Source organism: Maricaulis sp., from assembly GCF_048268525.1.
Taxonomy (GTDB): domain Bacteria; phylum Pseudomonadota; class Alphaproteobacteria; order Caulobacterales; family Maricaulaceae; genus Maricaulis.
This window is the reverse complement of the sequence record NZ_JBLWVH010000027.1, coordinates 1-47,973: the sequence shown is the minus strand read 5'-3', so window position 1 is coordinate 47,973 and position 47,973 is coordinate 1. Positions and strand designations below refer to the sequence as shown.

Below are 47,973 nucleotides of genomic sequence, written 5' to 3'. Positions count from 1 at the left end.
CAACGGCGTGTGATCGGAGAGAACCGAGACCGGAATCTGGACAATCTTGGTCGTGCCCGGCGCGACGGTCTCGCCAGCGATCTCGAAATGGTCGCGTGTCATCCGGTACCGCGCGTCCTGGTCTTGCCGGCCTCGGCCGATTTCTCGATGAAATCCATGATCTTGTCGGCGACATCAACGCCGGTCGAGGCTTCAATGCCTTCCAGGCCCGGCGAGGAGTTCACTTCCATGATCAGCGGGCCATGATTGCCGCGCAGCATGTCGACACCGGCCACGTTCAGCCCCATCACCTTGGCGGCGCGCACGGCGGTCGAGCGCTCTTCCGGAGTCAGCTTGATCTTCGAGGCCGAGCCGCCGCGATGCAGGTTGGAACGGAAATCACCTTCGGCGCCCTGGCGCTTCATCGCCGCCACGACCTTGCCGCCGACCACGATGGTGCGGATATCGGCGCCACCGGCTTCCTTGATGAATTCCTGGACCAGGATATCAACCTTGGCGCCGCGGAAGGCCTCGATAACGGACTTGGCTGACCGGCGGGTTTCCGCCAGCACCACCCCAACGCCCTGGGTGCCTTCCAAAAGCTTGATCACCACCGGTTCGCCGCCGGCAATGTCGAGCACGTCATCGGTCATGGAGGTGTCATGGGCAAAGGCCGTCACCGGCAGGCCGAGACCGGCGCGGGAGAGGAGTTGCAACGAACGCAGCTTGTCGCGCGAGCGGCCGATGGCGACCGACTCGTTGAGCGCCCATACCCGCATCATCTCGAACTGGCGCACCACGGCCATGCCATAGCCGGTGATCGAGGCCCCGATCCGCGGGATGATCGCGTCATACCCACTCAGAACGCGGCCCTGATAGCGCACTTCGGGGCGATGCGAGGTGATGTTCATGTACATCTTGAGCGTATCGTAAATGTCGATCTCGTGTCCCCGCGCCTCGGCCGCTTCGACGAGTCTCTTGTGCGAGTACAGGTTCGGATTGCGGGCCAGCATGAGCAATTTCATCAGGACACTCTCCAGGGTGGCGGGAAGCGGTTGCCGGGAACGGGTATCACGAAACCCGCCGCAGCCTAAGCTGTGGTCGGGCAAAGAAAGGATTTTGACGGATTGACCAGCGCGCCGGGCTTCAAGGCGGTGCGACCGACCAGCATGCGAAATCCCATTTCATCCCGGCGCGTCAGCGTCAACTCGATTGGCCACACATAGGGGCCCATTCGCAGCGGGGTGTGGATGACATAGCGACGCTGTTCCTGCCCGTTCGAGCTCTTGACGAGGCGACTGTCATGGACCGGCGCTTCACAGGCGATCCGCGTCTTGTTGTCGTCCTGGTTGGGATGCAGCTCGAAACGGACCCAGCTGGCACCATCCTTCTCGAACGGCTGGATCTTCCACGCATGAATGGCGGACGTCCTGGCGCCGGTGTCGATCTTGGCCTTTACCCGCCCCCCCCCGAGCTCGGGCAAACACACCCATTCACGCCAGCCAACGACAATAGATGGCGCACCGGTCGGCCCGGACGATTTCGATTTTCGCTTTTGAACCATGGCGCTGGCATTCCTGACAGGACTTCAGCCCATGCAAGCACCCGGCATGATGAAAAGGCAAGCGGGACGTGCCGGTCCCGCCTGCCGATCCTGCGTCATGCGTCGGATCAGTCGCCGATCCAGAATGCCAGGCTGGCTGGCTGGCTGTCGCCATTCAGCGTCGCTGTGCCGGTCACAAGCGTGTCGACATAGTCGGCGCCGGTCTGCCACTCGGCCAGCGCACCGGCGACATAGCTGGCTTCAATCACCAGCGTGCCGAGATCCGGGTCCGAAGCCCGGATCACCACGCCATCATCGGTGATGGACGCGCTGTCGATGGTCATGGCGTAGAGCCGGAAATACGGTCCGTATTCATTCTCGCCGAGCTGGTCGGACGTGTCCTCCAAGGCCAGGCGCAGATAGGCCGGCTCGTCGCACTCCGGCATGGCCGGCCACAGCTCGATATTTTCCAGCACGATATCACCGAAGCGGATTTCGGAGTTGGCGATCAGATAGCCCGATTGCGTACCGGCAACAGTGTAGACAATGTTGTTGTCGATCGGGTCGATGATGACACTGCCTTCGTCATCATCGACGGCCCCAAGCGGATCAGCGGGAACCGTGTCGGCCAATGGCGCCGGGTCCGGCGTAACCGCTACGATATCGTCGACGACGGGTTGCGGTACTTCGACATCATTGCCGGCGCCCAGATACAGGCCACCCGCAAGCGCGCCAAGCGCGGCGATACTGATAATGTTCAACGTGGTTTTCATGTCTGCCCCCCTGCAAGACAAGGCAGAAGCTACACCGTCACCGCCGTGGCGAAAAGCGCATTCGCGTCAGGAGGGAGTGGCGGGCTTGCGCCGGGCGATCCAGATTTTCATGGTCAGCTGGCCGCTCGGATCATCCGGATGCAGCGAGGTCTGGTGGGCCAGTTCCAGGCCGGCATGACCGATCAGGTCGGCCATTTCCTCATCGGCAAACCCCAGGCGCCTGTGAAAATGATCCTCACGCAGGGTTTCCAGCTGATGCGGGGCAAAGTCGACGATGACCAGATTGCCGCCGGGCTTGAGTACGCGGGCGCACTCGTCGACCGCCAGCGCCGGGTCTTCCAGATAGTGCAACACCTGGTGCACCGTCACCAGGTCGGCGACGGCCGTGTCGAACGGCAAGGCACCGACATCGGCATGGCGCACCGAACAATGCTTGAGCCCGGCCGACTGAAGGTTCAGACGCGCCACATTGAGCATGGAGTGGTTGATATCGACCCCGATGCCGCGTTCGACGCGATCGGAGAACAGCTCCAGCACGCGGCCGGTACCGACGCCGACATCGATCATCAGATCAAAGGGCCCCGCCCCTGCCAGCTCGCGCATGGCGGCCTCGACCTTGTGATCGGCCAGATGCAACGAACGGATCGTGTCCCAGTCTTCGGCCACACTTTCAAAGTAAGCCTGCGCTGCCTGGGCGCGGGCCTGCTTGATGGCTTCTAGCCGCGACACGTCACGGGTCAGGACGGCGTCGTCCTCAGGCACGAGCTCATTGGCCATCTGGGCCAGCTTGCGACCGCCGCCCGCGTCGGTCAGGCGATAGAAGACATAAGCGCCCTCGGGCAGGCGCTCGGCCAGGCCGGCATCGGTCAGGAGTTTGAGGTGACGCGACACGCGCGGCTGGCTCTGACCGAGGATCGAGACAAGCTCCGACACCGTCAGCTCGCCTCGCGACAGGAGGGCGATGATCCGCAGGCGCGTCGGTTCGGCGAGCGCCTTGAGCTGTGTGACGAGAGCGTCCATGAAATCCCGGTTGAGAGATGCAGTTTGTGCCTTGCTTTTATCTGCATCCCCGCGAAGTTCAAACCAAGCCGTTCAGACTGGCTGTAAAGGAGTTTTTCGTGAGCCATCAGGATGTCATCATCGTGGGTGCCGGTCTGGCCGGAGTTGCCGCGGCGCATGCGCTGCGCCAGCGCGGGCACGACGTTCTGGTTCTTGATGCCCATGACGGCCCGGCCCGCGAAACCAGCTTCGCCAATGCCGGGGCGCTGACACCGTCCGAACCGGAACCCTGGAACGCGCCCGGCGTGCACTGGCAGTTGCTGGCCTCACTGGCCGACCCGCATTCGGCGATGAAGCTGCGCCTGGCGCCGCTTCCCGGCCTGGTCCCGTGGGGTCTGAAATTTCTCGCCAATTCAACACGCAAGCGGTATGAGGCCGCTTCACTCGCGAACTTCGCGCTGTCGCGCTACTCATTGGCCGAGACTCAGGCGGTGCGTGACGCTCACGAGCTGGACTTCGCCAATCTTGCGCGCGGCACGATGAAAGTCTGCCGCGATGCCCGGTCGCTGGAGCCGGACCGTCAGACCAGTCAGGCCCTGACCAATGCCGGACTGCGCTGGCAGTTGCTAGACCGGGCAGAAATGGTCGCGCATGAGCCGATGCTGGCGGACGTTGCCGGCGATCTCGCCGGAGCGATCTTTTATCCGGACGATGAAAGCGGTGACGCGCACCTGTTCACCAAGGCACTGGCCTCGGTTGCCACCGGTATTGGCGTGCGCTTTGAATACAAATCACCGGTCGACAGTCTGATCGACCGGGCCGGTCGCATCACCGGCGTGCGCACGCATACCGAGGAGATCGAGGCCGATCACGTCGTCCTCGCGACCGGCCATGCCTCGCGCCGACTGCTGGAGCCGCTGGGCCTGCACCTGCCGGTGCGTCCGGTGAAAGGCTACTCGCTCAGTCTCGACATGTCGCAACTGAACCAGCGCCCCGGCCTGCCGGTGGTAGACGAGCAGCTGCACGCCATCGTCTCGCCGCTGGGCGATACGCTGCGTATCGCCGGAACCGCGGAGTTCGCCGGTGAGGACCGGACCCTGCGCGGCGAGCGCGTCGACAATCTGCGCCTGTTGCTGGGTCGCCTCTACCCGGCTCTCGCCGACGCTCTGCTGGAAGGTGACAACAAGGCCTGGTGCGGCTTCCGACCGATGTCTGCCGATGGCCGTCCCTACATCGGCGAAACGCGCGCCCCCGGCCTCTGGCTCAATACCGGCCACGGCCATCTCGGCTGGACCCAGGCGATGGGGTCTGCCGGGCTGCTGGCCTCGCTGATGGCTGGTGAAGCCACGCCGGTACCGGCAGAGGCGTTTTCGGCGAAGCGCTTCTAGATATGTAAGCTGGTCTGAGCGGCGCCCGGCGCGAACGGTAAAACCGGAACGAGGGAAAGGAGACAGTTACGCCTGTCCCAACTCGGCGTCCCCACCCGCCTGTGTCCCTGCCCGGTCAAAGCGGGCGGCGAAACTTTCGCGCTGTAACGCACCTTCAAAGGCGCAGGCGGCGGCGAACAGATCGACCCCGATCTCTTCGAACACGTCCCGATAGACCGCACTGACCCGCGCCATATAGGTGGCGATGAGTGCAGCCTCGCGCCGGCCGTCCGCGGTCAGGCCCAGGGGCTTGCGACGCGCATCCGCCGGATCATCGCCGCGCCCGAGAAAGCCCAGCCTGTCCAGCGCCCGCGCGGTCTTGATCACTGCCGCATGGGTGACACCCAGCCGCTTCGCCAGCTCAGTCACGCTCTGATCACCATCCGCCAGCAGGGTCAGCATCGAGAAGGCCCGCACCGGAGCCCGGATGCCAGCAGCGTCGGCAGGTCCATTGCCAGCCTCCACCAAGCGGTCGACCAATTGCCCCAGAAGCAGCCCCATGAAGCCCGGCGCCATCTCCCCATGGAGCACGCTGTCGAGGTCTGGCGGCGGTGTTTTCACCATCGGATTTGCCCTTTATCGATTTTTCCGTTACCAGTAACGTAACTGGTAACATATATACACTGAGAGAGTTCATGACCAAAGTCCACAGCTGGATCGCCGCCCTCGCCCTGCTCGGCCTGACGGCCTGCGCCAACGCCCAGCAACTGTCCGCCGAGGCGCTCGGCGCCGATGTCGAGGCGTGGGAAGACTGGCTGTTCGCAACCCACCCGCAGCCGGAATTCTCGATGGATGTCGACGCCGTGCGCGCCGGGTTTGCCCAGGTCGGCGACGGCTTGAACGGTCGCTACAGCCGCCGCGAGGCCTGGCTGGCCCTGTCCGTCCTCAACCCGCTGTTCGCCGATGGCCATGTTGCGTTGCGCCTGCCGACCGCGGACTACGAGGCCTGGCTGGCTGATGGCGGGGCTGAGTTCACCCTCCCGGTCCGGATTTCCGGCACCCGCCTGTTCGTCAGCGACGGCGTCGCGGCAAGCAGTCAGGTCGCAGCGGGCACTGAAATCCTGACAATCAACAACCAGCCGGTCGCCCCGCTCCTGGCCCAGGCGATGGCCCGCGCCCACGGGGACACGCCCGGCCTTCAGACCTACATCGTGGAAACCCGCTTCTCGCAATATCTCTGGGCCATCACCGGCGGTGCCGGTGATTGGCTGATCGAGATTGTCGCCCCGGACGGACGGACAGGTCGGATCCACCTTGATCCCGAGCGCGACCACGCCAACGCGACCCCGGAGCTCTGGTCATTGCGCCATGAAAGTGACGCGGCCATCCTCACCCTGAACACGTTCGCGCCAACGCATGAAACCGCCTTCAAGGCCTTCATCGACGAGGCGTTCGCAGAGATTGCGGCACGCGGCACGCAGATCCTGGTGATCGACGTCAGCCGGAATGGCGGCGGTGCCCACCAACTGTCCGACCACCTCCTCGCCTATCTCACGGACCAGCGCCACACGCCACTCTCGGCCGTCACCGCCCGCATCACAGCCGAGAACCAGGCCCTCATTCCCGGCTCGCAGATCGGACAGGTCATCTCCACCCCGTTTGCCCAATGGGTCGAACCGCCCGCCGACCTGCCAAACCGCTTCACCGACCGCGCCGCCTTGCTGGTCGGACCGGGCACCTATTCACAAGCCATCGTGCTGGCCGCCACGGTCCAGGATTTCGACATCGCCCCGGTCGCCGGGCCGGGCACGGAGGGCCGCGCCAACTCGACCGGCCAGGTCCAGCTCTTCAACCTGCCCAACAGCGGTCTTCAAGCGGCAGCCCCGATCTATGTCTTCACCCGCGCCTCCGGCGACGCGTCGAGTGCACCGGTCAGGCCGGACATTCCCCTCACCGGCGCGAGGTACGGCCAGATCAGCGCCCTGATTGCGCATTTGTCGACCCGGGACTGAAACAAAAAGGGCCTGACGATCACGTCAGGCCCTTTTGCCATTCAGCAGAGTCCGAGATCGAGCCTAGCGCCCGAACTTCTGGAACTTGATCTTCTTGGGCATGTCGGCGTCCGGACCGAGCCGGCGCTTCTTGTCCTCGATATAGTCTTCGAAATTGCCCTCGAACCATTCGACATGGCTGTCGCCTTCAAAGGCGAGGATGTGGGTGGCCAGACGGTCGAGGAAGAAACGGTCGTGCGAGATGACCACGGCACAGCCCGGATAGGCTTCCAGCGCCTGTTCCAGCGCCGCCAGGGTTTCCACGTCGAGATCGTTGGTCGGCTCATCGAGCAGCAAGAGGTTGCCGCCGGTCTGCAGCATCTTGGCGAGGTGGACGCGGTTGCGCTCACCGCCGGACAGCAGACCGACCTTCTTTTGCTGGTCGCCGCCCTTGAAGTTGAACGTGCCGACATAGGCGCGCGACGGAATTTCCTTGCCGCCCAGCTCGATCATGTCATTGCCGCCGGAGATTTCCTGCCAGACCGTCTTGTTCGGGTCGAGCGTGTCACGCGACTGGTCGACATAGCCCAGCTTGACCGTCTCACCGAGACGGATGGTGCCCTCGTCCGGGGTTTCCTGGCCGGTGATCATCTTGAACAGGGTGGATTTACCGGCACCGTTCGGACCGATCACGCCGACCACACCGCCCGGCGGCAGCTTGAAGGACAGACCGTCGATCAGGAGCTTGTCCTCGAAACCCTTTTTGAGGTTCTCGACCTCGACCACGACACCGCCCAGGCGCGGCCCCGGCGGGATGGTGATCTGGGCCGTGGTGATCTCGGCGCGTTCAGCCGCGTCACGCAGATCCTCATAGGATTTGATACGGGCCTTGGATTTGGCCTGACGGGCTTTCGGCGAGGAGCGGATCCATTCCAGTTCGCGCATCAGGGCGCGATCCTTGGCGCTCTTTTCGCGGTCTTCCTGGGCCAGGCGCTTGGATTTCTGCTCCAGCCAGGCCGAATAGCCGCCCTCATAGGGCACGCCGCGGCCGCGATCGAGCTCGAGCGTCCAGGTGGTGATGCTATCGAGGAAATAACGGTCGTGGGTGACGACCAGGACGGCGCCCTTGAAGTCTTCCAGATAGTTCTGCAGCCACTGCACACTCTCGGCGTCGAGATGGTTGGTCGGCTCATCGAGCAGCAGCATGTGCGGGTCGGACAGCAAGAGGCGGCACAGGGCGACGCGGCGACGCTCACCACCTGAAAGGTCGGTGACCGGCCAGTCGGCGGGCGGGCAGCGCAGGGCTGTCATCGCCATCTCGATCTTGCTATCGATGTCCCAGGCATTCTCGTTGTCGATGCGCTCCTGAAGCGCCGTCATCTCTTCCATCAGCTCGTCGGTATAGTCTTCCGCGAGCTTCATCGAGATGGCGTTGAATTCTTCCAGCAACTGTTTCGGCGCCGAACCCTCGATCACGTTTTCCCAGACCGTCTTGTTCTCGTCGAGCTGCGGTTCCTGGGCGAGATAGCCGACCTTCACACCCTTTTCGGCCCAGGCCTCACCGGAGAACTCGGTGTCCATGCCGGCCATGATCTTCAGCAGGGTGGATTTACCGGCACCATTGACGCCGACAACACCGATTTTGGCATCGGGCAGGAAGTGCAGGGAAATGCCGTCAAAGACGGGCTTGGCAGCGCCCGGATAGGTCTTCGACAGCTTGTCCATGTGATAGACGAATTTGTAAGCGGCCATGGGGGAGAGGCTCTCTTGTCTGGCAGGGAATCTTGAGCCGCACCGTGTAGCGGAGTGAGGCTGCAAGGGCAATGCAGGAAAGGTGTGGGGGATTGTCGCCAGGCGACCGGGCACAGCCCCCAAGCCTGCCGTTGACGCCTGAGCGCGTCGGGCGCGCTTCCTCCACTCGAACCACCGTCATCCCACGGTGACCGCGCAGCGGGCATCCGGCGGACCTGCGCTTCTCCGTCGACAATTTTGCTTGGGTCCCCCGGATCGCGGCTTTGCCGCGACCGTGGGATGACGGTGAATTTGATAATTTATCCCCGCCCTGCGCTTCAAAAACCGTCATCCTGACGCAAGTCAGGACCCAGTCTCGCAAGTCGGCTTTCGCCAAGCATGGCAATAGCTTGCGTCGCAGTCTGGGTCCCGGCCTGCGCCGGGATGACGGTGTGTGGGGCGGAAAATCCCGAAAACTTATCCCCACCCCTTTGACCCCACCGCATAATCACCCCGTTCCCGCGTCACCTGAGGCCCGGATTGGTTATCCGGGGGCGTGGGGAGGACGGAGCTCGTCCGGTTGGGTGGAGTTGACCACCACCCGACCCGGCGTGGCCATCGATGGGACGGCAGCACAAAGCTCGACTGCTTTCTCCCATCGATTTCGAGACGGGGCCGGTAACGGTCTCGAGTAAATCTCCTTGTGCGAGGTGCCCCCGGCGCCACTCATACAACTCACATAGCAAGGCACCGGCAAGGCACCTCGCACCCCTCTACTGCCCAAAACGCCAGGCGTTCGCGCCATGGCGCGAATGGGCGCGTCACCCGTCTCGTCAACAGGTATGAGGTGAAGCCATGTCAGCTCGCCGCCCTGCCCGTATTTGGGGTTTTCCGATCTGGCGCTCACGCGCCTTTCAATCCGGGCGGGGCGGTTGCTGACTCAGCTCTGGCCCGCGAAAGCAGCCGCTTTTAAAATGAAGCCCACACCATCCAGGGAGTTTTCATGTCTGTTCGCCTTGCCAGCTTTCTGGCGGTCACAGCCGCCCTCGCCGCCTGCCAGCCCGCCAGTGAAGCCCCGGTCGAAGCCCCAGTCGAAGCGATCGAAACGGCCGAGCCGGCTCTCACGATCGAGCGCCTTTATGCCAGCCCCTCCCTGACCGGCGCCACACCGCGCTCGCTGACCTTCTCGCCGGACGGATCGCGTGTAACCTTCCTGCGGGCCAAGGAAGATGATGCCAGCGTACTCGATCTGTGGGCGATGAATATCGATGGCGGCGAACCGTACTTGCTGGTCGACAGCCAGGTCCTCGCCCCGGACGAACGCGCGCTCACCGAAGCGGAACGCCAGCTGCGCGAGCGGGCTCGTATCTCCTCGACCGGCATCGTGCGCTATGACTGGGACAGTCAGGGAGAAGCGATCCTCGTGCCGCTCGACGGTGATGTTTTCCATGTCGATGTCGAGACCGGTGAAGCGCGCCGCCTGATGGAAACGCCGGAATACGAGACCGATGCCCGCATCTCCCCGCGCGGCAATTTCGTGTCCTTCATCCGCGAGCAGAACCTCTACGTCATCGATCTGGAAAGCGGCGAAGAGACCGCCATCACCACGGAAGGCAGCGACCTGGTCTCCTTCGGCATGGCGGAGTTTGTCGCCCAGGAAGAGCTTGGACGCCGCACCGGTTACTGGTGGTCACCGGACGAGCAATACATCGCCCTCGCCCGCGTCGATGAAAGCCCGGTCGACAATATCCAGCGCATGGAAATCGCCGCCGACGGCTCCGCCCGGGTGGTCGATCAGCGCTATCCGCGTGCCGGCACTGACAATGCCACGGTCGAACTCTTCATCGCCGAGCGTGCGACGGGAACCCGCCGCCAGGTCGAGCTGGCGGAAACGGACGACATCTACCTCGCCCGCGTCAATTGGGCCTCCGACAGCGCCACGGCCTATGTCCAGGTGCTCAACCGGATGCAGGACCAGCTCACCATCCTGGCCGCAGATGCGGCGACCGGCGAGGCCGCACCCTGGCTGGTTGAAAACACCGATATCTGGATCAACCTGACCAATGATTTCCGCGCCCTGTCTGATGGCTCGGTCCTGTGGACCAGCGAGGACACGCCGGGTGGTTTCCGTCACATCCAGCACCGCGCCAGCGATGGCAGCCTGATCACGCAGGTCACGTACGGCGAATGGGTGGTCGACCATATCGATGCCGTCGATCGAGAGGCCGGCCTGGTCTATTTCACCGGCTGGATCGAGACGCCGCTGGAACGGCACATCTATTCGGTACCCCTGGACGGCTCGGCCGCTCCGACGCGGATCACGTCGGGTGATGGTCGCTGGTCGGCCCGCTTCGGACGTGATGCGACACGTTTCATCGGCACCTTTTCCGACCCGCAAACCCCGCCGCAGACCGCCCTCTATGCGGTCGATGGGAGCCGCATCCGCTGGATCGAGGAAAACGCCCTGATCGAGGGACATCCCTATTTTCCATATCTCGACGATCACATCACGCCGGAGTACGGCACGCTGACGGCCGCAGACGGGACCGAGCTGCACTACCAGATCTTCCTGCCGGCCGACTTTGATCCGAACCGGCAATACCCGGCGATCCAGTATCTTTATGGCGGCCCGCACAGCCAGCAGGTCCACCGCGGCTGGCAATCGATGCGGGCGCAGATGTTCGCCCAGCGCGGCTATGTCTATTTCACCATCGACAACCGCGGCTCATGGAATCGCGGACGTGAATTCGAGGGGCAGTTGCGCCATCGCATGGGCTCGGTCGAGGTCGAAGACCAGTTGGTCGGGCTGGACTATCTCAAGAGCCTCGACTTCGTTGACGCCGACCGGGTCGGCATCTGGGGCTGGTCCTATGGCGGCTACATGACGTTGATGGCGACCTTGCAGGCGCCGAGCGCCTGGGCAGCGGGCGTGGCCGGCGCACCGGTCACCGACTGGACGCTTTATGACACCGCCTATACCGAGCGCTACATGGGTCACCCGGACGCCAATTTCGACGGCTATGAGCAATCCTCCGTCTTCGCCAATCTGGATAGTTACGAGACCCCGCTCCTGCTGATCCACGGCATGGCCGACGACAATGTCATCTTCGCCAATTCGGTCCGGCTCTATTCGGAACTCCAGCAACAACGCGCCGATTTCGAGATGATGACCTATCCCGGCCAGCGCCACGGCGTACGCGGGGAGGACCGCTCGGTGCATCTGTGGACGATGATCGTGGATTATTTTGACCGGAAGCTGAAGGGCGTCGATTGAGGATCAGTCCCTTAAAACACCACCCAGCGATCGGCTTCGTCGCGCATGCGCTGGCGGCGCGGTTTCCAGTCCGGCATGAGACTTTCCACCACGCGCCAATAGGCGGGTGAGTGGTTGGCCTCGACCAGATGGGCGGCTTCGTGGGCGCAGACATAGTCGATCAGGTCTTCGGGAAAGCCCATCAGGCGCCAGTTGAGCCGGATCGTCCCGTCCGGGGCGCACGAGCCCCAGCGGCGTTTCTGGTCACGGACAATGACCTTGCGGACCGGGCGGTCGAGCCTGGCGGCATAATGCTCAACGCGGGGCGTCATCAGCGCCTCGCCCTCGCGCTTGTAAAAGCGCTGCAGGGCCTGGCCCAGCGTGCGTTGGCGCAGCTCACCGGCAAGGTCCGGGTCGTGCCGGACGATCAGGGTCCCGCTATCACGGCGCACGGTTGTTCTCACGCCTTCACCGCGCAATTCCAGGCAAAGCTCATTGCCAAGCCAGGGCAGAGCCTCGCCGGTCTCAAAGGCCAATTCACGCGGCGCCGGACGTTTGGCCCAGGCGTCCAGCTTGGCGAGAATCCAGCCGGCCTTGCTCTCCAGCCCGCGCCGGATCTCGCGCTCGCTCGCCCGTTTCGGCGCTGCCACGGTCAGCCCGTCGCGGGAGATGGTGAAACCGATCGTGCGCCGGGCCGACCGGCGAAGCGTGAAATCGACGACACGCCCGTCCAGCTCGATTGTATGATCCGTCATGAAATCGCGGCACCCGGTATCAGCCCTTCAACGCCAAATCGGCGGATCAGGCAGAGTTGCTCCACGACCTCAGCATCGCTCAGACGCGTTCGATCATCCAGCCACCAATCCAGCAGATGGAAGACGGCACCGACCTCGCAGCGGGCGGTGGCCTCAGGATCCAGATCCGAACGGGCCCAGCCATCACGCTGTCCCGCCTGCAATTCGGTGACACGGATTCCGGCGATCGCATCGACCACTTCGCGCTGCATCGGGTCGGAGCCGGCGCCGCGGCTCAACAGCAGGCGGAACAGCGCGCCAAACTCGCCAGCAAACGCGACCACGCCCTCCATCGCGGCGCGATCCTTGACCTCGCGCGAGCCGGGCGTCTGCTGGGCGATGGCCAGTCCGGCCAGTACCAAATCCTTGCCGGCCCGCATCACCTCGATGAACAGCGCCTCCTTGTCGGGGAAGTGGGTGTAAAGCGTGCCCATGGCGACACCCGCCTCGCGGGCAATGTCGCCGATGCGGGCACCTTCAATGCCCTTGGCGGCGAACACGACGCTGCCGGCCCGGACCAGCTTGGCCCGGGTCTCGTCCTTTTGTTCGCGCCGTCCTTTCGCCAAATCACTACTCCACACGCAAATCACGTTGGCTGAAAATATATTCATTGAATAAACATTCAGCAAATGTATTCTGTCCCCGAGAACGGACGGGAGGACGCGATGCGGATTCTGGTACTTGTGGCAAGCTTGATGACTGCGCTGGCAATGGCTGCGCCGGCTGACGCCAATTGCCGCTGGCAGGTCTCCACGCGCCTGGTCGGGCACCAGCCCGCCGTTGGAAATTTCGCCGCCCGCTCCTGGCCTTTGGGAGCGCTGGCTACCCGGGTCCAGGCCCGCACACCCGGCGGTCTGTGGAACAGCATCAACTGGCCGGAGACCGCCTCCGACGCCAACGGGTTTGTCGAGATCACCTCGGCCATCGCATTTGCGGACCCTGACTGCCAGACGGCACGCGAGTTTCGCGTCCAGGTCCGCAGCTTCCACACAGGCATGAACTGGCGAACCGTGCACCAACAGTCCACGTCCGGGCACGCCGACCATATCGGCCTGTTCAACCCGGCTCCGGTTCACACCGTCACCATCGGCAATCTGGTTCTGGACGGGGAATTCCGCGGCGGCGGCGTGATCTTCATCGAGAATATCGGCGAGCCGCCGGTGACCTGGACCAGTGCCGGCGACAACGACGACGCTGAACAGCCGAATGATGACGGGGCCAATGGCGACCAGGAACACGGCGATGATGAACACCCCGGCCTGCCGGTCGCCACCATCCAGGACGACCCCTGCCATGTGTACCGCCTGCCCATCGATCTCGATATCGAGTTCCGCTTTGGCCAGATGCCGGCCGCTCCCGGCCCGTTATCACCCGACATGGCCCTGCGGGTCGAGACCCGGGCCAATGGTGCCGGCGCGATGACGCTGAACCGGCTGACCAATCATATCCGGGTGGAGAATGCCGGCAGCCGCGACTTCCATGCCCTGCACCGCTGCCCGGTCGAAGTACATCTGAGCCTCAATGAAGGCCCCGGCCAGCGCGGCGGGGACGGCTGGTCCACACCCTATGTCGTCCGTGTCCCCGACCTTGCAGCCAATGTCGTCGAACCGATCGACATCAATGCCAACCTGCTCGGCGCCGGTGACGATCTGGAGGGTGAATGGGGTCAGGACTACGAGTATGTGCTGATCGCGGTCACGCTCGACGCCACCAACCGTATCCGCGAAACGGCGGAGGGCGATAACCGCATCGTCCATTGCTACCACGCCCCGTCCAACAGTTTCGCCGCCATGTCCCAATGCCAAGGAGGATGACCATGATCCGCGCCATCGCCGCCTGCCTGACCCTCGCCCTCATCCTCGTCGGCACCGCGACCGCCGTTCTGGCCCAGGAGCGCGTCGAGGGACACCCGCTGGTCACTCCCTATGAAGGCTCGACCGGAGACGGTGAGTTCTGGCGGTTCGACGAATACGCCCTGATCACCGGCTTTGATTTCGACGCCCGCGCCGCCATCACAATGCCGGTGCAGGGGCGGGTCACCAAGCTGGACTATGACAATCCCGACGATCGCTCGGAGCTGGAGATCTTCACCAATTATCGCGAAGCCCTGGACGCCGCCGGCTACCAGCCGATCTGGTCCTGCGCCCGCGACGGATCGTGCACCACCGGTTCGACGCGCAACGCCTTTTACCAGGCCAATGGAATGCGGGCGATCAACGGCCCCAACTCACACTATACCGCCGGTACGCTGAGCTTTGACGGTCACCTCGCCTATGTCGCCATCGGTGTCGGCCGTCACACCACCTCGATCGTCATTGTCGAGACCGACGAGATGGACCGCGGCATGGTCACCATCTCCGCCGAAGCCCTCGCCGCCGGGCTGGACGCCGATGGTCACGTCCGTGTCGATGGTCTGCTATTCGCTCATGACAGCGACGTCCTGCTGCCTGAGTCGGCAACGGCGCTGACCGCCCTGCGCGACCTCCTGACCGAGCGGTCGGGTCTGTCGCTCTACGTGGTTGGCCACACCGACATGTCCGGATCGCTGACCTACAACATGTCGCTCTCGGAACGCCGCGCCGCCGCCGTGATCGCGGCCCTGGTCGAGGATTACGGGATCGCCGGAGCCAGGCTGGAAGCGGCCGGCGTCGGCCCTCTTGCCCCGGAAGCCAGCAATGCTTCAGACGATGGCCGGGCACTCAACCGGCGCGTCGAAATAGTGGCCCGCTAGCGGCGCCACAACACAACATCCCGCACGCCGCCCATCAGCGCGGACCCCAAACGGGCGGGACAGGGTGGTCGCGTCATGCCCAAACCCAAGACGGCGCGACCACCCGTACTTTTTTTTCAAGCCAGAAGCCGCGCTCAGTCGAGGGTCAGCAATTCGCCGCAAATGGCCTCGAGCCCGGCCTGGTCATCCGCATCGAACGCCCCGAACTCTGTGGAGTCGATGTCCAGCACGGCAACCAGCTGGCCGGCCGAATCGCGTACCGGCACAACGATTTCCGAGTTGGACCGGCTGTCACAGGCAATGTGGCCCGGAAAGGCGTGCACATCCTCAACCAGCTGGGTCTCGCCGGTCGCTGCCGCCGCGCCGCAGACACCGCGACCGAAAGGAATGCGCAGACAGCCCATCGTGCCCTGATAGGGGCCAACAACGAGTTCGGTCGGCTTGGCCGGATCGACTTCGTAGAAGCCGGTCCAGAAAAAGCGCTCGCCGAACATCTCGCGCAGGAGACAACTGGCGGTCGCCAGACGCGCCGTGCGACTGGTCTCGCCGGCGATCACGGCGGCGATCTGCTTGCGCACATCCTGATAATCGGCGGCTTTTGAACTCATTGGATCATCCCTTGCTGACTTCCGGGAAGATCGGAGCGTGGCGACGAAGGTTCAAGGGGTGTCGGCAGCACAACCGCCTACAGGCGCACAGTCACAGCCGCACATTGCCGCGCAGCGACTGGCGGATAGCGCGTTCGATGGCCTGTTCCGCATCATCGCCCTTGCCGTCACCGGGCCCGTCTTCATCTTCCATCCGCCGCGCCTCGAATTCGAGCCGGGTATGGATCATGCGGATGCGGGCATCGACCAGACCGTAGATGAGATCGGGGATCTTGGTCTTGACGTTCATCCCCAGCGCCTTGGCGTCCTCGGGCGCGATCGCCTGGCTGTGCGACAACGTGCCGGCCGACAGGGTGTCGGCGATGTGATGCTCGACCTTCTCGTCGACCCGATGCACCGGATTGACGATGTCGCGCGCCACCTTGCCGGCATAGCGGTCATATTTCTCGGCTTCATGAGCCAGCATGACCAACACATCCTGGGTCGCCAGCGGCCCCTTCTGGGCGAGAAGTTCCTTGTAGGCCTCGGTCGGGAAGCCGCCATAAATGGTATCAATCGGACCGAGCGAGGCGGTCGGATCCATGACGATCTTGTCGGCCGCCAGCGCGATCATCGTGCCGCCGGACATGGCCACATAGGGCACATAGGCGATCACCTGTGGTTCGCGCTTGGGGTTGTAATGCCCCTTGGCCTTGGCCTTCGCCAGGTGCTGTTTCAAGGCCAGCGAGATCATGTGGGCCGGCCGGGCATAGCCGCCCAGCGTGTGCAGCACGACGATGATCCGCGCTCGCGGATTGGCCTGGCGGATCGAGGCGACGGCCTCGAAGGCCTCGTCAAAGGCGATCTGCTGCTGGGCACTGTCGCGACCGACGAAATCATCGCCCAGATCATGGATGAGATCGATCAGGACGGTGTTGCCGCTCTCGATCTTCTTGCGGAATTTCTCGTAGTACTTCTTGGCGTCCTCATAGCGCGCCACCCGCTTGCGGCGCAGCTTGTAAACCTGCCGCTCGTCGGACACCGCCCGCTGACGATTGAGATGCATGGAAATAGCGCTGATCGCCACGATCAGGACAAACAGACCGGCCCCGGCCACGCCGTAAAGCACCGTATTGTCCACACCGTCGATCATACTCACCCCCACGCGCACGCCGCACGGGCCGGATATTAACCAAACACTAACAAGTGCAACAAGCAAAAGCGTGAAGGCGGGGGGCGGATCACTCCATTATCTCCACTTGCGTGGCAGACCGGCACCAATTGCGGTTGGCATGACCGGGGAATCGCGCGCCAAGTTTTGATCAGATGAAGGGATGCCAGATGAAGAAATCAGTCTTGTTGGCGGCAAGCTTGCCGGCCCTGGTCCTGGCCGGATGCGGCTTTGGCAGCAATGGCGAGCCCACCGATACACGAGCGCCGGTCTGGGCACGAACAGCGTCAGTCGAAGCGATCGGTCGCGCCTATATTGAAGTCCTGCCCAATCGCGGACAATTCTCGGTCACCTATGAGGCCCGCAACGAGGTCAGCGAGGATGCGGTGGCCGAAGCCGTGGCCCGTGCCAATTCGGTTACGCAGGCCATGCGCGAGATTGATGGCGACAATATCCGGGTTACCTCCGACCTGCAGGTCTCGCCCTATTATGAGCAGGTCTCCCAGAGGATCGGTGAGCATACCGAGCGCCTGGTCGAGAACCGGCACCCGGACGCCCTCATCGGCTACACCGCTTCCGTCACCATCGAAGTGATCGCTTTCAATCTGGACCAGATTTCCGAGCTTCGCGGCGCCGCCATGGCGGCCGGTCCGGCGCGCTCGGGCGATGTCGGCTTTTCCATGCAGCCCAGCGCCGCGCTCTACCGAGAGGCCTTCGCCGCGGCGGTGGGTGACGCGACCGAGCGGGCGCGCATCGTCGCGGAGTCGGCTGGCGGACGGCTCGGGCCCGTCCAAATCCCGCTGGAAGGTCAGCAACCCTGCCTACGACCGCCTGCGACACCAGCGGGCCTGGACAATGGCGATTACGGCCAGATCGGTCGCAATGAAGACGATGACCGCGTCGTCGTGACTGGCAGCCGCATTCGACGGACCGACACCGTGTCCCCGTCGCCGATTACCAATATCGACGGCGAGCAACTTCGAGCAGTCGGCTATATTGACCCATCCGCTCACATCCAAGTGTCCGGCGATTTCGCCCTTGCCGCCGACTTCGAACCGATGCGGTTTGAAACACAAGTTTGTGCGGTTTTCGCGGTCGAGTAGCCCCTAGTTCAACGCGCCGGACCCCGTGGCCGCGCCCGTTCCGGACACCTGGCGCTCCTCGACCAGCTGGTTGAGGAGACCTGCCAGGCGGACACCACCTTGCTTGAGGCGCTGCAGCGAAACCGGCAGGTTGCGGGCATAGTATGCATCGCCCGGCTCGATCGTTTCCTCGGCAGAGGCCCAGTAATAGGCGAAGCCGCGCGAGCGGACGATATCGTGGCTTTCCTGGGCCCAGTCGATCGGGGCGAGTGGTGTGTAGACACTGATGCCATTGAGCGGGATATCGGCGGCGAGCTGGTCGGCCAGCTGGGCCCAGCGGTCGTCTTCATCGATATAGGACCAGGTCTCGGCCATGTAGTCGAGCAGGATCTCGCTGTCCCAGACCCGGTGCAGATTGGTCCGGCGCTCGCCGCGCCACAGCACATTGATGTCATTGCCACCGCGATCACCCTCGATCGAGACATGCAGGGGCTGATGAATGTCGCCCATCCAGTGGGCGAGGAATTTCAGCGCTTCCAGACGGTCGGCATCCGATCGCGAACGGTCGACGAAGATGCCGGCATGCAGGTCGATGGCCGAGGTGATGCAGCCGCCTTCGGCGCAGTCTTCGGCGTCGACACGCGGATCGTCGCGGGTCTGGTTGATGTAGTGCCAGGGCGCCGTGTGCCGGTGAGTGGAACCACGTACCTCATCGGCCCAGGAACAGACATCGCGGAAATGATCGAATTCGGGATCCTGGGCGACCAGCCGGTCGATCTCGGTGCGGGTTTCATCGGACAGGTAGCGCCAGGCCAGGTCACAGACAATGCGATGACCGTCGCGGCCATAGGCTTCAACGGGCGCAACGGTGACGAGAGATGCCAACAAGCTCGCAGCCGCGAAAAGGCGCAGGAAACTGGACATGGGTTGCTCCGGGTAGCGGCACCCGCCCGGTGCCATCCCCGGTCTGTAGAAGAGCCGGCGCTTCGCCTCCACTAGCCAAGGCGGGCAATTCGCTCAAACCGCAATCCCCGGTAGAATAATTGGAATTTGTAATCTTTCACGCGTCTGGCCTGGCAGCGGATAGCGACTGACAGTTTTTTCGGGATGCCGGAACTATACCGTCTGGACGGTATTGACTGTACCGTCTGGACGGTTTATGTGCACCGCAACAATACAGGATCAATCCCAGCATGACTGCGTGCAAACCTTCAACCAGGGACACCATTCTCGACGCCGCCGAAACCGTGGTCGGTCGCGACGGCGCACGCCGTCTGACGATCGATGCGGTCGCCGCCGAAGCCAGTGTCTCCAAGGGCGGTGTCCTCTATCATTTCCCCAACAAGGTCGCCCTGCTCAAGGGCATGGTGGAGCGGATGATGGCGGATATCAGCCAGGACTTCGCCAATTGCGAGGCCGCGGCCCATGCCGCCGGCGAGCCGCCGCTCGTCCATGTTTTCAACGCCATGTTCGACCGGCATGACGAGCGCAAGACATTGTCCATGGCGCTTCTGGCCGCCTCGGCAGAACACCCTGATCTGCTGGACCCGGCCCGCGACTTCATGTCGTCCACCTTCCAGCGTCTCAGCGACGACACGCCGGACCCGGTCGGCGCCCGGCTTCTTCTGCTCGCCATGGACGGGCTGAAACTTTCGACCCTGCTTGGCTTCGATACCATTCCCGAAAATCAGCTCACCCAGATCCGCGATCGGCTGGTGCGCCTGACCCACGAGCTTTACCAATGACCCGCTTCCCGCTCCTCGCCGCCCTCGGCACCAGCCTCCTCCTCGCGGCCTGTTCCGAGGAAATTGTCGCGCCACCGCCGCCGCCTCGCCTGGTCCAGCTCGCCGAAGTGGTCGCCGATAGCGGCGAGACACGGCATGAATTTGTAGGCCGGGTCGAAGCCCGTCTGAGCGTCGACATGGCGTTCCAGGTCGGCGGACAATTGGCCGAATTGCCGCTCAGTGAGGGCGTCCTGATCGAACAGGGCACGCTCGTCGCTGCGCTGGACCGTGAAGACTTCCAGCGCGCCGAGCGGGAAGCACGGGTGCAGTTGCAGCAGGCCAATACCGAACTGGAGCGCCAGCAGACCCTGCACGAGCGCGGCATCGCCTCGCAGGCCGCCCTCGACAGCGCCCAGACCAATTACGACCTGCGTGAAGTTGCCTTGCAGACGGCTCGCCGCAATCTGGGTTATGCGACCCTGACCGCGCCCTTTGACGCTCTGGTCAGCCGCCGCCTCGTCGACAATTACACCATCGTCTCACCCGGCCAGCCGGTGGTGCGCCTGATGGATGTGTCGGAATTGCGCGTCTCCATCCCGATTTCCGAGAGCATGGTCGCCACCTTCGACCGCGAGGACCTTGTCTCACTGGACGCGGCATTCGCCTTCCTGCCGGGTCAGACTTTTCCGCTGGAGCCCCGCGAACTGGTATCCGAACCGGATACAGCCTCGCGCACCTACCGCGCCATCGCGGCCCTGCCCGGTGACATGCCGGCCAATCTCCTGCCGGGCATGACCGCCACGGTGTTCGCCGAATTTGCCAGCAGTGGCAGTGTAAGCCTCGGACTGCGTGTCCCCCTCAACGCAGTCGCTGCCGCGCCAGACGGATCACAGCGGGTCTGGGTGTTTGATCCGGATACCAGCACGGTCGGATCACGCCCTGTCACCAGCGACGGCTTCGAGGGTGACATGATCATCATCACATCCGGCATTGCTGCCGGTGACCGGGTTGTCACCGCCGGGGTCACCGCCCTGCACGAAGGCATGGCCGTTCGTCCCCTCTCCGACAATACCCGCTTTGGGCAGCCGCAATGAGCACCGCCAACACCCCGTCCAGCGCCCTCGCACGCCTGTCGATCGAAAAGCCCGTCCTGACCTGGATGGTCATCCTGTTCTGCCTGCTCGGCGGACTGGCCGGCTTCATGAATGTCGGCCGCCTGGAAGATCCGGCCTTTACCGTCAAGGAAGCCATCATCTTCACGGCCTACCCCGGCGCGACCGCGGAAGAGGTCGAACAGGAAGTCACCGAAGCGTTGGAAATCGCCATCCAGCAGCTTGGTGAAGTTCATGAAATCCGGTCAGAATCCTCGCCGGGAATCTCGGAAATCCATGTCACGATCGACGACACCATCGACAGCGGCGACATGCCGGCCGTCTGGACCCGGCTGAGGGCCAAGATCAGGGACACGGTCGGCAGCCTGCCGCCCGGCGTCGGCGCGCCCGTCGTCTATGATGATTTCGGCGACACTTACGGGATTTTCTATGCCGTGACCGCCGAGGGCTATTCCGACAGTCGCATCCGCGATGTTGCGCGCATGTTGCGGCGCGAATTGCTGACCGTCGAGGATGTCGCCAAAGTCGCAGTCGAGGGCGAGCCGGACGAGCGCATCTATATCGAGATCCCGCAGGAAAACCTTGCCCGCCTCGGCCTGTCCTATGCCGATCTCCTCGAGGATCTGGAACAGGAAAACGCCGTCGTCGCCGCCGGATCGGCACCGCTTAATGACCGGCTCGTCCGGGTCGACATTCCGCAGACGCTTGGCGGCACGGAAGCGATTTCCAACCTGTTGATCACGCCGCGCGACAGTGATCAGGCGATCCGCCTGTCCGACATTGCCGAGGTCCGCCGCGACACGGTCGAACGCCCCACCCAGCTGATCTATCACAACAATGTCCGCGCCTTCACGATCGGCGTCGCGGGCCTGCCGACGGCCAATATCGTCGATGTCGGTCATGCCGTCGAAGCGCGTCTGGCAGAGCTTGAGACCAGCCTGCCGCTGGGTGTCGAGCTGCATCCGATCTACCAACAGCACCAGGTCGTCGATGATGCGATCAACAGCTTCCTGGTCAGCCTCGCCCTGTCGATCGCCATCGTGATCGGGGTGCTGTGCATCTTCATGGGCTGGCGGGCCGGCCTGACCGTCGGCGCCGTGCTATTCCTGACCATCGCCGGCACGATCTTCTTCATGAGCCTGTTCTCGCTGGAGATGGAGCGCATCTCCCTGGGTGCGTTGATCATCGCCATGGGCATGCTGGTCGACAATGCCATCGTGGTGACCGAGGGCATGTTGACCGGGGTCATGCGGGGCAAGCCGCGCATGCAAGCCGCCGAGGAAGCCGTCGCCACCACGCAATGGCCGCTGTTGGGCGCCACGGTAATCGGCATCCTCGCCTTTGCCGGGATCGGCCTGTCGCCGGATGCGACCGGGGAATTCCTGTTCTCCCTGTTCGCCGTGATCGCGATCTCGCTGCTGTTGAGCTGGGTCATCGCTGTCACCGTCGTGCCGATGGTGGGCTTCCACCTCTTCTCCGCCCAGCGCGCCGCAGCGCAGGCCGCCGCCGATCACAATCATGATGAGGAGAGCCTGTACACCGGGCGCCTGTTCAATGGCTATCGCGGGCTATTGAACCTCGCCCTGTCACGGCGCTGGGTCGTGCTGGCCTTGCTGATCATCATCACATTTGTCTGCTATGCCGGCTTCGGGTCGGTCCGCAATTCCTTCTTCCCGGCCACCAACACGCCGGTCTTCTACGTCAATGTCGAACTGCCTGAGGGCACCGACATCCTGACCACCGACGCCACCATGCGGGAAATCGGCAGTTTCGTTTCCGATCAACCGGAAACCACGGCGATCGATACATTCGTCGGCGCCGGCGCGACCCGCTTCATGCTGACCTATACGGCTGAACAGCCCAATACTGCCTATGGTCAGATCATCGTCTGGGCCCGGGACCTTGAGTCCATCCCGGGCCTGGCCGACCGTATCTTGACCCATGTCCGCGAAACGGTCCCCGATGCCGAAATCCGCACCGACCGGATCGTCTTCGGCCCGCCATCGGGCGCCAAGCTGGAAGCGCGTTTCTCGGGACCGGATGCCGATGTGCTGCGCGAACTGGCCGAACAGGCAATGGCCGCGCTGCACGCCGATGCCGATGTCATCGACATCCGCACCGACTGGCGCAATCGCACCCCGGTCCTGCGTCCGGTCATCATCGAGGAGACAGCGCAGACCATCGGTGTCACCCGTGAGAATATCGCCAATGCGCTGCGCTTCGCCACGGACGGCAATCAGATCGGCGTCTATCGCGAAGGCGAGACCCTGATCCCGATCCTTGCCCGCGCACCGGCAGCAGAACGCGCCGATCCGGCCTATCTCGATGACCGGCTGGTCTGGAGCCCGCAACAGGCCGCCTATGTGCCGATCAGCCAGATCGTGTCGGAATTCGCACTGGAGTTCGAAGACGTACTGATCCAGCGCCGCGACCGGACCCGGACGATTTCGGTGCGGGCCAACCCGCATGGCTGGGAAACCGCCGCGGAAGGCTTTGCCCGCTTCCAGCCGGTGCTCGCGGCCATCGAATTGCCGCGCGGCTATTCGCTGGAATGGGGCGGCGAGTATGAAGCGTCAGCCGAAGCCAATGCCTCGCTGGGCGGACAGCTGCCGCTCACCTTCATCGCCATGCTGACCATCTCCTTCCTGCTGTTCGCGACCATCCGCCAGCCGCTGATCATCTGGGCTGTGGTGCCGATGTCGGTGAACGGGGTGGTGATCGGTCTTTTGGCCACCAATGTCGCCTTCTCCTTCACCGCCCTTCTGGGCCTGCTGTCGCTGTCCGGCATGCTGATCAAGAACGCGATCGTGCTGGTCGACGAGATCGACATGCGGATCCGCGGCGGGTCTGACCGGTTGGTGGCGGTGCGCGATGGGTCGATCAGTCGTCTGCGGCCGGTCCTTCTGGCAGCCAGCACCACGATCCTCGGCATGACGCCGCTGATCAGCGATGCCTTCTTCCAGGGCATGGCGGTGACCATTATCGGCGGGCTGACCTTCGCCACCGTGCTGACCATGATCGCGGTGCCGGTCCTGTACGCGCTCTTCTTCGGCATCAAACCGGAAAAGCGGCGCAAGGATGACGCGCTGCCAGAGCCTGTCGAGGCTTGACGCTGGGGCGGGAAGCGGCCAACGCTCCCGCCCATGACAGCGATAGAAAATGCCCACAATATCGAGGCGCTGCGGGCGCTGGCCCGCAAGCGACTGCCGCGAATGGTGTTCGACTATATCGATGGCGGCGCCGATGACGAGATCACGCTGGGTCGCAATGACCGCCGCTATGGCGATTACGAGCTGAACTTCAAATCGCTGGTGGATGTCTCGAAGATCGAGCTGGAAACGACGGTCATGGGCGCCACCAGCAAGGCGCCGATCATCGTCACACCGACAGCCGCCCAGCGCCTGTTCAATCCGCGCGCCGGGGAAGCGGCCGTGGCGAGGGCAGCTAAGAAGGTCGGGCTGGTCTATTGCCTCTCCACCCTCGCCTCGACCACGATCGAGGAAATCGCGCAGCACACGGACGGGCCGAAATGGTTCCAGGTTTACGTCTGGAAAGACCGGACGCTTGTGGAACAGGCGATGGAACGGGCCAGAGCGGCCGGCTTTACCGGGCTGATCCTGACCGTCGATGTCCCCGTCGCGGGCAATCGCGAGCGTGACCATCTCAACGCCTTCACCATCCCGCCGAAGATCAATGCCAAGACGATCAGCCAGGTCCTCGCTCGCCCGGGCTATCTCTGGGACATGGCAACCACGCCGGAAATCCTCGCCGCGAACTGGGCCGACATGGATACCGGCGGGATGGGGATCATCCAGTTTCTCAATTCCCAGTTCGACCGCACGGTGACCTGGGAGGACGCCAAGTGGATAAAGGAAGCCTGGGGCGGGCCGTTTGCGATCAAGGGCATCGCCCGACCGGACGATGCTTTGCGTTGTGTCCATGCCGGCGCCGACGCGGTGTGGATCTCCAATCATGGTGGCCGTCAGCTGGACACCGCCCCGGCGACCATCGACACGCTAGCCAACATCGTCGCGGCGGTTGATGGTCAGGCGGAGGTCATCCTTGATGGCGGCATCCGGCGCGGGACCGACATCATCAAGGCCCTCGCACTCGGTGCCACGGCTGTCGCGGTCGGACGACCCTACCTGTTCGGCCTGGGAGCGGGTGGCCAGGCTGGCGTCGAACGGGCGCTGGACATTCTGGTGTCGGCGCTGGAGCGGGACATGGCCCTGGTCGGTGCAACGCGCCTGGCGGATTTGACACCGGACTTTGTCCGCATGCCGCGCTAGACTCGCACCCAACACACCAACAAACCATCTCAACGGGGTCGATCCATGTTTGCAGCCGAGAGCCTTGTCCGCACGCTCATCAACCAGGGCGTGGAGGTCTGCTTCACCAATCCGGGCACGTCGGAAATGCACATGGTCGCCGCGCTCGACCGTACCGACGGCATGCGCTCGGTCCTGTGTCTGTTTGAAGGCGTCGCGACCGGCGCGGCGGACGGCTATGCCCGCATGGCCGACAAGCCGGCCTGCACTCTGCTCCACCTGGGCCCCGGCGCCGGCAATGGCCTCGCCAACCTGCACAATGCCCGCCGCGCCTACGCCCCGGTCGTCAACATTGTCGGCGATCATGCCCGCGATCACATCAAGCTCGACGCGCCACTGACCTCCGACGCCGCCGGGGTCTGCCGACCAATGTCTCGTTGGGTGGGATGCGTCGCTGACGCGTCTGAGGTTTCCACAATGGCCGTTGAGGCGGTGCAACAGTCCTACGGTCCGGAGCGCGGTGTCGCCTCGCTCATCCTGCCAGCCGATTGTGCCTGGTCGGACGCCGAACCCAGCGTGCTGGAGGCCCAACCCGTGCCCGGCCTCGATCCCGTCGACCCGGTCCGTATCGCAGCGGTCGTCGCTGCCCTGCGTGCTGCAAGGGATCCGGTCATCTTCCTGGGCAATGATGCCTGCCGCGAAGCGGGCCTTATGGCGGCCGGCAGGATCGCGGACGCCACCGGCGCGCGGTTGTTCATGGACACATTCGTACCGCGCATCGCGCGGGGACATGGCCGCGTGTCACCAAAGCGCCTCGGCTATTTCGGCGAACAGGCGCTCGAAGAGCTTGGCGAAACCGACCTGATGGTCATCGCCGGCTCCAAACCGCCCGTCGCCTTCTTTGCCTATCCCGACCAACCCGGCGAACTGACCCCGGCGAGTGCCAGGACCGAGACACTGGCCGGCCCGGCGGACGACGTGATCGCGGGCTTGCAGGCCGTCGTGGACGCGCTTGGCGCCTGCCAGGCCGCGCCCGACCTGCCGGCACGATCGCAAGCTCCCAAACTCTTTCCCGACGAAGCACTCAATCCCGGCTATGTGGGTATTTCCCTGCTGCGCCACATGCCCGAGGACTCCATCATCTGTGATGATGCGACGACGTCCGGCATGGGCGTTTTCCCCTGGATCGAGCACGGTCCGCGCCATGACTGGTTGTGCCTGACCGGCGGGGCCATCGGCTCGGGCATGCCGCAGGCTATCGGCGCCGCCATGGCCTGTCCCGACAAGCAGGTCTTTGCGCTGTGCGGAGATGGCGCCGCCGCCTATACGCTACAGGCACTATGGACCCAGGCCCGGGAAAAGCTGGACGTCATCAATGTGGTCTTCGCCAACCATTCCTACCTGGTGCTCAATGTCGAACTCGCACGGGTTGGCGCCGGCGACCCCGGACCGGCGGCCCAGCAAATGCTCTCACTCGACAATCCAAAGATGGACTGGATCAAGCTGGCGGAAGGGTTTGGTGTGCCCGCCCAGGGTGCCCGGACGGCCGGCGAGTTCGACACCGCGCTGCAACGCGCGCTGGCTGCCGGCGGCCCGCATTTGATCGTGGCTGAAATCTAGGTCTCAGGTCCGCAGCGCCCGGCTTTCTTCCGGGCGGACGTCATCGGGGCGGCGATCGATGACAAGCGCGTGTTCGAGCACACGTCGCAGCTCGCTGATTTCGACCGGCTTGGGCAGATAGTCGGTAAAGCCTGCTGCCAGGAATTCGCGGCGATGATCATCCGATGCCAGCGCCGTGACCGCAACAATCCGGGCGTCGGCGGATTTGCGGGTGTCGCGAATGCACTGCATGGCACTGACACCGTCCATCTCGGGCATCTGGATGTCCATCAGCACCACGTCATAGGCCAGTGAGGTCGCCTTGTTGACAGCCTCGCGACCGCCGGAGGCACAATCCACCGTCAGCTCATCCGCCTTCACGATCTGCTGGACCATGGCCTTGATCACCAGCTGGTTGGTCATCACGTCATCGACCACCAGAACCCGGCCAGGCGCGTTGATCGGCTCAAGCGGCACGACGCTGCGCTCGACGGTCTCCGGCTCGCTCGCCGATACCTGCTCCAGGGGCAGATCGACCGTGAAAGTCGAGCCGCGACCCATCTTGCTCGACAGGGTGATCTTGCCGTCCATCTTCGACACGAGCCGACGACAGATAGCCAGCCCGAGACCGGTCCCGCCATAACGCCGGGTCACCGTTGCATCGACCTGGTTGAACGGGTCGAAAATCGTGTCCTGCTTGTTGCCCGGAATACCGATTCCGGTGTCTCTGACAGCCAGGCGCACACGAGTCTTGCCATCGCGCGCCTCGCCAACAGCCGCGAGTGACACGCTGACCCGGCCAGCATGGGTGAACTTCACGGCATTGCCCAAAAGATTGTTGATCACCTGGCGCAAGCGGATGGGGTCACCGCGCACACAGGCCGGGTCGCCGAGCTGGTTGTTGACCGTCACGGCAACGCCCTTGCTTTCCGCCTGCGGACGCCAGTGGTCGGTCGTACTGCGGATCAACCCCGCCAGATCAAACTCGCGACTCTCCAGCTCGAGCGCGTCCGCTTCGATCTTGGACAGGTCGAGAATGCCATTGAGCAATTCGAGCAACGCCTTGCCGCTGTCATCGATCAGTTCGAGACTTCGGCGATGATCCTCATTCAGAGCGGGGTCCGCTTGCAGGACATTGGTCATGCCAATGACACCATTGAGCGGCGTGCGAACCTCATGGCTCATATTGGCTATGAAATCAGATTTGGCCCGATTGGCCTGCTGAGCCGCGATCAAGGCTGTTTCCAACTGCTGATTAGCGGTCGCCAATGCGCTTTGGGCATCCGTCGTGGCCGATCGGAAACTGGACCCAAACAGGACGATCCAGACGCAGGACAGCGCTCCGGCAGCCACCAGCATGTCGAGCAATTCGGACGGGTTGAACCCGAAACGCCCAACCTCCGCCACTTGGGCCGTGCTCATGATGAGCCCGAAATAGGCGGCCAGCGGGAAGATGGCGAAGAACGCCGCGCGCGCGCCCCAGGCGATATAGGCGCCCAGCACAATGCCGGGGAGATAGAGTGTGGCCGGCGGGAAAGACCCTCGATTGGCCCAGGCCGCTGCGAACAAGACCAGGGAGGCGAGCAGGATCATGACCGCGATCGTCGCATTGGGTCGACGCAGCTTCAGACCGGTGAAGCCGACCGTCCCGGCCAGGGCTGCCGACGCCAGGCCAAGCTCGACCATGCCCGGACGGCCATCGAGCACAAAAGCAAGTACGCCTGCATTGACCAGGCCCATCAAGGTGAAGATCGTCGAATAGGCCACGGCGATACGCGATTTGATCGCGTAGTCGAAATCGACGAGCGGGTCGGCCCCGGTCCAACGGTCGATCTGTCTCCACAGCATGGTACGCTATCCCTACTCAAGTAAGATGGAATATAGCCCGCCAGGGTTAACAAATCAGTGTGTTCCGGACGATTTCCCACCTTCGATTGCGGGTTCGCCCTGCCGATTGCGAGTTCGCTCTGCGTGCCTGCCGCTCCGCCCGCCCGCGCTAGCGGGCCTCAGGCTCGCCCAGGGGATTCGGCACAATCGCCGTTCCATCGAAATAGGACTGGATGATCGACCAGTCATGAGCCGACACACGGCGCCCCATCGCCAAACCTTCCAGATTGTCGGCCATGATATGATAGCCGCCATACAGACGGGAAATGCCGGCCGCGTCAGCTGTGCCGGAAAAGGTCGGGAATTCAAGCGTGACCGGCGGATGCTCGAAGCCCGGCTCGGTCGCCGAGCCGGCTTCAACCCTCACCGAATAACCGAAATGGTCATCACCGGTGAAGCGGGCCAGCGTGTCTGCTGCCGCGCCGGAAATCGTTGAGTGCCCCGAAGGGTAGCCACCAAAGGGCGGCGTCGGAAATGTCCGCGGCGAATAGGGATGCCATTCACTGGCCGGGATTTCGGTCGTACCGAGACCCGGCCCGCCCCAGGCCTCAATTACCCTGTCGCCATGATAGTGCCGGATCAGCGTCCAGGGCCGCGAGGTGTCGTAGTAGATTTTGGAATCCCAGGACGCGATGAAGGCGTCCATCGCCACATTGGCGACCGCGAAATACATGCGAATATCCGTGTCGAGATCATTGCGATCGCGGCAGGACACAACTTGCGCCATCTGCAACCAGTGCCCGGACTGGGCGGTTGAGGCCGGTCCGTCGCGCATGAATTCGACCAGCGCCTTTTGTTGATCGGTCAGATTGGCATTCATCTCGGCGACTTCATTGGCCTCGTCGAGCAATTGCTGGCTGCCCACCAGGGGCGGCGGCGGCGCGCGGAACTGATCCGCACTGTCCAGTCCGAACGGCGCGACGCGATACCAGTGCGGGGTCAGCCAGGTCTGGACCCGAACACCGCCCTCGCCATCCGAGGCCGGAATGGGTTGCCAGCGATCCGCATCGACGATGACATCGGGATGATTGACCGGACGGTACATGATGTATTGCGAATAGGGTTCGCCGTCCGAACCGGCTTCATCGCCCAATTGATTGGCGCCATCATGATGCCGCGCCTGCAATACGGCCGCGGCTGCCAGATTGCCAATCCCCTCCGGGGTGGCAGGATCACGGGATTGATTGTCCGGATCATAACCGGCGGCGATGAATTGCTCACGCGCATATTCGGCCTGGGCCGGATACTGGTCGATCAGGCTTCGATAGGCGGCAAAGGCAATCGCGGTCTGCTTGTTCGCGTCGGTCCGCTCCGACACCGGACGCCGCAGGTTCGCGCCATAGCGCGTCCCGACCGCGGTCGCGTCATAGGCTGCCCAGGCGTCGAAAACGGCGGTCTGCACGATAGCCATCTGCCGCGAGAGAACAGTGGGACGGGCGCCGAAACTGACCACATCCCGCGCGGAGATATCCAGCAGGACATCAACCCAGTGATAGGCGGCGCTGGGTTGCCACCCATCATCATGCTCGAAGGCGCGACACTGATTGACCGGTTCTGCATTCGCAGGCGCCGGCACCTGCATAAGGTTTGTCACGGCGAACGCGGCCGCGATCAGTACAGATTCCAACATGTAGATTTCTCCCCCTGGGGCGGAAGATGACTCCCTGCCTGCGCGACAACAACCCCCGTTTGTGCATCCAATGCACACGCCGGCAGAACACTCGCGATCCCGAACCCGACAACAACTCCCAACAAAAAAGCGCCGCCCCTGCGGGACGGCGCTTCTCGTGTCATTCCTGTCCGGTCCGCTAGAAAGTGGCCTGGATACCGAAGGCCAGGATGTCGGTTGTGGCATCGCGCTCGGACCAGGTGGCACCATTGGGAAGATTGCCACCACTGAGGAAGTTGAGCGGGACCCAGCCATCAGTGTGAATATACTCACCGAACATGTTCACGCCCGGCGCGAGGAAGTAGGACAGGCCAGCGACATACTGGTCCTGACGCTCCCAGGGCGCGCCGTCATCACCGGCCCGGAAGCGGCTGAATTCGAACGAAATATCGAGCGGGCTTTCCGCGCCGACATCCATCCCGTAGCGGCCACCCACAGCCCAGGAACTGGTCTCGCGCGCTTCAAACACGCTGAGCGGATTGGTCGGATCCGGCACGGCCGAACCTGGCCAGACATCCGTGGTTTCCTGGAACTCACCGAGGAATTCAAAAGCACCCAGCGTCACACGGCTATAGACCGCATAGGCCGGATTATTGTCGTCGCACGGGTTGAAGTGGAAGACCGGATAGGCCTGGCAATACGGGCTGGCATGCTCGTAGCTGGCCCCCACCATGATCGAGCCATCCGCGCCGACCGGGGAGGTGTAATTGGCGTCGATGGCGAAATTGTTCACCCGCGACGGGACATTCGTACCCTGCACCGGCGCATTGGCAGCGCGGAACTGGGCCCCGCCCTGGATGCCCATGGCGCGGATGTGCAGGCCGTCATTGTAATAGCCAACCAGGCCACCATAGGCGAGACCGGCGAAGGAGTGCCAGGTCGTCGAATTGGTGAAGGGGCTGACCGTGTCGTTGAGCCCGAAAGGCGTGTCCATCTTGCCGAGCGCAGCATAGATCGGCGAATTGTCGAGATTGCCATACATCACCCAGGCCTTGCGGACCTGGACCTGGTTACGGTTGAGATCGGTGATCGTGCCCGAACCGAAGCTCTGTTCCGGATTATAGAGCAATTCAACATAGGCGGTGACATTCTCGGCAACACGGGCCGTGGCAGCCAGCTGTGCGGAATGCACGACCATTTCGGAGACTTCCTCACCGATCTGGTTGGCGGAGGTCGGGTGGCGCATCAGCCAGCCAAACTTGGTGTCCGAATTCGAGCGCTGATAATCGGCCAGAACCGTCACACCACCGCTCAGCGTGACGCGATTGTCCAGCTGACCGTTCTGCATCGCCTGGAGCTGGATCAGCTGGCGCTGATTGATGCCCTCGGCATGGTCGAGCACGGCAAAGCTGTACTGCGTGCTCAGCCCGACGAAATTCTGACGATAAGTGTCCTGGTGCGCCGTGTGATGATCGGCATTGGCGACCTGCGCCGGCGCATCGCCGGATGCGGCATGATGTGGAGCCGCGTGCGGCGCACTGTGAGGAGAGGTGTGCGGGGCCGTGTGCGGCGCGCTGTGAGCTGACGCGCTCCCCTCCATCGCGCCCTGGGCTTCAAGGAATTCGAGCAGGCGGCGATTGGTCTCTTCCAATTGCTCGATTCGCGCTTCGAGCGCCTCGATACGGGCGTCGTCATCAGCCAGCGCAACAGATCCGGTCGATGACAGCGCAATAACGCTCGCGCCAAGCGCGAGAAAACTACGGTACATGATGTCCCCTGTTCGATATTTCGGCGCGGCTTGTCCCGAACGGCGCCGTAAAATTGAGAGGCCAGCTGCCGAAGCCCGACTCAATCGACAAGTCGAACGGGTAGCTGTCCAAAACACGGCACCCATGCGCGGAGTCGCACGGGCCGTCACGAAAGAAGTTGTACGGGGTGTGAGATGCCCGCTGCTGTGCGGCGTTGGTGTCGCAGGCCAACCGCGATGGCGTCTCATCGGAGGCGCCGCAGGTGGCACGCGTCCGGAGCTCACAGCTTGTAAGTTTCGCCAGAGCGGTGGTGGCGATCGCCCTCCTTCGCCCCAGGTGCGCGCTGCGGGAGGCAGGCGTCGGGAACTCACGGCTTGTAGGTTGTGATCAGAGTGGGTGGTGGCGATCGCCCTCCTTCGCCAAGGCTTCGGAGGGCACCTCTTCGCCCCAGATGCGCGCTGCGGGTGGCAGGCGTCGGGAACTCACGGCTTGTAGGTTGTGATCAGAGTGGGTGGTGGCGATCGCCCTCCTTCGCCAAGGCTTCGGAGGGCACCTCTTCGCCCCAGGTGCGCGCTGCGGGTGGCGTGCCACCCGAAGCCCGCAGGGCGAAGGGTGGTGGGCCCGGAGGGAACCACTCTGTCAAGTATAGCAGGCGATTAGAGGTCGATACCAACACAGAAAGTTGGTACATATGCGATATTTGGGGCTGGTGTCGCTATTTTTGAGGTTGAGTGCCTCAGAATTCTGGCCAGAAAAAAGGGGCCCGCATGCGCTGAGCCCCCTCGAGTTTGGAAGTTTATCCAAACTGCGTAAAAATTATTGTTCTTCAGTGGCTCTAGATTGAACGGTTCTAATTCCATTCATCTCATTGAGCGGAAGAACTCTGACGCGCGGCTGAATTCCCTCGAATTCATCGCACATCTCGAGCGCCGAGATTGCTGCCGAAGACAACCCGGTTATCGTACCAGGTTTCATCTCATTTAGCCGCAAATTCACCTTCTCCGTAAGTCTCGCCATAGGCATCCCTCCCTAAACAGCGTTGACCCTGCAATTATGCAGGAAGAATGGTTGACCGTACCTTTCCAAATGAACCGTCAACAAATCGTGATACTGTCGTATCGCGCTTTGCAGAGCTTTATTAGCCGAAAAGTCGTCAATCTCAAGGCGAAGCGACTGCAATTTTTCGAGGCTCAGCGACCGCCCATGCGAGTGCCATAACCGGTGATCCGACAAAGCAGCCGCGATTTCCTCCGCACGCACCTGCTTTTCATCCAAGGTAACACGATCACCTTTGTTGGTAGTTCTATGGACGGTCCAATCTTTAAATTTGTACTCCACCAACCATTTTTTCAGTAGATCAATCGATAGATCCCGAGCTTGCTCGTAGAGAGCCAGAACTCCGAGATCCATACTCTTCAGAAGAACAACGTCCGCCGGGGCCAAAGTGGGTTTAGCCGAAATCTCCGCAACTTTGTCTAAGTACCCGAGAGCCGCTACGTACCCGCTCTGGTCTGCAGCTATCACCTGGGGATCGATCGGCCCCAAGGCAGAAGAGTAATCCATCATAATTCGGTCGCCAGACATGCAGAAAATCGTACCTGCAGACATAGCCATTTCCGGTACAATGAATGTCACGTCGTCGTAGTGCTGCCGGATTACCGTTACATATCGATCCACAGTTTCCGCCGACCCACCGGGCGTCTTCAAAACTACTGCTAGTTTCCTGTCGGAACGCTCGGATAGGCTGACCACATCTTCAATAAAGTCGCGGAACACGCGAAATTGAGACGGGTGGATTGCCCCAAAATAGAAAATAACATCCTGATCTAATTGTTTTTCTAGATCCTCAGCCTTCGTGTTAATCACATTAAAAACAGTGTGATCAAGATCAGTCGGATTCATGACACCTCCCCGGGTTGAGCCCCCCTAATACCGCAACCCAACGATTCTTCCAATCTGTTCAAAATTTGAGATTGAAGACACGGAAACCAGCTTCCGGTGAATGGCGTGAACGAGAGGCTCCTTTTTTCGCCCACCGACTTTGCTCTAAATATCATGCTAAATAAATATTGGAACTAATCATCATCGTATACTGTAAATCCGCATAATTGCACAAATATCGGTAGGTAAATATTTAATAAACTGATTAATACTAGCGATTACACTATTTTCGAATAAGTATAGTTTCTAAGCCATTGATTTAAAATCGAATAAGTCCGATTTGTTGGTATCGTCAAAAAAATGGCTCGATACCAACAGCGATACCAACAGTACCTCTACCTGAGATTCAGTATCAGTATCAACGACAAGCCACGCAAGGCGATTTCGCAAATGAAATCAATCGGCTTCCCAGAACTAGAATTCCCGTAAGTTGCTATTTTTAATAGCATTTTTAGCTTTGGTGGGCCCGGAGGGACTCGAACCCCCAACCAAGCGGTTATGAGCCGCCGGCTCTAACCAATTGAGCTACAGGCCCCGCTGTTAAAGCGTAGGCCCATGGTTACTGGCTCTTCGCGGGCGCGCCAAGACGGGTGTGCAGGCAATATTACGGCTTTGACATCATGATGGCGAAATTGGACCGCGCGCGTTCAGCGTGCGCTCAGGCGCGAAGATGTTAGAGTCGCCATCAACGCCAACAAGCCGCCGCCTCCATCCCGGAGCGGTCGGCGCATTCGCCACGGAGTTTTGTGCATGATCCGCGCCCTGATTACCTCGACCGCCCTCGTCGCCAGCCTCGCCGCGCCCGCTTTCGCCCAGGCCGGTGAGAGCGAGCCGACCCTGTCCCTGTCAGAGAGCGCAACAGTGCAGATCGCGCCGGAATTCGCGACGGTCTCGTCCGGCGTCGTGAGCCGCGCCGAGACGGCCCAGGATGCCGTCCGCGCCAACGCGGCGGCCATGAGCCGGGTCTTTGACGCCCTGCGCCGGGCCGGCGTCGAAAATGATGACATGCAAACGGCCCAGCTGTCGGTGTCGCCGGTCTATGCCGACCGCCAGGCCCCCAACCAGATCGAGCGCACGATCATCGGCTACGAAACCCGCAACCAGGTCGCCGCCAAGGTGCGCGACACAAGCCGGGTTGGTCAGGTCATCGATGCGATGGTCTCCGCTGGCGCCAACAATATCAACGGCGTGACCTTTGGAGCGGAAGACACTGACGACGCTCTGGACAATGCGCGTCGCGAAGCGATCGCGGCCCTTTTGGCCAAGGCCGAACTGTTCGCCGGTGCGGCCGGGTTCGAACTGTGCGGGATCCGCCGGATGGGCGAAAGCAATTACCGCCCGCAGCCGGTTTATGAAAGCCGGATGATGGCCATGTCTGACAGCATGTCGACACCAGTGGCTGCCGGGGAGTTGACACTCACCGCCACGGTCAGCGCTGATTTCTGCATCAACCAGTAATCAGTAAGCTGGATCAGGCCGCCTGGGGCTTGGCGATGACCTTGTTGTGCTCGTCCAGCAGGACCACGACCGGGTCATGCTGCTCGGCCTCGGCGGCTTCCATCCCGGCATAGGCGACCACGATGATGCGGTCACCGACCTGCGCCAGGCGTGCCGCTGCACCATTGATGCCGAAAGTCCGGCTGCCACGTGGAGCCTCGATGGCATAGGTGGTGAAGCGCTCGCCATTATTGATATTGAGCACATCAACCTGCTCGTGCGGCAGGATACCCGCCGCCTCGAGATAGTCGCGGTCGATCGAGATCGAACCTTCATAGTGAAGGTCGGCCTGGGTCACCGTGGCCCGGTGCAGTTTGCATTTCATCATGGTGAGGCGCATGGCGCTCCTCCAACAACAACATATTGCGGTGCACATACGGGTTGGCGCGACAAATTTCAACGCTTGGCCACCGTATGTGCGGATCACAACAATGTTGGTTCTCGCGGCCGATTTTCATGCCCGGACGCGAGCCGGCCCTGTCCGAACCGACGGCACATGAACGCCAATTACAAGGAGGCCTCATCGAAGGTTCATGCAGGACGTGCAAAAACCGGCTATACTCTTTTGCTGGGGAGATGAGCATGACGTCCCGATTGACCTTTATGGCCCCGCTTGCCGCGATGGTGCTGGTCACCGCCGGCTCGCCGGCACAGCAACAACCGACAGGCACGCCGCCGGGCACCGCGCCGACCGGACAGACAGTGCCGAGCCAGCTCGACACGTCGGTTCTTCGCCGTGTGACCCTGCAGCAACCAACCCGGGAGCCGCGGCCTGACGCGCCCGTGCCGATGGCAATCAACTGGGGCGAGGCCGGCGAGGATGTGCAGCTCCAGGCCCGCGAATACCGGCGCTTCGACACCGTGGCCGCCGTCTCGCAAGGCAGCCTGCCATTCGCCCGTCCGACCAATCCGGAAGCGGCCGGCGTTGTCGCCACCCGACTGCCGGTCCTGATACCGGGACGCGATGCCCTCGGCGTCGGCAATGAGGCCAGGATCCTGCTTTTCCCGCAGGAGAATTTCTACACATTGTCGGTCACCGCGCCGGGCCTCGTCATCGAGGTGTTCGGCACCCGGCTGGCCCACGCCAGAGCCCCCGACCCGCTTAGCACACGGCGCCTCAATGCCACCAATGGCGACGGTTATCGCATCAGCGAGACCGAGTATGGGCGCGAGCTGAGCTTCAACCGTTACGGGGCCGCCTATTCGATCACGGTGGAATGTGACAGCCCGACCGGCGATACGCGCTGCGCGACCGATGCCTATATCCGCAACCTGGCCAACTCGCTGATCCTTGCCGCCGGTACGCCCGACGCGGGGGGCCAGTGATGTCCCGCGAAGCCGAACTCACTCTCGCCGCCGCCGTCGCCGCAGCCGGTATTGCTGCCATGATCTGGTGGCCGATCGAGGATGCCCCGGCACCGTCCGCGGGCAACGAAGTCATCGAACCCGAGCCGGTCGAGCCAGAGCCGGAGCCCGCCGAACCTGAAGAACCGGACCCTGAACCGGAACCAGAACCGGAACCCGAACCACCGGCCGATCCCGTGGATGATGCCGGCGACCTCTTCGCCTACATGCCGGCCGGCGACCTGGTGGAAGACTCCGGTACCGGCCAGACGGTACAGATCAATTATGCCCCTGACATGCGCTTTCCGATGGAAGCCGGACAGGCCTATGCCAACAGCCAGGTCTACGGCTATGGCGGCTATCTCGGGCCGACGGGCGGCCAGTGCAATGCCGACAATTACGCCTATGCCTGGCGCGACAATTTCTGCGAGACGCGCGGTTATGGCACGCCGATGTGCCCGGCCGGTGTCGGCCACCAGGGGCAGGACATCCGCCCGGCCAGCTGCCAGGACGACACCCATTGGGCGGTTGCCACCGCGGCCGGAACCATCACCTCGATCGGCACCTATTCGGTCCGGCTGATGACCGATGACGGTGTCCGCTACACCTATCTCCATCTCGACAAGGACACGTTGCTGGTAGAAGCCGGTGACACGGTCGAGCGCGGCGAACGTCTTGGCTATGTATCCAACGAATTCGGTGACACCGCGACCACAATTCATCTGCATTTCGAGATCAAGATGGCGGTCGACACGGGGTCGGGCATCCAGAACACGCCTGTGCCGCCCTATCTGGCGCTCGTCGACAGCTATGAACGGCTGATCGCCGGCGATGAAACCTGAAACGACCGACGGTCAAAGGGATACTGAATGAAACATGTTGCGTTGATCGGCTTGCTGGCCGCCGGCCTCCTGGCTGGCTGCGAGGATGGTAGCTATGACGAGGCCGAGGCCGGGGCCGGGGAGCGCATGTACGCGATCTCCGACGAGGTCACCGTCACCGGTTCGCGTCAGGCCCGAGACGGTTTCATGGCCAGCGCTCCACAACCGGCTCCGCCTCCGCCGCCCTCGCTGGACAACGCACAATCACCTGGCGGCCCGCAGGTCGACGATATGGTGCAGCGGCTGATCGCCTACAGTTTCAACTATCAGCTCGAGACCCCGGCGGACGCCACCGCAAGCCTGATTGATCGCCACCGTGAGGCCTGTCTGGGTGCAGGCGCCGACACATGCCAAGTGATCAACGCAAATGTCTATGAGCAAGGCCATGGCGTCGCCGGGACCCTGTCCTTGCGCGCCCTCCCGGTCTGGATCGAGACTTTCCGCGACGGCCTGGCGGACGACGTCGATGCTGCCGACGGGCGGATCCGCAACCAGTCCCAGTCGGCACAGGACCTGACCTCGACCATCTATGACATGGAAGCGCGGCTCGAAGCCAAGCGCACATTGCGTACCCGCCTGACCGCCCTGTTGGAACGCCCGGGCGCCTCGGTCGAGGAAATGGTCCAGGTCGAGCGCGAACTGGCCCGGGTCCAGGGCGATATCGAAGGCTCGGAAGCGCAAATTCGGGCCATGCGGGGACGCGTCTCCATGTCGGCGCTGACGCTGAACTACACCTCACGCGTCGAGCCGGTCTCCCGCAGCGCCTTCGACCCGCTCGATCGCGCCTTGCGCAATCTGACCGGCAATTTTGCCCGCGGGCTGGCCAACATGCTCACCTTCCTCGCCGGTTTCCTGCCCTGGTTGATCGTGATCGTGCCGACAGGCTGGTTCCTCACACGCTGGTTTGGCGGCATGCTGAAGCGCCGTCGCGAAGCCGCTGCAAAGACCTGACGCGGAACGGGTCGCCGCCGCGCTGGCAGGACCGTAAAGCGGGAATTAACCCTGGTAGTATGTCTTGGGGCCAGCCGAGGTCACCCCATGCCACGCTACCGACTGCTCATCCCGCTCAGCGCGGCATTCTTCTGCCTTGTGGTCTTCACCGCCCTGTCGCTGCATGTCCGGTCGCAGGAGCATTACGCGGTACGCGTTCATCTCGAGGAGATCGCGGCCAGCCTCCAATTCAATCTGACCGAACGGGTCGGGATTAACCTGGCGGGTCTGGAGCGGATGGCCAATCGCTGGATTCGGGCCGGTGGCACGGACCAGTCCGAGTGGCGGGCGGATGCGCTGAATTATGTCGACGATCATAACGAGTTGCGTTCGGTTCAATGGGCCAATCCGGACTTCACCCTGGAGTGGGTCGAGCCGGTAGCCGGCAATGAAGCCGTGATCGGCCTCGACATCCTGTTCGAGGAAAGCCGGGCCCGTGCGGTCATGCAGGCCGTCAATTCCCGGCGTGCCAACAACAGCGCCGCGATAGACTTCATCCAGGGTGGAACCGGGTTTCTCGCCTATTTCCCACTCTTTGACGGTGACAGTTTCGACGGGTTGATTGTCGGCGTGTTCGACGCTGCCAACATGGTGGCGGCGGGGCTGCCAGGTGAATACGTCGATTATGTCGCCATTCGCGTCAACGAGGCCGGCGAGCTGATCCATGAATCAGGCACGCCGGTCAGCCTCCGGTTGGAAGCCCAACGCACCGTCGCCCTGCCCGGCTCTGTCTGGACCGTCAGCCTTTACCCGGCCGCCCCGCTCTATGCGGAAGAGTTCACCTCAATCCCGATCTTCCTGCTCGGCCTTGGCGTCCTGCTGTCGATCGGGATCGGATTTGGCACACATCTCCTGCTCAGTGGCCAGGCCCGCCAGACCGAGCTCACCCTGGAGCGGGAATCCGCATTCGATGAGCTGGAACGCAACCGCGAACGCATGGCGCTGGCTGTTCGCGGATCAGCCGATGGCTTCTGGGACTGGGACCTTCAACGGCGCGCACTGTACCATTCCCCGCGACTGCGGGCCTTGCTCGGCCACCCGGAGGAGGCAGCGCATTTCGACGCTTCCGACTATGCGGCGGATGTCCATCCGGATGATTTGGAGCGTTCGGCTAAAGCCTTGCAGGCCCACATCAGAACCGGATCAGACTACGATCTCCAGATCCGTTTCCGATGCGCCAATGGCGAGTATCGCTGGTTCCGGACCCGCGGCATCGCCCAGCGAAATGATGGGCGAGCGGTGCGAATGGCCGGGTCCATCACCGACATCACCGACCTTATCGAGGCGCGCGACCGCGCCAATGCGGCCAACCGCGCCAAGTCCGACTTCCTGGCCAATATGAGCCACGAAATCCGCACCCCGATGAACGGCATTCTCGGCATGGCGCGCGTTCTGGCCGACAAGGACCTGCCCGACGACGTGAACAGCAAGCTCAACGTGATCGTCCGCTCCGGCGATACGCTCATGCACCTGCTCGACGACATTCTCGACCTGTCCAAGATCGAGGCCGGTCAGATCGAACTCGACTCGGCACCCTTTGATCTTGAAATCATTGGATCGCGGGTCGAGGCGCTGTATCGGGACCATGCGGCCAAGAAGGGCTTGACGCTTGAGGTCGAGGTGACCGACCGCGATGGCCTGTCGCGTCATGGAGACCCGCTGCGCCTGTCGCAGATCGCCAACAACCTGGTCGCCAACGCGATCAAGTTCACGGCCACCGGCACGGTCCGCATGACGCTCGGCCCCGCAACCGATGCGCCGGATGACGACAGGGTCGAGCTGGTCGTCAGCGATACGGGTATCGGCATGAGCGATGAACAATGCCAGTCCGTGTTCGACAAGTTCGTGCAGGCTGACAGCTCGACCACTCGCCGTTTCGGCGGAACAGGCCTGGGGCTGGCGATCTGCAAGGGCCTGACCGACCAGATGGGCGGCACCATCGACGTCTCCAGCGTCCCCGGTCAGGGCACGACCTTCACGGTCAGTTTGCCCCTGGCACCGGTCGCCGCCGACACCGCGTCTCAGCGCCCGCCGGACCTCATCGCGATCGGCGGGCCGCTGCGGGTGGACGGCCGCCCGGCGCGCATTCTCGCGGCCGAGGACAACCTCACCAACCGGCTCGTCCTGAAAGCCTATCTCGACAAGCTGGCGGTCGACCTGACCATGGTCGAGAACGGCGCCGAAGCGGTCACGGCCTTCCTCAACGAACAATACGACCTGGTTCTGCTGGACATTCAGATGCCGGTGAAAAACGGCGAGGATGCCGTCACCGAAATCCGCGCCTTCGAACGCGACCAGGGCCGGTTGCCGACCCCCGTCGTCGCCCTCACCGCCAATGTCATGGCGGATCAGGTCAATCGCTATGCCATGCTCGGATTTGACGCCCATACCGAGAAGCCGCTGAGCCCCGAAGGGCTCGAACGCACCATGCGGCGCCTGTTAATGGGCACCAATCTTCGTCGATCTGCCCGCCCGGCTACAGCCCGGCCGCGCTGATCCTTTGGGCGGTCAGCTATCGTCGACCGGTCAGGTGCAGGACAATCTCGCGCCGGTGCGGCCGATGACGGTGCTCGAACAGATAAATCCCCTGCCAGGTCCCCAGCATGAGCCGCCCGTCGGCAACCGGAATCCCGAGCGATGTCTGGGTCAGCGCCGCCTTGATATGCGCCGGCATGTCATCCGGCCCCTCCGCCGTATGCGCCAGCCAGGACATGGACGGGTCGTCACCGACCGGCACCAGCCGGGCGAAGAAGGCCTGCAGGTCCCGCTGAACGTCGGGATCGGCGTTTTCCTGGATGACAAGCGAGCAGGAGGTGTGTCGCACGAAAACGGTGAGCAGGGCGTCGGACGGGTTTAATTCGGATACGAAACGTTGGGCCTGATGCGTGATCTCGTGGAGGCCGGGACCGGTGGTCTGGGTGTGGAAGCGGTGGAGGGGCATGGGTCAGAACCTCTACCCGGAGGGACATGTAGCTTTGGAGCGCGTCCCATCGAAAACGGATCGCCTGCTAAACAGTGTCCCGAATAAGATCGCAAATCGTCAAGATTTCTTGCTCGCTCGACACACGGGCAGTGATTTCACCATCACCCCGCTCTTCAGATTGGGAAAGCACGCTTTTGACCCTTGCATAATCTAATTTGGAGCGCTTTAGCTCAGGTCTCCGAACATAGAACAAGAGCCAATCTCGAGCAGGGGCCAAGGAAAAACACCAGTCCCCGCCGCGCTTTATACGTAGAGAGCTCATATATCCGTGCGTTTCCGCTTCGATAGCGATGTCCGAGATGCGGGGCATCTCCAAGACAGCACACCAGAAGGCACAAGCGACGTCCTCGGCCTCGATTTTTGCGTACAGCGCGCGCAGCGCTTCACCCTGTTTCATTTGAGACCCATATCACAAAAAAGCCGGCCCTGGGGCCGGCTTTTTCAATGTCTGAACCTCAAGCTCAGGATCAATTATCCAGGAAACTCCGCAGCTTCCGAGACCGGCTCGGATGCTTCAGCTTCCTCAGCGCCTTCGCCTCGATCTGGCGGATCCGTTCGCGGGTGACCGAGAATTGCTGGCCGACTTCTTCCAGCGTGTGGTCCGTATTCATGCCGATGCCGAAGCGCATGCGCAGGACACGTTCTTCACGCGGCGTCAGACTGGCAAGAACCCGCGTTGTGGTTTCGCGCAGATTGGCCTGGATGGCGGCATCGATCGGCAGGACGGCATTCTTGTCCTCGATGAAATCACCCAGATGGCTGTCTTCCTCGTCGCCGATCGGCGTTTCCAGGGAGATCGGCTCCTTGGCGATTTTCATCACCTTGCGAACCTTTTCCAGCGGCATGGCCAGCTTTTCGGCCAGCTCTTCCGGGGTCGGCTCGCGGCCGATCTCGTGCAGCATCTGGCGGCTGGTGCGGACGATCTTGTTGATCGTCTCGATCATGTGCACCGGGATACGGATGGTGCGCGCCTGGTCGGCGATCGAGCGGGTGATCGCCTGGCGGATCCACCAGGTGGCATAGGTCGAGAATTTGTAACCGCGGCGATACTCGAATTTGTCGACGGCCTTCATCAAGCCGATATTGCCCTCTTGGATGAGATCCAGGAATTGCAGGCCGCGATTGGTGTATTTCTTGGCGATGGAGATGACGAGACGCAGGTTTGCCTCAACCATTTCCTTCTTGGCCACGCGCGCCTCGCGCTCGCCCTTCTGGACGGTGCGGACAATGCGGCGCAGGTCTTCGATCGGCACGCCGGCGCGCTGGGTCAGATCGGCGAGATCGTCACGGATCTTGCCGGCATCAACGCCTTCACGGTCGATAAAGCGCGCCCAGGCCTTGGAGGTGGACGCCATCGAGGTCGGCCATTCCGGATTCAGTTCATTGCCGAAATAGCTGTCCATGAACTGGGCCCGCGGCACGCCATGGGCATCAGCCATGCGCAAGAGCTTGCCTTCCAGCGCCATGCGTTCCTTGTTGATCGCATAGAGCTGTTCGACCAGTGCCTCGATCCGGGCATTGTTCAGGTGCATCGTGTTGAGATTGGTCACGATGGCGTTCTGGAAGCCCTCGTATTTCTCGCGGCTCTGCTTGGTCAGGTCCTTGCCCTCGATGCGGGCGGCAACCAGCTTGTCCTGCAGCTTGCGGAAGGCGGCAAAATCGGTGGCGATGGAATCCAGTGTCTCCATCACGCCGTCACGCAGTTCAGCCTCCATGGCCGACAGCGACAGCGAGACACCGTCTTCATCATCATCGTCATCATCATCACTGGATGATGATTCACCGTCTTCGTCGTCGCCATCCTCACCGGACTTTTCCGACTTCTTGTCGTCATTCTCGCCGTCGTCCTCGTCATCGGACTCCGGTTTCGGCGTCGTGCCACCGGCCGGCGTCGGGGTTTCACCCTCGCCCGTACCATCGGCATTCTCGTCCTCGTCTTCAGCGGCCTCGGCCTGCTGGCCGCCATAGGTGGCGTCGAGATCGATAATGTCACGCAGAAGGACCTGGCCCTCCTGCAGCTCGTCGCGCCAGACCATGATGGCTTCGAAGGTCAGCGGGCTTTCGCACAGGCCGCGGATCATCGCATTGCGACCGGCCTCGATGCGCTTGGCGATGGCGATCTCGCCTTCGCGCGACAAGAGCTCGACCGAGCCCATTTCGCGCAGATACATGCGGACAGGGTCATCGGTGCGGTCAGCAGAGGACGGGGTGTTGAGACCGGTGACGGCGGTCTTGGAGGCGCCGGCCACAGCGCGGCTGTCGCTCTCTTCCTCGTCATCACTGTCATCATCGTCATCTTCCGATGACGTCGTGGACGCCGCAGCCGCACCTTTCGCCGGTTTCGGCGTTTCGGCGGCGTCGTCATCCACATCGCTGTCATTGTCGACGACATTGATGCCCATTTCCGACAGTTGGGCGAGCACGTCCTCGATCTGCTCGGACGAGAACTCCTCGCTCGGCAGCACCGCGTTCAACTCGTCATGGGTGACATAGCCGCGCTTCTTGGCGGTCTTCACCATGTTCTTGACGGACTGGTCGGTCAGGTCCAGCAGCGGACCGTCCGAGTTTTCCGTCGCGTCGTTGGCTTCAGCCGATTTGCTCATCTAATCGTCCCTTGTCGCGCCGCCCTGGGGGCGCGCAATCAGAATTATACGCATCAGGATGATTCTGAACGAGAGCTTTCATGCCGGTAGGCGTCAACTACCTGCCGAAAGCGTTCCGAATCCGCCTGCTTGAGTTCTTCGTCCAGACGGGCGCGCGCCTCATCACGACGTGTCTGTGCTTCGCTTCGTTCCATATAGGCGTGAGCCAGCCGCTTCCAAGCCTCAGCCCTCACCTCTGGAGACGCCTCCATACCGCCCAGTTCCGCTCGCATGGGTCTGCGCTCACCGTCGAGCCGCTTTATCTCTGCCGCGTATCCGGCATCGGCCAATTCGGCCCTTAGCGTGTCGGTCTGCACAAACTGCCCAGAAGAGCAGGCGTCTAGAACGGCGTCGCGCAGCCTGTCAAGCGATCCCAACCGCAAAAGCGCGAGGGTTTCGACCTGCGAGGCGGCGATTTCCGGGTATTCCATGGCAGCAACCAGCAGCAGATGTCCCAGCCGCGCGGTTGGATCGGCCTGTCTGGACTGCTTGTTGCGCAGCTCCGCCGTGGCCCCCAGCGCCACGCCCTTGCCCGGCTTCCACGGTCCGCGCTGACCGCGCTGTCCCGACTGCGGACGGGCGCCGAACAACGCATCCATTCGCTGGTCGAACTCGCGCTTGTACTCCTCGCGGATATCGCCATCGGTGATCTGGCTGACCAGCGCCCGGACACGGCGTCGGAAACCGGCACGGCGATCAGGGTCATCCAGCGGCTCGACCAGAACCTCGCGCTCCCAGATCAGATCGGCCAGCGAGCGCGTCTCGCGGAACACCGCCCGCAGCGCATTGGCACCTTCCTCGCGCAGTATGTCATCCGGGTCCTTGCCATCGGGCATGAAGGCAAAACGCAGGGTCTTGCCCGGTTGCAGCAGCGGCAAGGCGCGGTCGGCCGCCTTGAAGGCCGCGGCGCGGCCGGCACTGTCACCATCCAGGCACATGACCGGTTCGCCGCCGGCGCGCCATAAAAGCTGGATCTGCTCCTCGGTGATAGCGGTTCCCAGCGGGGCGACACCGTGTTCCAGCCCCGCCCGCGACAGTGCGATCACATCGAGATAGCCCTCGGCAACGATCAGGCCGCGAATGTCCTGCTTGGGGTCGGACGCCGCCTTGCGGGCTTCAGGATAGCGATAAAGCACCGACCCCTTGTAGAAGATCGGGGTCTCCGGCGAGTTGAGGTATTTCGCCCGCGCCTCTTTCGACAGCGCCCGCCCACCAAAACCGACCAGCCGATTGCGCGGATCATGGATCGGGAAGGTGATGCGATCGCGGAAGCGGTCATAAGGCGAGCCGCTGTCGGGCTCGATCAACAGCCCGCACTCGATCAGGTCGGAAACCGGTGCCCCGGCGGTGACCAGCTCGTCCTTGAGGGCGGTCCGGCTTTCCGGCGCATAGCCAATGCCATAGCGGACGCAATCCTCACCGGTCAGACCGCGAGACTTCAGATAGCGGCGCGCCTCCTCGGCTTGCGGCGAACGCAGTGCGCGCAGGAAAAAGGTTTGAGCGCTCTCCATCCATTCGACCAGTGATTTTCGGTGCTGGGTCTTTTGCTGGCTCTCCGGATCCGGCTCGGGCAGGCGAAGCCCCGCCTCGCCGGCCAGACGCTCGGCCGCCTCCATGAAGGACAGGCCTTCCATCTCTTCGAGCCAGGTGAAGATGTCGCCATGCTTGCCGGAGGCAAAACAGTGATAGAAGCGCTTCTCGTCATTGACGAAAAAGGAGGGCGAACGCTCTTTCTTGAAGGGCGAGAGGCCAACGAATTCGCGGCCCTGGCGCTTCAGCGGAACCGAGCGGCCAATGAGGTCCGACGGGCGCACGCGGGCCTTGATCTCGTCGATGAAGTCCTCATTGAGACGCATGACCGTCGAATACCCTGTGACCGCGACCCGCCCCACACAGATCAGCCGTGCATGATGCGCGCGAAAGCCGCGCGCGTCACGTCCTCAATCCGCAACCGGTAGCCGGCCACAATCAGTTTCCGGATCAGGCCGAAGCCAGCAGGGTCTTCACCTTGGCGCCGGCCTTGGCGAAATCCATGCGGCCGGCATAGCGCGATTTCAGCTCGCCCATGCAGCGGCCCATATCCTTCAGACCGGTGGCATCGAGCTCGCTGACCACGGACTGGGCGGCATCGGCGATCTCGCCATCATCCATCGGCTTGGGCAGGTATTCGCGCACGATGGCCGCTTCGTCGCGCTCGGCTTCTGCGAGATCGAGACGGCCGGCCTTCTCGTAGGTCTCGGCGCTTTCCTCACGCTGCTTCACCAGCTTGGTGAGCAGGGTCATGATTTCGGTGTCACCACAGCCGGAGCAGCGGTCTTCCGCGCGGGCGGCGATGTCGCGGTCCTTGATGGCAGCCGAGATCAGGCGAAGCGTCGACAGACGCGCCTTGTCCTGGGCCTTCATGGCCGTTTTCATATCCGTGATGATGCGTTCGCGAAGCGACATGGTGGAAATCAAACCTATCCGGGCGCCGGAAGCGGCGCTTTGTGACGGGGTCTCCGGGGAGAAGAACCTGTCGATTGCACGCGATCGCGTGCCAATTGTTTCGAACAATGCCGGGCCTTTTGTTGTTCGCAAGACGCGTAAGCGACATTTGCCCCCGAAACGAGGGGCCGGGGATTATGCCCTTGGCGGCAAAGAATCAAGCCCGATTGTAAATCGTGATCGAATGTCCGGTTTGCAAATTCGACACGGGCGCCCGCAACTCAACCATCTGCAGCCCCGCCATCAATGCTGTATCCCCATGCGAGGGCGCGCTTGCGCAGCGGTTCACACACTGGCCCGGACAGGGCCGCCGCATAATGGCGCCAGCGCTCACGGGAGGTGGCGTATAGCGGCTGCGTCACCTGACTGGCGCTGGGTGTCGATATCCGGCCTCGTGCCCGCGCGGTCTCGAAAAACCGTGCCTGCCCCTCCTCCCACTCAAGGCCGAGCATCGACATGACCGGAGCGACCTCTGACCGGAGGTCATCGATCAGCGCCTCGTACCGAACCTCGACGAGCCTGGGCTGACGCCAGCCCACAAAACGGTCCCAGTGATCGAAACTGGCCGAATGGAAGCTGGCGATACGCTCCATCCGGGTCATCACCATCATCGCATTGTTGGGGGCATAGTCCTGGGCAAAATTGCTGAGCGCAACGTCAAGCGGATGGCGCCGGGCGAGGATGAAACCCGCTGCCGGGAACATGCGGTGGATCACGGCCGCCCAGTTCATGTTGAGCGGCAACTTGTCGATGACTGTCACGTTGTCAGCGACCTCTCCGGCGTGATGCGCCAGCCGGACCCGGTAGGCGGCGCGGAGAACAGCCGGGTCGGTTGCGGCGATCGCGTCGAGCCATGCCTCCGAGAACAGCGTCTCATCGCCACTGAAACCCGGCACCGCGGCGCGCAGGGCCTCGATAAGGACGGGCGCCTCCTCCAGCACCTCGACCCGGCTGTGGGCGCGCAGGATGCTATCGAGCAGGGTGGTCCCTGAACGCGGGAACCCGACAAGGAAAACAAGATCGGCGCCAGCCTCAGTGTCAGTTCGGTCATCGGACGTTTGCGCGAGCGGCGTCCCGGCCTCGATCTCCGCTGTCAGGCGCTGGTCCAGACTGGCCAGCCGCGCCACCGGAACCGTGTGGTCACAGTGCCCCGGTTCTTCCCAATTGGCCTCAAGCAAGGCGTTTGCAGCAACAAATCGCGCCCAGGCTTCATCATGGTGACCCAATCGATCCACGATCTGGCCGGCCATGAACAAGGCAACC

38 protein-coding genes and 1 tRNA gene are annotated in these 47,973 nt (G+C 62.7%); 16 read left to right on the top strand and 23 right to left on the bottom strand.

Annotated features, from left to right (window positions below; all coding sequences use genetic code 11):
• Positions 1-98: 98 nt before the first annotated feature.
• The 4 genes from rimK to ACN0X9_RS13060 all read right to left on the bottom strand — a co-directional run bounded on the left by rimK (position 99) and on the right by ACN0X9_RS13060 (position 3,315).
• Positions 99-1,004 carry a 30S ribosomal protein S6--L-glutamate ligase gene (rimK, locus tag ACN0X9_RS13075; RefSeq protein ID WP_417488007.1) on the bottom strand — a complete coding sequence of 302 codons (906 nt, stop codon included), beginning with the start codon at positions 1,002-1,004 and terminating at the stop codon, positions 99-101.
• 65 nt (positions 1,005-1,069) lie between these two features.
• Positions 1,070-1,543, bottom strand: a complete 474-nt coding sequence (locus ACN0X9_RS13070) for an ATP-dependent zinc protease (RefSeq protein ID WP_417488006.1) — start codon at positions 1,541-1,543, stop codon at positions 1,070-1,072.
• Positions 1,544-1,650: 107 nt separating this feature from the next.
• Entirely contained in the window at positions 1,651-2,295 is a 645-nt protein-coding gene (locus tag ACN0X9_RS13065; RefSeq protein ID WP_417488005.1) for a hypothetical protein, read from the bottom strand.
• Positions 2,296-2,361: 66 nt separating this feature from the next.
• A complete protein-coding gene (locus tag ACN0X9_RS13060; RefSeq protein WP_417488004.1) occupies positions 2,362-3,315 on the bottom strand; it encodes an ArsR/SmtB family transcription factor in 954 nt (317 codons plus the stop codon).
• A gap of 98 nt (positions 3,316-3,413) precedes the next feature.
• Here ACN0X9_RS13060 and ACN0X9_RS13055 point away from each other — a divergent pair, with 98 nt between their 5' ends.
• Complete coding sequence (locus ACN0X9_RS13055; protein WP_417488003.1) at positions 3,414-4,682, top strand: D-amino acid dehydrogenase; 1,269 nt, start codon at positions 3,414-3,416, stop codon at positions 4,680-4,682.
• Between the two features lie 66 nt (positions 4,683-4,748).
• Here the strand turns inward: ACN0X9_RS13055 and ACN0X9_RS13050 are convergent, their stop codons facing one another.
• Complete coding sequence (locus tag ACN0X9_RS13050; RefSeq protein ID WP_417488002.1) at positions 4,749-5,285, bottom strand: MarR family winged helix-turn-helix transcriptional regulator; 537 nt, start codon at positions 5,283-5,285, stop codon at positions 4,749-4,751.
• 71 nt (positions 5,286-5,356) lie between these two features.
• Here ACN0X9_RS13050 and ACN0X9_RS13045 point away from each other — a divergent pair, with 71 nt between their 5' ends.
• Entirely contained in the window at positions 5,357-6,673 is a 1,317-nt protein-coding gene (locus ACN0X9_RS13045) for a S41 family peptidase (RefSeq protein WP_417488001.1), read from the top strand.
• Between the two features lie 63 nt (positions 6,674-6,736).
• Here ACN0X9_RS13045 and ettA read toward each other — a convergent pair whose 3' ends face one another.
• On the bottom strand, positions 6,737-8,404 hold the full coding sequence (ettA, locus tag ACN0X9_RS13040) for an energy-dependent translational throttle protein EttA (protein ID WP_417488000.1): 1,668 nt from the start codon (positions 8,402-8,404) through the stop codon (positions 6,737-6,739).
• 982 nt (positions 8,405-9,386) lie between these two features.
• Here ettA and ACN0X9_RS13035 point away from each other — a divergent pair.
• On the top strand, positions 9,387-11,657 hold the full coding sequence (locus ACN0X9_RS13035; RefSeq protein ID WP_417487999.1) for a DPP IV N-terminal domain-containing protein: 2,271 nt from the start codon (positions 9,387-9,389) through the stop codon (positions 11,655-11,657).
• An 11-nt stretch (positions 11,658-11,668) separates the two neighbouring features.
• Here ACN0X9_RS13035 and ACN0X9_RS13030 read toward each other — a convergent pair whose 3' ends face one another.
• A complete protein-coding gene (locus ACN0X9_RS13030; RefSeq protein ID WP_417487998.1) occupies positions 11,669-12,391 on the bottom strand; it encodes a M48 family metallopeptidase in 723 nt (240 codons plus the stop codon).
• Positions 12,388-12,996, bottom strand: coding sequence for a TetR/AcrR family transcriptional regulator (locus ACN0X9_RS13025; protein WP_417487997.1), 609 nt, complete (start codon positions 12,994-12,996; stop codon positions 12,388-12,390). Before ACN0X9_RS13025 ends, ACN0X9_RS13030 begins: the two co-directional genes overlap by 4 nt.
• 99 nt (positions 12,997-13,095) lie before the next feature.
• Here ACN0X9_RS13025 and ACN0X9_RS13020 point away from each other — a divergent pair, with 99 nt between their 5' ends.
• Positions 13,096-14,244 (top strand): hypothetical protein, encoded by a 1,149-nt coding sequence (locus ACN0X9_RS13020; RefSeq protein WP_417487996.1) that lies wholly within the window; start codon positions 13,096-13,098, stop codon positions 14,242-14,244.
• A 2-nt stretch (positions 14,245-14,246) separates the two neighbouring features.
• A complete protein-coding gene (locus ACN0X9_RS13015) occupies positions 14,247-15,161 on the top strand; it encodes an OmpA family protein (RefSeq protein ID WP_417487995.1) in 915 nt (304 codons plus the stop codon).
• A 134-nt stretch (positions 15,162-15,295) separates the two neighbouring features.
• Here the strand turns inward: ACN0X9_RS13015 and ACN0X9_RS13010 are convergent, their stop codons facing one another.
• Both ACN0X9_RS13010 and ACN0X9_RS13005 read right to left on the bottom strand, forming a co-directional pair.
• Complete coding sequence (locus ACN0X9_RS13010) at positions 15,296-15,769, bottom strand: GAF domain-containing protein (RefSeq protein ID WP_417487994.1); 474 nt, start codon at positions 15,767-15,769, stop codon at positions 15,296-15,298.
• A gap of 91 nt (positions 15,770-15,860) precedes the next feature.
• Entirely contained in the window at positions 15,861-16,901 is a 1,041-nt protein-coding gene (locus ACN0X9_RS13005) for an SDH family Clp fold serine proteinase (protein WP_417487993.1), read from the bottom strand.
• A 188-nt stretch (positions 16,902-17,089) separates the two neighbouring features.
• Here ACN0X9_RS13005 and ACN0X9_RS13000 point away from each other — a divergent pair, with 188 nt between their 5' ends.
• Positions 17,090-18,022, top strand: a complete 933-nt coding sequence (locus ACN0X9_RS13000) for an SIMPL domain-containing protein (RefSeq protein ID WP_417487992.1) — start codon at positions 17,090-17,092, stop codon at positions 18,020-18,022.
• Positions 18,023-18,025: 3 nt separating this feature from the next.
• Here the strand turns inward: ACN0X9_RS13000 and ACN0X9_RS12995 are convergent, their stop codons facing one another.
• Entirely contained in the window at positions 18,026-18,925 is a 900-nt protein-coding gene (locus ACN0X9_RS12995) for a S1/P1 nuclease (protein ID WP_417487991.1), read from the bottom strand.
• A 269-nt stretch (positions 18,926-19,194) separates the two neighbouring features.
• Between ACN0X9_RS12995 and ACN0X9_RS12990 the strand changes: the two genes are divergently transcribed.
• From ACN0X9_RS12990 to ACN0X9_RS12970, 5 genes are read left to right on the top strand one after another with little or no spacing between them, the layout of a single operon-like run.
• A complete protein-coding gene (locus tag ACN0X9_RS12990) occupies positions 19,195-19,746 on the top strand; it encodes a TetR/AcrR family transcriptional regulator (RefSeq protein ID WP_417487990.1) in 552 nt (183 codons plus the stop codon).
• Complete coding sequence (locus ACN0X9_RS12985) at positions 19,743-20,819, top strand: efflux RND transporter periplasmic adaptor subunit (protein WP_417487989.1); 1,077 nt, start codon at positions 19,743-19,745, stop codon at positions 20,817-20,819. The genes ACN0X9_RS12990 and ACN0X9_RS12985 overlap by 4 nt, the downstream gene beginning before the upstream one ends.
• The gene (locus ACN0X9_RS12980; RefSeq protein ID WP_417487988.1) at positions 20,816-23,947 is read left to right on the top strand and encodes an efflux RND transporter permease subunit; all 3,132 of its coding nucleotides are present in this window, start codon (positions 20,816-20,818) and stop codon (positions 23,945-23,947) included. Before ACN0X9_RS12985 ends, ACN0X9_RS12980 begins: the two co-directional genes overlap by 4 nt.
• 33 nt (positions 23,948-23,980) lie before the next feature.
• The gene (locus ACN0X9_RS12975) at positions 23,981-25,126 is read left to right on the top strand and encodes an alpha-hydroxy acid oxidase (RefSeq protein WP_417487987.1); all 1,146 of its coding nucleotides are present in this window, start codon (positions 23,981-23,983) and stop codon (positions 25,124-25,126) included.
• Positions 25,127-25,171: 45 nt separating this feature from the next.
• Positions 25,172-26,725, top strand: a complete 1,554-nt coding sequence (locus tag ACN0X9_RS12970; protein WP_417487986.1) for an acetolactate synthase large subunit — start codon at positions 25,172-25,174, stop codon at positions 26,723-26,725.
• Positions 26,726-26,728: 3 nt separating this feature from the next.
• Here the strand turns inward: ACN0X9_RS12970 and ACN0X9_RS12965 are convergent, their stop codons facing one another.
• The 5 genes from ACN0X9_RS12965 to ACN0X9_RS12945 form a co-directional block, all read right to left on the bottom strand.
• Positions 26,729-28,552 carry an ATP-binding protein gene (locus tag ACN0X9_RS12965; protein WP_417487985.1) on the bottom strand — a complete coding sequence of 608 codons (1,824 nt, stop codon included), beginning with the start codon at positions 28,550-28,552 and terminating at the stop codon, positions 26,729-26,731.
• Between the two features lie 148 nt (positions 28,553-28,700).
• Positions 28,701-30,221, bottom strand: coding sequence for a vanadium-dependent haloperoxidase (locus ACN0X9_RS12960; protein ID WP_417487984.1), 1,521 nt, complete (start codon positions 30,219-30,221; stop codon positions 28,701-28,703).
• 178 nt (positions 30,222-30,399) lie between these two features.
• Entirely contained in the window at positions 30,400-31,968 is a 1,569-nt protein-coding gene (locus tag ACN0X9_RS12955; protein WP_417487983.1) for a hypothetical protein, read from the bottom strand.
• A 1,009-nt stretch (positions 31,969-32,977) separates the two neighbouring features.
• Positions 32,978-33,850: an SDH family Clp fold serine proteinase gene (locus ACN0X9_RS12950; RefSeq protein WP_417487982.1), complete on the bottom strand. Its 873-nt coding sequence runs from the start codon at positions 33,848-33,850 to the stop codon at positions 32,978-32,980.
• Positions 33,851-34,347: 497 nt separating this feature from the next.
• Positions 34,348-34,424 (bottom strand) — tRNA-Ile (locus ACN0X9_RS12945).
• Between the two features lie 215 nt (positions 34,425-34,639).
• On the opposite strand from ACN0X9_RS12945, the gene ACN0X9_RS12940 reads away from it, so the two are divergent.
• Positions 34,640-35,347, top strand: a complete 708-nt coding sequence (locus ACN0X9_RS12940) for an SIMPL domain-containing protein (RefSeq protein WP_417487981.1) — start codon at positions 34,640-34,642, stop codon at positions 35,345-35,347.
• 13 nt (positions 35,348-35,360) lie between these two features.
• On the opposite strand, the gene panD is transcribed toward ACN0X9_RS12940, so the two are convergent.
• On the bottom strand, positions 35,361-35,726 hold the full coding sequence (panD, locus tag ACN0X9_RS12935) for an aspartate 1-decarboxylase (protein ID WP_417487980.1): 366 nt from the start codon (positions 35,724-35,726) through the stop codon (positions 35,361-35,363).
• 242 nt (positions 35,727-35,968) lie between these two features.
• On the opposite strand from panD, the gene ACN0X9_RS12930 reads away from it, so the two are divergent.
• The 4 genes from ACN0X9_RS12930 to ACN0X9_RS12915 all read left to right on the top strand — a co-directional run bounded on the left by ACN0X9_RS12930 (position 35,969) and on the right by ACN0X9_RS12915 (position 41,097).
• The gene (locus ACN0X9_RS12930; RefSeq protein WP_417487979.1) at positions 35,969-36,712 is read left to right on the top strand and encodes a hypothetical protein; all 744 of its coding nucleotides are present in this window, start codon (positions 35,969-35,971) and stop codon (positions 36,710-36,712) included.
• Complete coding sequence (locus ACN0X9_RS12925) at positions 36,712-37,572, top strand: M23 family metallopeptidase (protein ID WP_417487978.1); 861 nt, start codon at positions 36,712-36,714, stop codon at positions 37,570-37,572. The genes ACN0X9_RS12930 and ACN0X9_RS12925 overlap by 1 nt, the downstream gene beginning before the upstream one ends.
• A gap of 27 nt (positions 37,573-37,599) precedes the next feature.
• The gene (locus ACN0X9_RS12920; RefSeq protein ID WP_417487977.1) at positions 37,600-38,562 is read left to right on the top strand and encodes a DUF4349 domain-containing protein; all 963 of its coding nucleotides are present in this window, start codon (positions 37,600-37,602) and stop codon (positions 38,560-38,562) included.
• 87 nt (positions 38,563-38,649) lie between these two features.
• On the top strand, positions 38,650-41,097 hold the full coding sequence (locus tag ACN0X9_RS12915; protein WP_417487976.1) for an ATP-binding protein: 2,448 nt from the start codon (positions 38,650-38,652) through the stop codon (positions 41,095-41,097).
• A 16-nt stretch (positions 41,098-41,113) separates the two neighbouring features.
• On the opposite strand, the gene ACN0X9_RS12910 is transcribed toward ACN0X9_RS12915, so the two are convergent.
• The 6 genes from ACN0X9_RS12910 to ACN0X9_RS12885 form a co-directional block, all read right to left on the bottom strand.
• Positions 41,114-41,542, bottom strand: coding sequence for a secondary thiamine-phosphate synthase enzyme YjbQ (locus tag ACN0X9_RS12910; protein WP_417487975.1), 429 nt, complete (start codon positions 41,540-41,542; stop codon positions 41,114-41,116).
• Between the two features lie 67 nt (positions 41,543-41,609).
• A complete protein-coding gene (locus ACN0X9_RS12905) occupies positions 41,610-41,981 on the bottom strand; it encodes a hypothetical protein (RefSeq protein WP_417487974.1) in 372 nt (123 codons plus the stop codon).
• Positions 41,982-42,051: 70 nt separating this feature from the next.
• Entirely contained in the window at positions 42,052-44,187 is a 2,136-nt protein-coding gene (gene rpoD, locus ACN0X9_RS12900; protein WP_417487973.1) for an RNA polymerase sigma factor RpoD, read from the bottom strand.
• Between the two features lie 53 nt (positions 44,188-44,240).
• Complete coding sequence (gene dnaG, locus ACN0X9_RS12895) at positions 44,241-46,082, bottom strand: DNA primase (protein ID WP_417487972.1); 1,842 nt, start codon at positions 46,080-46,082, stop codon at positions 44,241-44,243.
• A 124-nt stretch (positions 46,083-46,206) separates the two neighbouring features.
• The gene (locus ACN0X9_RS12890) at positions 46,207-46,671 is read right to left on the bottom strand and encodes a GatB/YqeY domain-containing protein (RefSeq protein ID WP_011644068.1); all 465 of its coding nucleotides are present in this window, start codon (positions 46,669-46,671) and stop codon (positions 46,207-46,209) included.
• Between the two features lie 260 nt (positions 46,672-46,931).
• Positions 46,932-47,973: sulfotransferase family protein (locus tag ACN0X9_RS12885; RefSeq protein WP_417487971.1), on the bottom strand; the 1,042-nt coding region annotated here is incomplete at its 5' end.

Bases quoted from the DNA above. Each gene is read 5' to 3' on its own strand.
- rimK (WP_417488007.1), bottom strand. From the start codon at position 1,004: ATGAAATTGCTCATGCTGGCCCGCAATCCGAACCTGTACTCGCACAAG.
- ACN0X9_RS13070 (WP_417488006.1), bottom strand. From the start codon at position 1,543: ATGGTTCAAAAGCGAAAATCGAAATCGTCCGGGCCGACCGGTGCGCCA.
- ACN0X9_RS13065 (WP_417488005.1), bottom strand. From the start codon at position 2,295: ATGAAAACCACGTTGAACATTATCAGTATCGCCGCGCTTGGCGCGCTT.
- ACN0X9_RS13060 (WP_417488004.1), bottom strand. From the start codon at position 3,315: ATGGACGCTCTCGTCACACAGCTCAAGGCGCTCGCCGAACCGACGCGC.
- ACN0X9_RS13050 (WP_417488002.1), bottom strand. From the start codon at position 5,285: ATGGTGAAAACACCGCCGCCAGACCTCGACAGCGTGCTCCATGGGGAG.
- ACN0X9_RS13045 (WP_417488001.1), top strand. From the start codon at position 5,357: ATGACCAAAGTCCACAGCTGGATCGCCGCCCTCGCCCTGCTCGGCCTG.
- ettA (WP_417488000.1), bottom strand. From the start codon at position 8,404: ATGGCCGCTTACAAATTCGTCTATCACATGGACAAGCTGTCGAAGACC.
- ACN0X9_RS13035 (WP_417487999.1), top strand. From the start codon at position 9,387: ATGTCTGTTCGCCTTGCCAGCTTTCTGGCGGTCACAGCCGCCCTCGCC.
- ACN0X9_RS13030 (WP_417487998.1), bottom strand. From the start codon at position 12,391: ATGACGGATCATACAATCGAGCTGGACGGGCGTGTCGTCGATTTCACG.
- ACN0X9_RS13020 (WP_417487996.1), top strand. From the start codon at position 13,096: ATGCGGATTCTGGTACTTGTGGCAAGCTTGATGACTGCGCTGGCAATG.
- ACN0X9_RS13015 (WP_417487995.1), top strand. From the start codon at position 14,247: ATGATCCGCGCCATCGCCGCCTGCCTGACCCTCGCCCTCATCCTCGTC.
- ACN0X9_RS13010 (WP_417487994.1), bottom strand. From the start codon at position 15,769: ATGAGTTCAAAAGCCGCCGATTATCAGGATGTGCGCAAGCAGATCGCC.
- ACN0X9_RS13005 (WP_417487993.1), bottom strand. From the start codon at position 16,901: ATGATCGACGGTGTGGACAATACGGTGCTTTACGGCGTGGCCGGGGCC.
- ACN0X9_RS13000 (WP_417487992.1), top strand. From the start codon at position 17,090: ATGAAGAAATCAGTCTTGTTGGCGGCAAGCTTGCCGGCCCTGGTCCTG.
- ACN0X9_RS12995 (WP_417487991.1), bottom strand. From the start codon at position 18,925: ATGTCCAGTTTCCTGCGCCTTTTCGCGGCTGCGAGCTTGTTGGCATCT.
- ACN0X9_RS12990 (WP_417487990.1), top strand. From the start codon at position 19,195: ATGACTGCGTGCAAACCTTCAACCAGGGACACCATTCTCGACGCCGCC.
- ACN0X9_RS12985 (WP_417487989.1), top strand. From the start codon at position 19,743: ATGACCCGCTTCCCGCTCCTCGCCGCCCTCGGCACCAGCCTCCTCCTC.
- ACN0X9_RS12980 (WP_417487988.1), top strand. From the start codon at position 20,816: ATGAGCACCGCCAACACCCCGTCCAGCGCCCTCGCACGCCTGTCGATC.
- ACN0X9_RS12975 (WP_417487987.1), top strand. From the start codon at position 23,981: ATGACAGCGATAGAAAATGCCCACAATATCGAGGCGCTGCGGGCGCTG.
- ACN0X9_RS12970 (WP_417487986.1), top strand. From the start codon at position 25,172: ATGTTTGCAGCCGAGAGCCTTGTCCGCACGCTCATCAACCAGGGCGTG.
- ACN0X9_RS12965 (WP_417487985.1), bottom strand. From the start codon at position 28,552: ATGCTGTGGAGACAGATCGACCGTTGGACCGGGGCCGACCCGCTCGTC.
- ACN0X9_RS12960 (WP_417487984.1), bottom strand. From the start codon at position 30,221: ATGTTGGAATCTGTACTGATCGCGGCCGCGTTCGCCGTGACAAACCTT.
- ACN0X9_RS12955 (WP_417487983.1), bottom strand. From the start codon at position 31,968: ATGTACCGTAGTTTTCTCGCGCTTGGCGCGAGCGTTATTGCGCTGTCA.
- ACN0X9_RS12950 (WP_417487982.1), bottom strand. From the start codon at position 33,850: ATGAATCCGACTGATCTTGATCACACTGTTTTTAATGTGATTAACACG.
- ACN0X9_RS12940 (WP_417487981.1), top strand. From the start codon at position 34,640: ATGATCCGCGCCCTGATTACCTCGACCGCCCTCGTCGCCAGCCTCGCC.
- panD (WP_417487980.1), bottom strand. From the start codon at position 35,726: ATGCGCCTCACCATGATGAAATGCAAACTGCACCGGGCCACGGTGACC.
- ACN0X9_RS12930 (WP_417487979.1), top strand. From the start codon at position 35,969: ATGACGTCCCGATTGACCTTTATGGCCCCGCTTGCCGCGATGGTGCTG.
- ACN0X9_RS12925 (WP_417487978.1), top strand. From the start codon at position 36,712: ATGTCCCGCGAAGCCGAACTCACTCTCGCCGCCGCCGTCGCCGCAGCC.
- ACN0X9_RS12920 (WP_417487977.1), top strand. From the start codon at position 37,600: ATGAAACATGTTGCGTTGATCGGCTTGCTGGCCGCCGGCCTCCTGGCT.
- ACN0X9_RS12915 (WP_417487976.1), top strand. From the start codon at position 38,650: ATGCCACGCTACCGACTGCTCATCCCGCTCAGCGCGGCATTCTTCTGC.
- ACN0X9_RS12910 (WP_417487975.1), bottom strand. From the start codon at position 41,542: ATGCCCCTCCACCGCTTCCACACCCAGACCACCGGTCCCGGCCTCCAC.
- ACN0X9_RS12905 (WP_417487974.1), bottom strand. From the start codon at position 41,981: ATGAAACAGGGTGAAGCGCTGCGCGCGCTGTACGCAAAAATCGAGGCC.
- rpoD (WP_417487973.1), bottom strand. From the start codon at position 44,187: ATGAGCAAATCGGCTGAAGCCAACGACGCGACGGAAAACTCGGACGGT.
- dnaG (WP_417487972.1), bottom strand. From the start codon at position 46,082: ATGCGTCTCAATGAGGACTTCATCGACGAGATCAAGGCCCGCGTGCGC.
- ACN0X9_RS12890 (WP_011644068.1), bottom strand. From the start codon at position 46,671: ATGTCGCTTCGCGAACGCATCATCACGGATATGAAAACGGCCATGAAG.